The organism is Vibrio azureus (genome assembly GCF_002849855.1).
Lineage (GTDB): Bacteria > Pseudomonadota > Gammaproteobacteria > Enterobacterales > Vibrionaceae > Vibrio > Vibrio azureus.
Genome location: NZ_CP018616.1, coordinates 1,670,780 through 1,728,450, shown reverse-complemented (window position 1 = coordinate 1,728,450; position 57,671 = coordinate 1,670,780). Strand labels below are relative to the sequence as shown.

Annotated in this window: 57 protein-coding genes, 1 riboswitch and 1 other annotated feature (1 of these 59 cut by a window edge); of the genes, 39 read left to right on the top strand and 18 right to left on the bottom strand. The window is 42.8% G+C overall.

Annotation, left to right across the window (positions count from 1 at the left end; translation table 11 throughout):
• The 4 genes from lolA to BS333_RS07880 all read left to right on the top strand — a co-directional run.
• Positions 1–494: the 3' portion of an outer membrane lipoprotein periplasmic chaperone LolA gene (lolA, locus tag BS333_RS07895; protein ID WP_033003667.1), read on the top strand. The gene continues 82 nt to the left of window position 1, outside the view; only the last 494 of its 576 coding nucleotides appear in the window; its start codon lies beyond the left edge, outside the window; it ends in the stop codon at positions 492–494.
• 66 nt (positions 495–560) lie between these two features.
• A complete protein-coding gene (locus BS333_RS07890; protein WP_371860756.1) occupies positions 561–1,850 on the top strand; it encodes a replication-associated recombination protein A in 1,290 nt (429 codons plus the stop codon).
• Between the two features lie 163 nt (positions 1,851–2,013).
• Positions 2,014–3,321 carry a serine--tRNA ligase gene (serS, locus tag BS333_RS07885; protein WP_021709494.1) on the top strand — a complete coding sequence of 436 codons (1,308 nt, stop codon included), beginning with the start codon at positions 2,014–2,016 and terminating at the stop codon, positions 3,319–3,321.
• A 376-nt stretch (positions 3,322–3,697) separates the two neighbouring features.
• Positions 3,698–3,964 carry a DksA/TraR family C4-type zinc finger protein gene (locus BS333_RS07880; RefSeq protein ID WP_021709493.1) on the top strand — a complete coding sequence of 89 codons (267 nt, stop codon included), beginning with the start codon at positions 3,698–3,700 and terminating at the stop codon, positions 3,962–3,964.
• A gap of 133 nt (positions 3,965–4,097) precedes the next feature.
• Here BS333_RS07880 and bioA read toward each other — a convergent pair whose 3' ends face one another.
• A complete protein-coding gene (bioA, locus tag BS333_RS07875) occupies positions 4,098–5,375 on the bottom strand; it encodes an adenosylmethionine--8-amino-7-oxononanoate transaminase (protein WP_021709492.1) in 1,278 nt (425 codons plus the stop codon).
• Positions 5,376–5,493: 118 nt separating this feature from the next.
• Between bioA and bioB the strand changes: the two genes are divergently transcribed.
• From bioB to bioD, 4 genes are read left to right on the top strand one after another with little or no spacing between them, the layout of a single operon-like run.
• The gene (gene bioB, locus BS333_RS07870) at positions 5,494–6,546 is read left to right on the top strand and encodes a biotin synthase BioB (RefSeq protein WP_021709491.1); all 1,053 of its coding nucleotides are present in this window, start codon (positions 5,494–5,496) and stop codon (positions 6,544–6,546) included.
• Positions 6,533–7,684 (top strand): 8-amino-7-oxononanoate synthase, encoded by a 1,152-nt coding sequence (gene bioF, locus BS333_RS07865; protein WP_021709490.1) that lies wholly within the window; start codon positions 6,533–6,535, stop codon positions 7,682–7,684. Before bioB ends, bioF begins: the two co-directional genes overlap by 14 nt.
• Positions 7,684–8,676 carry a malonyl-ACP O-methyltransferase BioC gene (bioC, locus tag BS333_RS07860; protein ID WP_021709489.1) on the top strand — a complete coding sequence of 331 codons (993 nt, stop codon included), beginning with the start codon at positions 7,684–7,686 and terminating at the stop codon, positions 8,674–8,676. The genes bioF and bioC overlap by 1 nt, the downstream gene beginning before the upstream one ends.
• Complete coding sequence (bioD, locus tag BS333_RS07855) at positions 8,673–9,356, top strand: dethiobiotin synthase (protein WP_021709488.1); 684 nt, start codon at positions 8,673–8,675, stop codon at positions 9,354–9,356. Before bioC ends, bioD begins: the two co-directional genes overlap by 4 nt.
• A gap of 47 nt (positions 9,357–9,403) precedes the next feature.
• Here the strand turns inward: bioD and BS333_RS07850 are convergent, their stop codons facing one another.
• A complete protein-coding gene (locus BS333_RS07850) occupies positions 9,404–9,571 on the bottom strand; it encodes a hypothetical protein (protein WP_021709487.1) in 168 nt (55 codons plus the stop codon).
• A gap of 791 nt (positions 9,572–10,362) precedes the next feature.
• Between BS333_RS07850 and htpX the strand changes: the two genes are divergently transcribed.
• The 9 genes from htpX (at position 10,363) to BS333_RS07800 (ending at position 17,708) form a co-directional block, all read left to right on the top strand.
• Positions 10,363–11,232, top strand: a complete 870-nt coding sequence (htpX, locus tag BS333_RS07840) for a protease HtpX (RefSeq protein WP_021711070.1) — start codon at positions 10,363–10,365, stop codon at positions 11,230–11,232.
• A 215-nt stretch (positions 11,233–11,447) separates the two neighbouring features.
• Positions 11,448–11,867 (top strand): nuclear transport factor 2 family protein, encoded by a 420-nt coding sequence (locus BS333_RS07835; protein ID WP_021711069.1) that lies wholly within the window; start codon positions 11,448–11,450, stop codon positions 11,865–11,867.
• A complete protein-coding gene (locus tag BS333_RS07830; protein WP_021711068.1) occupies positions 11,864–12,607 on the top strand; it encodes an SDR family oxidoreductase in 744 nt (247 codons plus the stop codon). The genes BS333_RS07835 and BS333_RS07830 overlap by 4 nt, the downstream gene beginning before the upstream one ends.
• Positions 12,604–13,914 carry an NAD(P)/FAD-dependent oxidoreductase gene (locus BS333_RS07825; RefSeq protein WP_021711067.1) on the top strand — a complete coding sequence of 437 codons (1,311 nt, stop codon included), beginning with the start codon at positions 12,604–12,606 and terminating at the stop codon, positions 13,912–13,914. Before BS333_RS07830 ends, BS333_RS07825 begins: the two co-directional genes overlap by 4 nt.
• A gap of 1 nt (position 13,915) precedes the next feature.
• Positions 13,916–14,683 (top strand): DUF1365 domain-containing protein, encoded by a 768-nt coding sequence (locus tag BS333_RS07820; protein WP_033004265.1) that lies wholly within the window; start codon positions 13,916–13,918, stop codon positions 14,681–14,683.
• A 142-nt stretch (positions 14,684–14,825) separates the two neighbouring features.
• Entirely contained in the window at positions 14,826–16,082 is a 1,257-nt protein-coding gene (locus BS333_RS07815) for an SAM-dependent methyltransferase (RefSeq protein WP_021711065.1), read from the top strand.
• 6 nt (positions 16,083–16,088) lie between these two features.
• The gene (locus tag BS333_RS07810) at positions 16,089–16,577 is read left to right on the top strand and encodes a DUF2878 domain-containing protein (protein ID WP_021711064.1); all 489 of its coding nucleotides are present in this window, start codon (positions 16,089–16,091) and stop codon (positions 16,575–16,577) included.
• A complete protein-coding gene (locus BS333_RS07805) occupies positions 16,567–17,163 on the top strand; it encodes a chalcone isomerase family protein (protein WP_418369069.1) in 597 nt (198 codons plus the stop codon). Before BS333_RS07810 ends, BS333_RS07805 begins: the two co-directional genes overlap by 11 nt.
• Positions 17,163–17,708: a DUF3833 domain-containing protein gene (locus BS333_RS07800; RefSeq protein ID WP_021711062.1), complete on the top strand. Its 546-nt coding sequence runs from the start codon at positions 17,163–17,165 to the stop codon at positions 17,706–17,708. Before BS333_RS07805 ends, BS333_RS07800 begins: the two co-directional genes overlap by 1 nt.
• 167 nt (positions 17,709–17,875) lie before the next feature.
• Here the strand turns inward: BS333_RS07800 and purB are convergent, their stop codons facing one another.
• The 3 genes from purB to mnmA all read right to left on the bottom strand — a co-directional run bounded on the left by purB (position 17,876) and on the right by mnmA (position 21,152).
• Positions 17,876–19,246 carry an adenylosuccinate lyase gene (purB, locus tag BS333_RS07795; protein WP_021711061.1) on the bottom strand — a complete coding sequence of 457 codons (1,371 nt, stop codon included), beginning with the start codon at positions 19,244–19,246 and terminating at the stop codon, positions 17,876–17,878.
• A 142-nt stretch (positions 19,247–19,388) separates the two neighbouring features.
• A complete protein-coding gene (gene hflD / locus BS333_RS07790) occupies positions 19,389–20,006 on the bottom strand; it encodes a high frequency lysogenization protein HflD (RefSeq protein WP_021711060.1) in 618 nt (205 codons plus the stop codon).
• 9 nt (positions 20,007–20,015) lie between these two features.
• The gene (gene mnmA / locus BS333_RS07785) at positions 20,016–21,152 is read right to left on the bottom strand and encodes a tRNA 2-thiouridine(34) synthase MnmA (RefSeq protein WP_021711059.1); all 1,137 of its coding nucleotides are present in this window, start codon (positions 21,150–21,152) and stop codon (positions 20,016–20,018) included.
• 336 nt (positions 21,153–21,488) lie between these two features.
• Here mnmA and BS333_RS07780 point away from each other — a divergent pair, with 336 nt between their 5' ends.
• On the top strand, positions 21,489–21,758 hold the full coding sequence (locus BS333_RS07780) for a hypothetical protein (RefSeq protein WP_033004266.1): 270 nt from the start codon (positions 21,489–21,491) through the stop codon (positions 21,756–21,758).
• Between the two features lie 115 nt (positions 21,759–21,873).
• Positions 21,874–23,178, top strand: coding sequence for an inosine/guanosine kinase (locus BS333_RS07775; protein WP_021711057.1), 1,305 nt, complete (start codon positions 21,874–21,876; stop codon positions 23,176–23,178).
• Between the two features lie 129 nt (positions 23,179–23,307).
• On the opposite strand, the gene BS333_RS07770 is transcribed toward BS333_RS07775, so the two are convergent.
• Positions 23,308–23,715 (bottom strand): H-NS family histone-like protein, encoded by a 408-nt coding sequence (locus BS333_RS07770; RefSeq protein ID WP_021711056.1) that lies wholly within the window; start codon positions 23,713–23,715, stop codon positions 23,308–23,310.
• Between the two features lie 587 nt (positions 23,716–24,302).
• Positions 24,303–24,482: riboswitch (Lysine riboswitch) on the top strand.
• A 109-nt stretch (positions 24,483–24,591) separates the two neighbouring features.
• On the opposite strand from BS333_RS07770, the gene BS333_RS07765 reads away from it, so the two are divergent.
• The 9 genes from BS333_RS07765 to hisIE all read left to right on the top strand — a co-directional run bounded on the left by BS333_RS07765 (position 24,592) and on the right by hisIE (position 33,780).
• Positions 24,592–26,193, top strand: a complete 1,602-nt coding sequence (locus BS333_RS07765; protein ID WP_021711055.1) for a Na+/H+ antiporter NhaC family protein — start codon at positions 24,592–24,594, stop codon at positions 26,191–26,193.
• A 193-nt stretch (positions 26,194–26,386) separates the two neighbouring features.
• Positions 26,387–26,523: a sequence feature (His leader region), on the top strand.
• 52 nt (positions 26,524–26,575) lie between these two features.
• Positions 26,576–27,472 (top strand): ATP phosphoribosyltransferase, encoded by an 897-nt coding sequence (hisG, locus tag BS333_RS07760; protein WP_021711054.1) that lies wholly within the window; start codon positions 26,576–26,578, stop codon positions 27,470–27,472.
• A gap of 5 nt (positions 27,473–27,477) precedes the next feature.
• Positions 27,478–28,806, top strand: coding sequence for a histidinol dehydrogenase (gene hisD, locus BS333_RS07755; RefSeq protein ID WP_021711053.1), 1,329 nt, complete (start codon positions 27,478–27,480; stop codon positions 28,804–28,806).
• A gap of 12 nt (positions 28,807–28,818) precedes the next feature.
• Positions 28,819–29,859 carry a histidinol-phosphate transaminase gene (gene hisC, locus BS333_RS07750; RefSeq protein WP_021711052.1) on the top strand — a complete coding sequence of 347 codons (1,041 nt, stop codon included), beginning with the start codon at positions 28,819–28,821 and terminating at the stop codon, positions 29,857–29,859.
• Between the two features lie 69 nt (positions 29,860–29,928).
• On the top strand, positions 29,929–31,002 hold the full coding sequence (gene hisB / locus BS333_RS07745; protein ID WP_021711051.1) for a bifunctional histidinol-phosphatase/imidazoleglycerol-phosphate dehydratase HisB: 1,074 nt from the start codon (positions 29,929–29,931) through the stop codon (positions 31,000–31,002).
• 26 nt (positions 31,003–31,028) lie between these two features.
• On the top strand, positions 31,029–31,643 hold the full coding sequence (gene hisH, locus BS333_RS07740) for an imidazole glycerol phosphate synthase subunit HisH (RefSeq protein WP_021711050.1): 615 nt from the start codon (positions 31,029–31,031) through the stop codon (positions 31,641–31,643).
• Positions 31,644–31,655: 12 nt separating this feature from the next.
• Complete coding sequence (hisA, locus tag BS333_RS07735) at positions 31,656–32,393, top strand: 1-(5-phosphoribosyl)-5-[(5-phosphoribosylamino)methylideneamino]imidazole-4-carboxamide isomerase (protein WP_021711049.1); 738 nt, start codon at positions 31,656–31,658, stop codon at positions 32,391–32,393.
• Positions 32,375–33,148 carry an imidazole glycerol phosphate synthase subunit HisF gene (hisF, locus tag BS333_RS07730; RefSeq protein ID WP_004749837.1) on the top strand — a complete coding sequence of 258 codons (774 nt, stop codon included), beginning with the start codon at positions 32,375–32,377 and terminating at the stop codon, positions 33,146–33,148. The genes hisA and hisF overlap by 19 nt, the downstream gene beginning before the upstream one ends.
• Positions 33,145–33,780: a bifunctional phosphoribosyl-AMP cyclohydrolase/phosphoribosyl-ATP diphosphatase HisIE gene (hisIE, locus tag BS333_RS07725; protein WP_021711048.1), complete on the top strand. Its 636-nt coding sequence runs from the start codon at positions 33,145–33,147 to the stop codon at positions 33,778–33,780. The genes hisF and hisIE overlap by 4 nt, the downstream gene beginning before the upstream one ends.
• 345 nt (positions 33,781–34,125) lie before the next feature.
• On the opposite strand, the gene BS333_RS07720 is transcribed toward hisIE, so the two are convergent.
• From BS333_RS07720 to BS333_RS07705, 4 genes are all read right to left on the bottom strand, one after another.
• Positions 34,126–34,626 (bottom strand): YchJ family protein, encoded by a 501-nt coding sequence (locus tag BS333_RS07720; RefSeq protein WP_021711047.1) that lies wholly within the window; start codon positions 34,624–34,626, stop codon positions 34,126–34,128.
• A 193-nt stretch (positions 34,627–34,819) separates the two neighbouring features.
• Positions 34,820–36,040, bottom strand: coding sequence for an EAL and HDOD domain-containing protein (locus tag BS333_RS07715; protein ID WP_021711046.1), 1,221 nt, complete (start codon positions 36,038–36,040; stop codon positions 34,820–34,822).
• 106 nt (positions 36,041–36,146) lie between these two features.
• Complete coding sequence (lpxH, locus tag BS333_RS07710) at positions 36,147–36,881, bottom strand: UDP-2,3-diacylglucosamine diphosphatase (RefSeq protein ID WP_021711045.1); 735 nt, start codon at positions 36,879–36,881, stop codon at positions 36,147–36,149.
• A gap of 156 nt (positions 36,882–37,037) precedes the next feature.
• Positions 37,038–37,532: a peptidylprolyl isomerase gene (locus BS333_RS07705; protein ID WP_021711044.1), complete on the bottom strand. Its 495-nt coding sequence runs from the start codon at positions 37,530–37,532 to the stop codon at positions 37,038–37,040.
• A gap of 220 nt (positions 37,533–37,752) precedes the next feature.
• On the opposite strand from BS333_RS07705, the gene cysS reads away from it, so the two are divergent.
• Positions 37,753–39,135: a cysteine--tRNA ligase gene (gene cysS, locus BS333_RS07700; RefSeq protein ID WP_021711043.1), complete on the top strand. Its 1,383-nt coding sequence runs from the start codon at positions 37,753–37,755 to the stop codon at positions 39,133–39,135.
• Between the two features lie 72 nt (positions 39,136–39,207).
• Positions 39,208–39,786, top strand: coding sequence for a thymidine kinase (locus BS333_RS07695; protein WP_021711042.1), 579 nt, complete (start codon positions 39,208–39,210; stop codon positions 39,784–39,786).
• Between the two features lie 68 nt (positions 39,787–39,854).
• Here the strand turns inward: BS333_RS07695 and BS333_RS07690 are convergent, their stop codons facing one another.
• Together BS333_RS07690 and BS333_RS07685 are read right to left on the bottom strand one after the other, a co-directional pair.
• A complete protein-coding gene (locus BS333_RS07690) occupies positions 39,855–40,682 on the bottom strand; it encodes an NAD-dependent epimerase/dehydratase family protein (protein WP_021711041.1) in 828 nt (275 codons plus the stop codon).
• Positions 40,683–40,863: 181 nt separating this feature from the next.
• Positions 40,864–41,097 carry a TIGR02647 family protein gene (locus BS333_RS07685; RefSeq protein ID WP_021711040.1) on the bottom strand — a complete coding sequence of 78 codons (234 nt, stop codon included), beginning with the start codon at positions 41,095–41,097 and terminating at the stop codon, positions 40,864–40,866.
• A gap of 312 nt (positions 41,098–41,409) precedes the next feature.
• Between BS333_RS07685 and focA the strand changes: the two genes are divergently transcribed.
• The 6 genes from focA to BS333_RS07655 all read left to right on the top strand — a co-directional run bounded on the left by focA (position 41,410) and on the right by BS333_RS07655 (position 48,458).
• The gene (focA, locus tag BS333_RS07680) at positions 41,410–42,270 is read left to right on the top strand and encodes a formate transporter FocA (RefSeq protein WP_021711039.1); all 861 of its coding nucleotides are present in this window, start codon (positions 41,410–41,412) and stop codon (positions 42,268–42,270) included.
• Positions 42,271–42,794: 524 nt separating this feature from the next.
• Positions 42,795–42,974, top strand: coding sequence for a trimethylamine N-oxide reductase system protein TorE (gene torE / locus BS333_RS07675; protein WP_021711038.1), 180 nt, complete (start codon positions 42,795–42,797; stop codon positions 42,972–42,974).
• Positions 42,975–43,023: 49 nt separating this feature from the next.
• Entirely contained in the window at positions 43,024–44,208 is a 1,185-nt protein-coding gene (gene torC / locus BS333_RS07670) for a pentaheme c-type cytochrome TorC (RefSeq protein WP_021711037.1), read from the top strand.
• A gap of 25 nt (positions 44,209–44,233) precedes the next feature.
• The gene (torA, locus tag BS333_RS07665) at positions 44,234–46,696 is read left to right on the top strand and encodes a trimethylamine-N-oxide reductase TorA (protein WP_021711036.1); all 2,463 of its coding nucleotides are present in this window, start codon (positions 44,234–44,236) and stop codon (positions 46,694–46,696) included.
• A gap of 392 nt (positions 46,697–47,088) precedes the next feature.
• Entirely contained in the window at positions 47,089–47,994 is a 906-nt protein-coding gene (locus BS333_RS07660; protein ID WP_021711035.1) for a manganese-dependent inorganic pyrophosphatase, read from the top strand.
• Positions 47,995–48,068: 74 nt separating this feature from the next.
• Complete coding sequence (locus BS333_RS07655) at positions 48,069–48,458, top strand: DUF2750 domain-containing protein (RefSeq protein ID WP_021711034.1); 390 nt, start codon at positions 48,069–48,071, stop codon at positions 48,456–48,458.
• A 76-nt stretch (positions 48,459–48,534) separates the two neighbouring features.
• Here BS333_RS07655 and BS333_RS07650 read toward each other — a convergent pair whose 3' ends face one another.
• From BS333_RS07650 to pspF, 6 genes are all read right to left on the bottom strand, one after another.
• Positions 48,535–49,329 carry a peptide ABC transporter ATP-binding protein gene (locus BS333_RS07650; RefSeq protein ID WP_021711033.1) on the bottom strand — a complete coding sequence of 265 codons (795 nt, stop codon included), beginning with the start codon at positions 49,327–49,329 and terminating at the stop codon, positions 48,535–48,537.
• On the bottom strand, positions 49,326–50,321 hold the full coding sequence (locus tag BS333_RS07645) for a peptide ABC transporter ATP-binding protein (RefSeq protein WP_021711032.1): 996 nt from the start codon (positions 50,319–50,321) through the stop codon (positions 49,326–49,328). The genes BS333_RS07650 and BS333_RS07645 overlap by 4 nt, the downstream gene beginning before the upstream one ends.
• Positions 50,321–51,208: a putrescine export ABC transporter permease SapC gene (gene sapC, locus BS333_RS07640; RefSeq protein ID WP_021711031.1), complete on the bottom strand. Its 888-nt coding sequence runs from the start codon at positions 51,206–51,208 to the stop codon at positions 50,321–50,323. Before sapC ends, BS333_RS07645 begins: the two co-directional genes overlap by 1 nt.
• On the bottom strand, positions 51,195–52,157 hold the full coding sequence (locus BS333_RS07635; protein ID WP_021711030.1) for an ABC transporter permease: 963 nt from the start codon (positions 52,155–52,157) through the stop codon (positions 51,195–51,197). The genes sapC and BS333_RS07635 overlap by 14 nt, the downstream gene beginning before the upstream one ends.
• Positions 52,157–53,776 carry an ABC transporter substrate-binding protein gene (locus tag BS333_RS07630; protein WP_021711029.1) on the bottom strand — a complete coding sequence of 540 codons (1,620 nt, stop codon included), beginning with the start codon at positions 53,774–53,776 and terminating at the stop codon, positions 52,157–52,159. The genes BS333_RS07635 and BS333_RS07630 overlap by 1 nt, the downstream gene beginning before the upstream one ends.
• Before the next feature lie 600 nt (positions 53,777–54,376).
• Positions 54,377–55,387: a phage shock protein operon transcriptional activator gene (pspF, locus tag BS333_RS07625; protein ID WP_021711720.1), complete on the bottom strand. Its 1,011-nt coding sequence runs from the start codon at positions 55,385–55,387 to the stop codon at positions 54,377–54,379.
• A 226-nt stretch (positions 55,388–55,613) separates the two neighbouring features.
• Here pspF and pspA point away from each other — a divergent pair, with 226 nt between their 5' ends.
• The 3 genes from pspA to pspC are packed head-to-tail and all read left to right on the top strand — an operon-like array spanning position 55,614 to position 56,915.
• Complete coding sequence (gene pspA, locus BS333_RS07620) at positions 55,614–56,288, top strand: phage shock protein PspA (protein ID WP_021711719.1); 675 nt, start codon at positions 55,614–55,616, stop codon at positions 56,286–56,288.
• Between the two features lie 11 nt (positions 56,289–56,299).
• Positions 56,300–56,533, top strand: a complete 234-nt coding sequence (gene pspB / locus BS333_RS07615; protein WP_021711718.1) for an envelope stress response membrane protein PspB — start codon at positions 56,300–56,302, stop codon at positions 56,531–56,533.
• On the top strand, positions 56,526–56,915 hold the full coding sequence (gene pspC / locus BS333_RS07610) for an envelope stress response membrane protein PspC (RefSeq protein WP_021711717.1): 390 nt from the start codon (positions 56,526–56,528) through the stop codon (positions 56,913–56,915). The genes pspB and pspC overlap by 8 nt, the downstream gene beginning before the upstream one ends.
• Positions 56,916–57,671: the final 756 nt, after the last annotated feature.

The following is a 57,671-nucleotide window of genomic DNA, read 5'->3' as shown; positions in this document are numbered from 1 at the left end:
ATTTCTCTCAACAAGTGATCAGCCCTGAAGGCGATACTGTGATGGAAGGCGAGGGAACGGTTGAAATTGCACGTCCTAATCAATTCCGTTGGAGCACGACCTTTCCCGATGAAACCTTGCTCGTTTCTGATGGCCAAACATTATGGTATTACAGCCCATTTATCGAACAAGTCAGTATCTATAAGCAAGAGCAGGCAACCGAGCAAACGCCATTTATTTTGTTAACACGTAACCGTGCGAGCGATTGGGATAACTATAAGGTCTCTCAACAAGGCGATCAGTTTACCCTTATTCCAACTGCAGTAGATTCTACCCAAGGACAATTTCAGATTAATATTGATGTGAAAGGGATGGTAAAAGGGTTTAATGTTCTTGAGCAAGATGGTCAAAAAGGGTTGTTTACTTTTAATAATGTAAAACTGGGCAAACCCAAAGCAGAGCGCTTTACTTTTACAGTTCCAGATGGCGTAGAAGTGGATGATCAAAGGAATTAATTATTAGTGAGTAATTACACATTAGATTTCTCAGGGGATGAAGACTTTCGTCCCCTTGCTGCTCGTATGAGACCAGAAACCATCGAGCAGTATATTGGGCAACAACATATTCTTGGCCCCGGTAAACCACTTCGCCGTGCCTTAGAGGCAGGTCATGTTCATTCGATGATTTTGTGGGGGCCGCCGGGGACAGGTAAAACGACTTTAGCTGAAGTTGCAGCAAATTATGCCAACGCTGAAGTTGAACGAGTCTCTGCCGTGACTTCTGGAGTGAAAGAAATTCGTGCAGCGATTGAAAAAGCACGTGAGAATAAAATGGCAGGGCGTCGAACCATTTTATTTGTGGATGAGGTTCACCGCTTTAATAAATCTCAGCAAGATGCTTTTTTACCTCATATCGAAGATGGCACCGTGACATTTATAGGTGCCACTACAGAAAACCCCTCTTTTGAGCTCAACAACGCTTTGCTGTCGCGCGCGCGAGTTTACAAACTGACCTCACTTGATAAACAAGAAATTACCTTGGCGCTTAACCAAGCGATCAGTGACAAACAGCGTGGTTTAGGTAACACACCCGCACACTTTGTCGATAATGTATTAGACCGTTTGGCTGAGCTAGTGAATGGTGATGCCCGCATGTCCCTCAATTACCTTGAACTGCTCTATGATATGGCAGAAGACAATGTAGAGGGGCAAAAAGAAATTACGCTATCATTGCTCGCTGAAGTCGCCGGAGAAAAAGTCTCTCGTTTTGATAACAAAGGTGATATTTGGTACGACTTGATTTCAGCGGTGCACAAATCCATTAGAGGTTCTAACCCAGATGCGGCTTTATATTGGTCAGCACGCATGATCGCGGCCGGGTGTGATCCTTTGTATATTGCTCGCCGCCTGCTGGCCATTGCATCCGAGGATATCGGTAATGCCGATCCACGCGCGATGCAGGTGGCATTGTCTGCATGGGATTGTTTCACTCGAGTAGGTCCGGCAGAAGGGGAAAGAGCCCTCGCTCAAGCGGTTGTGTATCTTGCTTGTGCCCCCAAAAGTAATGCTGTGTACGTTGCTTGGAATCAAGCACTCAGTGATGCTCGAAATCTGCCTGAATATGAGGTACCGCATCATTTACGTAATGCGCCGACTCAATTAATGAAAGAAATGGGCTATGGTGCACAATATCGTTATGCACATGATGAACCGGGCGCTTATGCTGCTGGCGAACGTTATTTACCACCAGAAATGGAAGATCGTCGTTACTACCAACCCACAAATCGTGGATTGGAGAGCAAAATTGGAGAAAAGTTAGAGTACTTGGCTACTTTAGATGCAAATAGCCAGCAAAAGCGCTATGAAAAGTAGGCGTTTTTGGATACATTTATACCTAAATAGCTTCTAGGCATTTATTGAGTCATATTACTCTAAAGCCTGACCAAGGAGCTATTTGCTATGGTATACAAATTTTTAACGCTTTTATTGGGAATAATAGAGGCGTGCTTTCACAACAAAAAGCATAGGATTAACAATGCTGGATTCTAAATTACTTCGTACAGAGCTGGATGAAACAGCTGCTAAATTGGCACGTCGTGGCTTTAAGCTAGACGTAGAAACTATTCGTAAACTTGAAGAGCAACGTAAGTCGATTCAAGTAGAAGTTGAAAATTTACAATCCACGCGTAACTCCATCTCCAAGCAAATCGGCCAAAAAATGGCAGCGGGCGACAAAGAAGGCGCAGAAGAAATCAAGAAGCAAATCGGTACTTTAGGTAGCGACCTTGACGCGAAAAAAGTGGAACTTGAAGCGGTTATGGCTCAATTAGATGATTTCACTCTTTCTGTACCAAATATCCCAGCAGATGATGTACCAGATGGTAAAGATGAGAACGACAATGTTGAGATTTCTCGTTGGGGTGAGCCTAAGTCTTACGACTTTGAATTGAAAGACCATGTTGATTTGGGCGAAATGGGTGATGGTTTAGACTTTGCAAGTGCTGTAAAAATCACGGGTGCACGTTTCATTGTGATGAAAGGTCAATTCGCTCGTTTACACCGTGCTATTGCTCAATTCATGCTGGACCTTCACACGGACGAGCATGGCTACACAGAAATGTACGTACCATATTTGGTTAACTCGGACAGCTTGTTCGGCACTGGTCAGTTGCCTAAGTTTGGTAAGGACCTTTTCCATACTGAGCCTCTTACAGAGAAAGCCAGCGATGAAGAGCCACGTAAACTGTCTCTTATCCCAACAGCAGAAGTACCAGTGACGAACCTGATGCGTGACACGATTTCTGATGAAGCGGATTTACCACTTAAGATGACGGCTCACACGCCTTGTTTTCGTTCTGAAGCTGGCTCTTATGGCCGTGATACTCGTGGTCTTATCCGTATGCACCAGTTCGACAAAGTTGAGCTAGTACAAATCACTAAGCCAGAAGATTCAATGAACGCGCTAGAAGAGCTAACTGGTCACGCTGAGAAAGTTCTTCAACTTCTGGAGCTTCCTTACCGTAAAGTGGTTCTTTGTACAGGTGACATGGGCTTCGGCGCTCGTAAAACTTACGACCTAGAAGTTTGGGTACCGGCACAAGAAACGTACCGTGAAATCTCTTCATGTTCTAACATGTGGGACTTCCAAGCCCGTCGTATGCAAGCGCGTTTCCGTCGTAAAGGTGAGAAAAAGCCTGAGCTTGTACATACACTAAATGGCTCTGGTCTAGCGGTTGGTCGTACGATGGTTGCTATCCTTGAAAACAACCAAGAAGCGGATGGCCGTATTGCTATTCCTTCGGTACTTCAGAAGTACATGGGCGGCGTAACACATATTGGTTAATACCAGCCCTAAGCATATTTTCTGAAAGCTATGTTCTTTGAAAGCTATTCTCTCGGAAAGCTATGTTCTCGGAAAGTAATGTTGTAAGAAATTATGTTCTCTGAAAATAATACTCTCGAAACCCAGCGATTCAGCTGGGTTTTTTTATATCTAAATATACTGTGGCCTATCACCAAGTCTGAGAGCTGAGGTCGACGGCATCTTGAGGTTACTTGGGTATAACAACGTCCTTTTGATAGGTATGAGCTTGGTTGATTATTACGTATATGTAAAAGAGCTTTTGAATTTTGCCTCATTGTTTAATAACTGCCTAAGACTATAATTCTGCCGTACCAAGGTAATTAGATTTTCTCTTGCAACATAATGAGGAGGGCTTATGGCCGTAGGGTGGGCAAATGACGACAGTGTCAGCCAACAAATTCAAAACACGATAGATGATGAAATATCACGCGTTCGGGGAAACATCTCGCAAGCTGAAAGCGCACATTACTGTGATGAGTGTGGACAGGCAATTCCAGAGGCAAGACGACTTGCAATGAAAGGTGTTCGTTTATGTATTGAATGCCAATCGTCACTCGAATTACTTTCTCAACGTCACGCATTATTCAACCGCAGAGCCAGTAAAGATAGCCAACTAAGGTAACAGGGCATATGCAGTTAAACACCAAGTAAGAATATCTATTTAATCACATGGTTTGAGATGAACTCTCAAACCATGTTTTGCACCAAGCACCCTTAGGTCTCGTGAGTATTCTGAGCTCACTTAATATCCCTGCTTAGATGAAACACTCTGGGCGTTGAACTGCAGCATCAACAGCATTAATCAGTTTTTCGATATGCTTTGTTTGGCTGATAAAAGGAGGCATCATATAAATCAGCTTGCCGAATGGACGTATCCATACCCCATGCTCAACAAACACTTCTTGAATGATCTTCATATTGACAGGTTGGTGAGTTTCTACGACTCCGATAGCGCCTAACCAACGTGTATTCTTGACCATTTCGTAGCTTTCTAGTTTTGGTAATAGTTGTGCAAAGAGTTGCTCGATGTGTTGGGTTTGTTGTTGCCAGTCACCTTGCTGGATCAGTTCTAAACTTGCAACAGCAACAGAGCAGGCTAATGGGTTCCCCATAAAGGTTGGCCCGTGCATAAAGCAGCCCGCTTCACCAGAGCACACGGTATCGGCCACATCTTGACTGGTGAGTGTTGCCGACAACGTCATATAGCCCCCTGTGAGTGCCTTGCCCACACATAGGATATCGGGCTGTATATTGGCATGCTCGCAAGCGAATAATTTTCCTGTACGGCCAAACCCAGTCGCGATTTCATCAGCAATCAATAACACACCATATTGGTCACACAATTGTCTGACACCTTGCAAAAACATGGGGTGGTACATTCTCATGCCGCCTGCACCTTGAACAATCGGTTCAAGAATCACGGCTGCTATTTTGTGATGATTTTGTTCCAGTTTTTGTTTGAAGTCAGCTAGGTCATCAGGATCCCATTCATCCCAGAAACCACATGTGGGTGATTGGGCAAAGATATGTTCAGGCAAGAAGCCTTTATACAAGCCATGCATGGCATTATTTGGGTCAGTAACGGACATGGCTGCGAAGGTATCGCCATGATAACCATGAGAGAGAGTCAGGAACTTGGGGCGGTTCTCCCCCTTAGCATGCCAATATTGTAATGCCATTTTTAGGCTGACTTCGACTGCAACAGAGCCAGAATCAGCAAGGAACACATGATTCAAATTACTCGGAGCTAGCGCGAGTAAATGCTTACAAAGATTGATCGCAGGTTCATGAGTGAGTCCACCAAACATGACGTGAGAGACGGATTCAATTTGCTGTGTTAGCGCTTGGTTTAGATGAGGGTGATTATAACCATGGATTGCAGACCACCACGATGACATGCCATCGACTAAATGTTTGCCATTTTCAAGAGTGATATAGACACCTTCAGCTGAAACGACTGGATAACAGGGTAGAGGATTGAGTGTCGATGTATAGGGGTGCCAGATATGGTGGCGATCAAAATCGAGATCCATGCTTATTGTCCGATTAATAAATATACAAATGTAAACTTATGATTGTTATGATGTGTTGACAGTTTATCGAGAGTGGTTAGACTGTCAACACATCATGTAAAATGAATAAGGAAGAGATGTGGAAGTTCGTCATAATTGGACGCACGCGGAAGTGCGAGAGTTAATGGAAAAGCCCTTTATGGATCTTTTATTCGAAGCTCAACTTGTGCATCGTCAATATCAATTGAACAATCACGTTCAAGTCAGCACATTGCTTTCGATTAAAACAGGCGCTTGTCCAGAGGACTGCAAATATTGTCCTCAAAGTGCACGTTATACCACTGACATTGAAAAAGAACGGTTAATGGAAGTCGAGCGCGTCTTAGATGCGGCGCAAAAAGCGAAAAATGCAGGTTCAACACGCTTTTGCATGGGGGCAGCTTGGAAAAATCCAAAAGAGCGCGATATGCCTTACCTAACCGACATGATTAAAGGTGTGAAACAGATGGGGCTAGAAACGTGTATGACGTTGGGCATGCTATCCCCTGAGCAAGCGAAGCATCTCGCAGAGGCTGGCTTGGACTACTACAATCACAACCTTGATACTTCTCCTGAATTCTACGGCAACATCATTACTACTCGGACTTATCAAGATCGTTTGGATACGCTGTCACACGTTCGCGATGCTGGCATGAAAATTTGTTCTGGTGGCATTATTGGCATGGGAGAAAGCATGAATGATCGAGCGGGTCTATTCGTGGAGTTAGCCAATTTGCCCACACACCCGGAAAGTGTTCCGATCAATATGTTGGTCAAAGTAAAAGGCACACCTTTAGAAAACGTGGATGATGTTGAACCCTTTGATTTCATTCGTTTGATTGCAATTGCGAGAATCATGATGCCTTCTTCCGCAGTGAGACTCTCTGCTGGGCGTGAAAATATGAACGAACAAATGCAAGCTTTGTGTTTTATGGCTGGTGCGAATTCAATTTTTTACGGTTGCAAATTATTGACCACGCCAAACCCTTCGGAAGACAAAGATTTATTGCTGTTCAAAAAATTGGGGATTAATCGTCAAGGCGTATCGCAAAAGCCAGATGAAATAGAGGAGAGTGCATTGTTAGACCGCGTGGTGGAGCGCATCGCAGCACGACCGACAAAAGACGACATGTTCTATGATGCCAGCCTTTAAGTCTAAGATTCATGCCGCTTTAGCCGAGCGTAAAAGTAAAGGGCTGGAGCGGTCAATGAATGTGGTGTTTACCGGGAATCAATCGATTATTGAATTTCAAGATAAACGCTTTATTAACTTTTCAAGTAATGACTATTTGGGGCTCGCCAACGAGCAAAGCTTAGTTCAAGCATGGCAGCAAGGACTCAGTGTCTATGGTTGTGGCAGTGGTTCTTCACCGATGGTAACCGGGTTTAGTACTGCTCACAGTAACTTAGAAGCTTCACTCACTGAGTGGTTTGGGTATGAAAGAGCAGTACTTTTCGGCTCAGGGTTTAGTGCTAATCAGGCTTTATTATTTACCTTGTTGGATAAATCAGATGTTGTGATTCAAGACCGTTTGAATCACGCATCACTCATCGAAGCTGGCATGTTATCACCAGCCAAAATGTTACGCTTTAGGCACAACGATGTTAGCCATCTCAAAAAACTTATGGCGGAAGAAAGTAATCAACTTATCGTCACCGAGGGCGTATTTAGTATGGATGGTGATCAAGCACCATTGGAGAAGATGACTCAAGCAGTAAGTGAAAAGCAGGCTTGGCTGGCTGTTGATGATGCTCATGGTGTGGGTGTATTGGGCAAAACGGGGGCAGGGTCGTGTGAAGACTTGGGCTTGAAACCAGAGGTCCTCGTCGTTACTTTTGGCAAAGCATTTGGCTTGGCTGGGGCTGCCATATTGTGTGACCAATCAACAGGTGATTTTTTGACCCAGTTTGCTCGTCACCATGTCTATTCTACGGCCATTCCTCCCGCTCAAGCCTACGCATTAACTCATGCGGTTTCCTTCATCCAGAACCAAAATTGGCGAAGAGAAAAATTGCTTGAATTAAGTCACTACTATCGAGATTCACTGCAAGGAACCCCTGGATATGTGGCAACCAATACGCCAATAAAGCCCTTTATTATTGGTTGCAGTGAGCGAGCACTCGCTGTGGCAGCAGAATGTCGTAAAAATGGGGTTTGGGTGACGGCTATTCGACCTCCGACAGTACCACAAGGTATGGCACGCTTACGTATTACGTTGACAGCCAATCATACTAAAGAGCAAATCAAAGCCTTATCAATCGTTTTGCAGCAAGCACTGGGAGCACAGTAATGGGACTCTCTAAACCACACTTTAATCAACCCCAAAACGTTGAGCAGTCAAGTAACTGTGATCGGTTAAATAACTATGATCGGTTAAATAACTGTAATCGTTTAAGTAACTGTAATTCGTCAAACACCTGCAATCCCTTAAACAACGATAATCCGTCAAATCAATATAGTCAGGAGAACAATTATCACAACGATTTGAAATTAGATTCTGGTAGTCCGATAGAATACAACAAGCAGGCGATAGCTCATGCTTTTGGTAAAGCCGCGCATTCTTATGATAAGCACGCGTCTTTTCAGCGTGATGTAGGACACAGACTACTTGATAAACTTCCTTTGGATTTAACGGGCAAACAAGTTTTAGACTTAGGTGGAGGCACGGGGTACTTCTCACAATTGTTACTTGCTCGTGGTGCTGAGGTGGTTTGTGTTGATATAGCACAGCCCATGTTAGAAAAAGCGAGGCAACGTTGTGGTGAAGCGGGCATTGATTACGTGTTAGCCGATGCCGAAGATTTACCCTTCTCTGCGGGCCGTTTTGACTATGTTTTTTCTAGCCTTGCTTTACAGTGGTGTACGGATATTACTAGACCGATACAAGAGATAAATAGAATACTAAAAACAACGGGTAAAGGTGTATTTTCTGTATTGCTGGATGGTTCGTTGCATGAGTTACGACAATCGTGGGCAAAAGTTGATTCCCATCAACATGTAAACCAATTTATGACTTCAAACCAATTAAACTTTGCTCTCGCTCAAACGGAGGGTGCGAAGTACCATTTAGACTTGCAGGCTATCACCGTTTGGTACGATTCTGCTTTTGCAGTGATGCGCGATCTTAAAGGCATTGGGGCGAATGTTGTCAGAGGTCGCTCTCATGGGCTAACCAGTTATCACTCTTTGCTTCAAGTAGAAAGTACGTATCAAACATTTAAAAATGAACAAGGCTTATTACCTGCAACATATCAAGTGGGTTTTGGAACGATAAATTTATGATTGATGCATTTTTTATTACTGGGACTGACACTGATGTAGGCAAAACCGTCGCCTCAAGAGCGATGTTGCAAGCACTAGCAAAATATGAGTTCAAAACGGTGGGCTATAAGCCTATTGCTGCTGGTTGCGATTTGACTTCGGAGGGGTGGCGAAATTCCGATGCGATTTACCTGCAAAATGAAGCGACCATAGAGACCCCCTATGAGCAGGTTAACCCATATGCTTTAGAGCTACCAGCATCGCCACATATTGCTGCACATGACGCGGGAATAGATATCGATTTTCAGGTGCTGAGCGATAACTTAGCAACGCATAAATCTGAGGCAGATGTCGTACTTATTGAAGGGGCCGGTGGCTGGCGTGTCCCAGTATCAGATAATGACAGTTTATCAACTTGGGTGAAGCAGGAAGGGTTACCGGTTGTACTCGTGGTGGGTATAAAGCTTGGCTGTCTCAATCACGCTCTGTTAACTGCAGAAATCATCAAATCAGATGGGTTAAATTTAGTGGGGTGGATAGCGAATCGAGTTAACCCAGGTACAGAACATTACTCTGAGATCATCGATCTGTTGGAGCAGCGTTTAGGTGCTCCTAAGCTGGGTGAAATACCTTATATTCCAGCGACAAAACATAATGAACTAGGTAAGTATATTAATCTTGATGTTTTTTTGAATATTTAGTGCAAATAAAAGAGGCTGCCTTTCGCAGCCCTTTTGTGAACGGATCATTAAACGTCTTGATTAAGCCCCATGATCGCTTGCTGTGTTTCAGTAATACGTTGTGTCATTTGTGCATCTGTTGAGATACCCAGTTGTTTTTTTGCTTCATCCTCTGAAATGCCTAGGTGACAACGTAGTAAATCAATAGCCATTTGATAGTCGTTAGTTTCTACCATGATGTTTCCCTCAATCCATGGAAATTATGAACTGCCTTTTATTCGTCGGCATGTTCCATATTGTTCATATAATCAGAATCTAGCAGATTCACACCATGACACAATAAGACCAAAGTCTATAGCGTATGATAAATATCAATACCCAAGTGACCTCAGATGCTTGATGCAGAAGCGATGTAGTAGGGTATAATTGTTCTGTTTGGAAAACAAATGTTGCAATTTATTGCTCCGCCTTGTTTTTATTGCCGAATGGCTATATCTATACCCAAGTGATTTCAATATGCACAGGGCTGAGCAGCATTGAATTTAGAATCTCTATTTGCTGAGGTTATTCTGGGTCCAAACTGGGGATATCAGCAGTATATTTGCTGTTTTTAGTCGACAACTTGACGTCACTTGGGTATATACCCAAGTAACCTCAAGATACTGTGTTCAGCGAGATGACCTTAACTCTCAGGAGCGGCAACGATTCGAAGATATAGTCGTTCTACATTGAGAATCGTTAACAAAGTCTGAGAGTTAAGGTCGCTCGCCCTTTGGGAGCGTGTCACTGAGCCGACTTCTTGCGTCAGACAACTTGGAAATAGAATACTATTCCGCTTCGTTGTCTTCCTTGAATTCGACTCAGTGACCTCGCTCTGAATCAAGCATCTTGAAGTCACTTGGGTATAAGCCTGATAACATAGGTTGAAATAGGAACGCCTTTTTCCTAACCTGTTTAGGCACAAATATTAAAGAAAGCGTTTAAAATCAATTTACTTGATAAAAATAAGCTTCCTCGGAGAAAAGTAATGAAGCGAATTATGTTATTCCTAGCAACCAACTTAGCTGTTGTACTCGTACTGAGTGTTGTTTTGAATATTGTTTATGCTGTAACAGGAATGAAACCGGGTAGCCTTTCTGGCTTGTTAGTCATGGCGGCAGTCTTTGGTTTTGGTGGTGCATTAATTTCATTAATGATGTCAAAGGGGATGGCACTCCGCTCTGTAGGCGGAATGGTGATAGAAACCCCACGTAATGAAACAGAGCACTGGTTGCTCGAAACTGTGTCGCGTCAAGCACAGCAAGCGGGTATTGGTATGCCAACGGTTGCTATCTATGATGCTGCTGATATCAATGCATTTGCGACAGGTGCAAAACGAGATGATTCACTTGTCGCGGTCTCGACAGGTTTATTAAACAACATGACGCGTGATGAAGCTGAAGCGGTACTAGCGCATGAAGTCAGTCATATCTCTAACGGTGACATGGTAACAATGACGTTGATGCAAGGTGTAGTGAATACATTTGTCATTTTCTTATCCCGTTTTATTGCTAATATTGTCTCATCCAATGACGATGAAGAAGGCCAAGGTTCCAACATGATGGTTTATTTTGGCGTCTCCATGGTGTTGGAACTCGTATTCGGCTTCTTAGCCAGTTTCATTACTATGTGGTACAGCCGTCATCGAGAGTTCTATGCTGATGCTGGGGCTGCTAAGTTAGTTGGCAAAGAGAAAATGATTGCGGCTCTGGAGCGTTTGAAAATGAGCCATGAATCTCAGCTCGATGGAACGATGATGGCGTTTGGTATCAACGGTAAGCAAACAATGACTGAGCTGTTAATGAGTCACCCACCTCTTGATAAACGAATTGCAGCATTGCGTAATCAGGAATACTGATTTTTGTCGGTCGGATCAGGTCGAGTGACGAGCTCCTAGTAATTTTCTGAAAAGGCTTGGTTTTTTACCAAGCCTTTTTTGTGTCTGTTGATCGTTTCATTATTAACTTGCGTATCACTTTGGAAATAAAAATGACTTTGTACAACTTATCCAATTAGTCTATCTTATACATATGATAATTTTGTACAACTGTGGTGTGATACAGGAGCGGTAGAATGGACATTCATTCAGTTGGCAATGTTTATGAAAAACTCAATAAATCAAATTTATACACACTGGAAGAGCTTTACCATCCGAATGTGACTTTCGAAGATGCAGCTCACCGCTTGGAAGGCTGGAATGCTCTGAAAAGTTATTTCGATAACCTCTATACCAATGTGACTCGTTGTGATTTTGAGATCCATGAACACCAGCAGATGGGGAATGTCGGTTTCTTAATCTGGACAATGAGATTGCAGCATCCCAAGCTTAAAAAAGGCGCGACTATCGAAGTCAAAGGAGTCTCTCATCTTAGGTTTCAAGATGAGAGAGTCATTTATCACCGAGATTATTTTGACCTTGGTGAGATGCTCTACGAAAACTTGCCTTTGTTAGGCTCTGTGGTTAAAGCAGTGAAGAAGAGACTAGGTCAATGAGTAAAAAATCGATTCTCATTACTGGAGCAACTTCTGGCATCGGCAAACAGTTGGCACTAGATTATGCGCAGCAAGGCTGGAATGTTATTGCATGCGGTCGAAATTCATCGGTGCTCTCAGAGTTAAAAAACGCCTCTCAAAATATTTTCACTTTACGATTTGATGTTACGCATTATGAAGACACGGTCAGCACGCTCTCTTCACTACCGTTTGTTCCTGAGGTTTGGGTTTTTAATGCGGGCGATTGTGAGTATATGGACGATGGTGTCGTTGACGCGAAACTTATGGCACGAGTGATGAATGTGAATGTCTTGGGCGTTGTGAATTGTATTGAAGCTTGTCAATCGTACTTCGTTAAAGGGCACAAAATCGTCATCGTTGGTTCTATTGCCTCAGAAATGCCTTTACCTAGGGCAGAAGCTTATGGCGCCTCAAAAGCCGCAATCAGTTATTTTGCGAGAAGCTTAGCCACTGATTTAAAAGTGAAAGGTATTAAAGTTGTTACTGTTTTTCCTGGCTTCGTTGAGACCCGTTTGACGAACAAAAACACTTTTGACATGCCCATGATTGTCACGGCGGTGCAGGCTTCAAAGGCAATCCGACAGCAACTTAATGCAAACAAAAGCGACATCTACTTTCCTGCTAGGTTCACTAGCATCTTGCGCTTTATTTCCCTCCTTCCATACAGTTGGCAAGTTTGGTTTGCTTCAAAGTTGGTTTCACAAAAGGAAAATAAATGAGTATTAACGGAAGAAAGAAAATTGCCATTATAGGTACGGGTATTTCAGGCCTGACCTGTGGGTACTACTTACACAAACATCACGACATTACAGTGTTTGAAGCAAATGATTACATTGGTGGCCATACCGCGACGGTAGACGTTGATGTGAATGGTAAATCATACGCTATCGACACTGGCTTTATTGTATACAACAACCGGACTTACCCAAACTTCATAAAAATGATGAATGATATTGGCGTGGAGGGCATTCCGACTCAAATGAGCTTTAGTGTCAGAAACGATGGCAACGGGTTAGAATACAACGGCCATACGCTGTCTACTCTTTTTGCACAAAAGCGAAATTGGGTTAATCCACGATTCTATCGGTTTATCTTTGAAATATTGCGTTTCAACAAGTTGGCCAAATCCTTTGCTCATGAACATAGCTCAGATTATCAGACATTGGGTGAGTTTTTAGATGAGCATGACTTTAGTCCTTTTTTCTCTGATAACTATATATTGCCGATGGGCGCGGCTATATGGTCTTCGACTCTTGCTGACATGCGTGCGTTCCCGTTGATGTTTTTCTTACGATTTTTTCTAAATCATGGACTGCTTGATATTACAGACCGTCCACAATGGTATGTGATTAAAGGGGGTTCACGGGCCTACATACCCCCTTTAACGCAAGGCTTTGCCGATAAAATACTGCTCAAAAGCCCTGTAGAAAAGGTTACCAGAACTCATGAAGGTGTTGCGATTACTGTACATGGCAGGGTGCAGTGGTTTGATGATGTTATCTTTGCTTGTCACAGTGATCAAGCTCTCAAACTGTTAGACGATATCAGCTTGCTTGAACAGGACATTTTAGGAGGTATGAAATATCAAGCTAATGAGGTTGTGCTTCACACTGATACTGCCTTATTACCACGTCGTAACGCGGCATGGGCTTCATGGAACTATTTATTGGATGGCAGCAAAGCAGAGCAAAAACGCCTTCCTTCGTTGACATACAACATGAACATTCTTCAGCACATTGATTCCGAGCAGACTTTCAATGTGTCACTCAACAGCACAGATAAAATTGATCCAAATAAAATCCTTCGAGCTTTTACTTATCATCATCCTGTTTTCACCATGGAATCAATAGCGGCGCAGAAAAGAAAAGAGGAAATTCAAGGTCAATGCCACACCTGGTTTTGTGGGGCTTACTGGTATAACGGATTTCACGAAGATGGTGTTCGCAGCGCTTTAGACGTCGTTAAAAGTATTGAGCAAAAATATCAACATTGTTCAACCAATGTGTTAGAGAAAGGTGCGGCTTAATATGGCGCGCCAAATGAACAGTCGTTTATTTATAGGTAATGTTCGTCACCGAAGGTTTACTCCAGTAGAGCATTCACTTAATTACTCACTTTTTATGCCTGCGATTGATCTGGATGAGCTAGAAGTTTTGGAGAAGAAGGTATGGGGTTTTGGCTCTCGCTGGTGGCATTGGGCGCGTTTTAAACGCAATGACTATATTGGCGAAGGTTGTCTCAAGCGTTCGGTACAAGACAAAGTGGCGCAACTGACTGGGGAGCGCGTTACGGGCAAAGTCATTGCTGTTTGCCACTTACGTTATCTTGGCCTCTATTTTAGCCCCGTGAACTTTTATTATGTGTATGACTCTTGCGAAGAGTGGAGATATTTACTTGCGGAAGTGAGTAATACACCTTGGAATGAACGTCACTATTATGCAATTTCCGCCAACGAGCATGATGAAAAATGTGGTTGGAAACAGGACAAAGCTTTTCATGTTTCGCCGTTCAACCCAATTGAGCAACGCTATCACTGGAGAATTAAACCATTGACTGACAGGTTAAGTATTCACCTTGAATGTCACAAAGGAGTGAAGCATTTCGATGCCACAATGACAATGAAAGCAAAGCCGTTTTCGAGCCAATCACTGTTGCGCTGTTTAGTTTTAACTCCTATTCAAACGGTAAAAGTGATGGTGGGTATCTATTGGCATGCATTAAAGCTTTGGGTAAAAGGGGCACCGTTTTACTCGCATCCTAAATATCTTAAGAACGGAGAAAAACCGCCCAAATAGCACATGTTTTAATAACTTGATGAATGGTTCAAGTTAATAACTCGTTAAGTCTGACTTTTAAGCTTATCAGACATTTGCTCTCATTTTTTCAACGATTCATTAAGCTTTAGAAGAATAAAGAATAATACAAGGAGAAGTCTGAATGTTAAATACCTCCTCAATGGTTATGCCAACAGAGCTAACAGCAACGCAAAAAGCCGCGCGAACATTGCTTTTTCGCTGCTTGGATAAAATGGAAATAGGTTGCCTGACGATTATAGAGAGCTTTAAAACAGGCACGACAGAGCGGAGTGAACGATTCGCAACCCAGATGCTTGAACACAATGGTGTCCTTGCTGCAGCGACAATTGAGGTCAAGCACCCTGGATTTTACTCGCGGATTTTACAAGGTGGCAGTATTGCAGCAGGTGAAGCTTATATGGATAGCTGGTGGGATAGCCCGGACCTGACAGCATTGATGAAATTATTCGCACTCAATATTCGGGCTCTGGATCAACTTGAGCAGCAGGGCAGTTGGCTAACAAAAATGTTCTATCAGTTGAGTCATTGGATGAAACGAAACTCTCAACAAAATGCTCGTAAGAACATTCATGCCCATTATGATCTAGGCAATGCGCTTTATGAGACGTTTCTTGATGAAAGAATGCTCTACTCCTCGGCTTTATACCTTCAAGACAGTGATAGCTTAGAACAGGCTCAAATCAATAAAATGGAGCGGCTATGTCAACAATTGGCACTGAAATCATCGGATCACGTGATGGAAATCGGTACCGGTTGGGGGGCGATGGCGGTCTATATGGCAGAGAAATATGGTTGCCAGGTAACCACTACGACGATTTCTGAAGAACAATACCTTTATACCGAAGAACTGATCAAACAAAGAGGTTTAATGGATCAGATTACGTTGCTTAAAGAAGATTATCGAGACTTAAGCGGGCAGTATGACAAATTGGTTTCAATTGAAATGATAGAGGCAGTAGGCAAGCAGTATCTACCATCTTATATTCAGGTATGCCAATCTTTACTCAAGCCAGGTGGTGTGATGGCATTACAGGCGATAACTATTGCTGATCAGCGTTATCATTATTACAGTAATAGTGTTGATTTTATTCAAAAATATATTTTCCCAGGTGGTTTCCTACCTTCTATTACCGCATTAACTCAGGCGACGACCAAGTACAGTGACTTTGTGGTTAGAGACCTGTTTGATATTGGGTTGGATTATGCCAAGACACTTAATGAGTGGCATCAGCGTTTTAATCAGGCACAAAGTAAAGTCTCGGCTCTCGGTTATGATGATCGCTTTGTACGTATGTGGCGTTATTACTTAAGTTACTGTGAAGGAGGCTTTTTAGCTCGAACAATCAGTGCTGTACACCTGACTCTTCAACGGCCTTAAATACAAATGCTTTTATTTTTTAAGTCGCTTTGGTTTCAACTTTGTTGGTTTGTTGCGGTGTTAGGGACGGAAGGTTGGCAGTGGCTAACCTTAACGCTTGCTTTATTGACGCTGAGTTACTGCGCTATTAGAAGCCCTCACTCATTGAAAATGATCAGCAAAATTACTGTCATAGGTTGGTTGCTAGACACTTTAAACCAGCAAGTGTCTATTTTTGTCTTCCCGAGTCAAACATTACCTCTCTGGTTATTATGTTTGTGGTTTTTGTTCGCTTGGTATGCCTGTCAATTTCAAGTGGTTTTACTCAAATACAGAGCCAGTTTGGTCTGTCTAGTCGGTGCTTTAGGAGGAGGCGTCAGTTATTTTGCTGGTTCAAGTCTCGGTGCGGTTTCGTTTGGGTTCAGTGTATTTATGTCAATAACGATTATACTCATTGAATGGTTTTTATTGATGCTTTTAATATTAAAGGTGTGTCGAGATGAATATGAATCGTAGACGTCGGATTAAAAAAATCCTCAACATTGCCATGTGTGGTGTAGCTTCTGTTATATCGATGGCTTCATGTTTCTCATATTCTCAAAGTGTTTCAGCAGATAGTCACAAGCATGAGCGACATTGGCAGCAATGGAAGACGGTTGGAGAGGCTCAATTAAGCTGGCTGTTGTTTGATATTTACATCTCTCGACTCATGTCGCCGACAGGTAAATATCATGTCTCTACTGATATTTCTCCTCATCCTTTTGCTCTAGAGATGTTATATCAAAGAGACATTACACAAGAGCAATTACTCGAAGCTACGGACGAACAGTGGGAAAAGTTAGGGTTTAGCCAAGGAAAAAGAAGCCGTTGGGGAGAAAAGCTTCAGAGCATGTTCCCGAATATAAAAGAAGGAGATGCTCTAGTGTATTTGACCAACGGCACAACAGGCCAGTTATTACATAGAGAAGTAGGGACAGGGCCTTTCAAACCCGTTGGAACGGTGAGTGATGAACAGCTTAATGATGCTTTTTTATCGATTTGGCTATCGCCGAATACTGAGTATCCGAAGCTTCGTAAACAGTTAATAGGTAGGGAGAAATAGTGATAAAACTAAGACGATTTGCTCATTATTTGGTTTTGCTTTCATCCATTTTTCTTCTTGCATGCTCTGCTGAGCTTGATGATTATCATCAAAGTACCCCGAAATTTGATCTATTCGGTTATTTTAATGGTCATGTAAAAGCTTGGGGAATGGTACAAGACTTTACCGATAAACAAACTCGTCGCTTCGACGTAGATATCGTTGGACATGTTGAAGGTAATCAACTGAGATTAGTTGAGGATTTTCAGTTTCATGACGGAGAAAAAAGTCAAAGAGTTTGGGTTATTAATCGGTTGAAAAATGGTCGCTACAAGGGGGAGGCCGACGATATTGTGGGCGTTGCAGTTGGTGAGGAAGTCGGTAATGCACTGCGATGGCAATATGATTTTACGTTGCAACTGGATGATTCGGAAGTAACGGTGTCATTGGATGATTGGCTATATCGACAAGACGACAATCATGTGTTTAATCTGACTAAAATTAAGAAATTCGGATTAGAGGTTGGCAGCATTACGTTGTTTTTTCAAAAGCAAGCCGAAGAATGATGATATCTTCCCATTCATAACTGAACGAATCTTAATCCAGAACTGAATACAGCATCTTATGGTTACTTAGAACATCATGAGCTTAGTAGATTATCATGAGGTTTGTATAGGTACAAAAAAGGGTTGGTGACTTCTCACCAACCCGATAACGCTTTATATGATCCGGCTTAGAGTTTATCCGTTAGCTCAATTGCTTGACCGATGTAGTTGGCTGGCGTCATCTCTTTCAGGCGTGCTTTTTCGTGTTCAGGAAGCTCAAGGCCGTCGATGAAGTTACGCATTGCTTCGCCGTCTACACGCTTACCGCGAGTGAGTTCTTTTAGCTTCTCGTATGGCTTTTCGATGCCGTAACGACGCATGACAGTCTGTACTGGTTCTGCCAGTACTTCCCAGTTCTTATCAAGTTCAGCGAGAAGAGCCTCACGGTTGACTTCTAGCTTGCTGATGCCTTTAAGCGTAGAAGTGTAAGCGATGATTGCATAGCCAACACCAACGCCAAGGTTACGCAGAACTGTTGAGTCAGTTAGGTCACGTTGCCAGCGAGAAACAGGCAGTTTTTGAGCTAAGTGACCAAACACAGCGTTTGCAAGACCTAGGTTACCTTCTGAATTTTCAAAGTCGATTGGGTTAACTTTGTGAGGCATAGTTGAAGAGCCGATCTCACCAGCAATGGTTTTTTGCTTGAAGTGGCCTAATGCAATGTAACCCCAAACGTCACGGTCGAAGTCAATCAGGATAGTGTTGAAACGAGCGATAGCGTCGAACAGTTCAGCGATGTAATCGTGTGGTTCGATCTGAGTTGTGTATGGGTTCCAAGTAACGCCTAGAGACTCAGTGATGAACTCTTCAGAGAACTTGTGCCAATCTAGCTCTGGGTAAGCAGAAAGGTGTGCGTTGTAGTTACCGACTGCACCGTTGATTTTCGCTAGGATCTCAACGTTTTCGATTTGCTTGAATTGACGCTCCATACGGTACGCCACGTTTGCCATTTCTTTACCCATAGTAGATGGAGAAGCAGGCTGGCCGTGTGTACGAGATAGAAGAGGAATATCGCGGTATTCCACTGCGAGTGCTTTGATCGCGTCAATTAGGTTACGCATTTCTGGAAGAATCACATTCTCACGCGCTTCTTTAAGCATTAGGGCGTGTGATGTGTTATTGATGTCTTCAGAAGTACATGCAAAGTGGAAGAACTCGTTTACTGCGTGCAGTTCAGGAACGTCAGCAACTTTCTCTTTTAGGAAGTATTCAACCGCTTTGACGTCATGGTTGGTTGTGCGCTCGATTTCTTTAATGCGGCGAGCGTCTTCTTCTGAAAAGTTGGCAGCCAAGTTGTCTAGGAATTGGTTTGCCTCTGCACTAAATGCAGGCACTTCTGGAATTTCAGCAGTAGTAGCAAGTTTTTGAAGCCAGCGGATTTCAACGATAGTTCGATATTTTAGTAGACCGTATTCACTGAAAATTTCGCGTAACGCAATAGTCTTGCTTCCGTAACGGCCGTCTACTGGGGAAACAGCAGTTAATGCAGACAGTTCCATGATGTTCTCCTGAATTGGGTTTTTAAATTTCGTGAGCTTTATACCAATAACCGTGGCAATTGTCACGAACATTGCGCAAACGTTTGCGCTGAGCTGATGATTAGTCGAAATTAAAGCTCGCTTTTTATTGCGAGCATTAACATCATAAGCGAGCGAGCAGTATTTGTGCCTGCTCAACCATCTTTTTACGGCCAAAGATTAAGTGGCGACGTTTACCACCAACTTGGCGCCAAAGAACGGCGCTACGAATGCCCGAGAGCAACAAAGCACGAACTTTTTGTTGGCAGCTCGTTTGTTGCAAGACAGTAGGCGTGCCAGTGACTTGGATTCGAGGTCCAATAGGGCTTACGACATCTAAGTAGATACTGGCAAGATTGCTCAGCATTTGATCATCGAGAAGCTCATAATGTTCAGACTGTCGCTGCACCATTTGAATGCGGTCTCCTAGTTGAGACATGGCATCATTTCTGCTTGTAAGCTTTCTTTCTAAGGCCATAATACTGATCAGATAACGAGTGACTTCGCTACCTGCCGGTGTACTATCAATGCCTTTCACCAAGTATTCTAGGCCTAACTTAAGATCGGCTTCGCGACCGAAAACGCCTAACGTATTTGCTGGTGAAGTATTTAGAATCGCTTGTATTGAGGTAGCAAAGGCATCTTGATCACAGTGACCATTTCTTGCAACTTGTTGAACTAAAGCCACCGCTTGGCAGATACCTGCAAAAGCGATAGTACGATCGTAAAGTGTATTTGCCACGTAACGCTCCTAGGCTTGAGAATATTTAATACGCTGCTCGATAATACCACCACCTAGACACACTTGACCTTGATAAAATACAGCAGATTGGCCCGGTGTGACTGCAATTTGTGGTTCATCAAAGATGACTTTAATGTTTTCGTCATCAACTGGAATCACGGTACAAGGAATATCTTCCTGACGGTAGCGTGTTTTGACTGTACACTTCATCGGTTCAGTGATCGGTTGGCGATCAACCCAATGTAATTGCGAGGCGAACAAGCCTTCTGATTTCAGCATTGGGTGGTCTTTGCCTTGTACAGCAATAAGTACATTGCGCTTTAAGTCTTTCTCACCAACAAACCATGGTTCTTCATTACCACCGCCACCTTTTCGGCCACCAATGTGTAAGCCTTTACGTTGACCTAGTGTGTGGTACATCAAGCCCTGATGCTGGCCAATCACTTCACCATCTGGAGTTTCGATATGGCCAGGTTGTGCTGGTAAATAGCGGCCAAGGAATTCTGTAAACTTGCGCTCGCCAATAAAACAAATACCAGTAGAGTCTTTTTTCTTCGCCGTGATCAACCCTTGTTCTTCTGCAATACGGCGAACTTCTGGTTTTTCTAAATCACCAACAGGGAATAAGCTACGAGCGATTTGATCGTGACTCAGTGTGTAGAGGAAGTAGCTTTGATCCTTGTTACTGTCTAAACCACGTAGCATCTGGGCTTGCTCAGTGCTTGAGTTTGTATTTTCTGGGAAAGTGCGACGTACATAGTGACCCATTGCAATATAGTCCGCGTCAAGCACTTCATCAGCAAATTCTAAGAAAGCTTTAAACTTGATTTCTTTGTTACAAAGAATATCAGGGTTAGGTGTACGACCTGCTTTGTATTCTTCTAGGAAGTACTCGAAGACGTTGTCCCAATATTCAGCAGCAAAATTGATGGTGTGTAGATGAATGCCCAGTTTGTCACATACTGCTTGAGCATCAGCAAGATCTTCTGCTGCTGTACAATATTCTTCATTGTCATCTTCTTCCCAGTTCTTCATGAACAGGCCTTCAACTTGGTAACCCTGTTGTTGTAGAAGATACGCGGAAACAGAGGAATCAACGCCGCCGGACATGCCGACAATGACTTTCTTTTGGCTGTTATCAGACATTACTAAACACCACTTTGATAAACGGGATGAAGATTCTAGCAGAGTCTGCATCCCGGTGACAGATCCGAGATTAAAATCAGTGTCTAGTAAACAACGACTGATTTATCATAATTAATTGCTTTGAGTATGTATCGTAAAGCACGACGATTTATAGAAGCAGTATAATTTATAGAAACAATATGGTTTACTGAAACGATATAGCTCATAGAACCGACAAGCTTTACAAAAACGATATGTGTGCCTGAGAGCTACGATCGTTTTGATGAACATGGCATCTTGAGATGACTTGACTATATATATGGTATGATTGTTAAAAAACAAGTGGAACTCAGCAAAATGACTCAAGAAAACCAATTTCTTCAAGAAAGTGAACTCCTTGAAATAATAGAAAATCAACTTGAAGATGGTAACCCTATTAAAGTGAAAGAAACGTTAATGCGTTTAATGATGACGGGCACATCACGCGAAGATGCCGTGGCCATGATGGCGTGTGCAATGTCTATTGAAGTGTTTGATATAATGAAAAATGCGGGGCAATTTGATCTAAAACGTTATACGGTTCACCTCAATCAATTGCCTGACTTAAGTTTTATGGAAGGTGAATAAAATTATATAAATAAAATAACACCTCGCAAACGTTTGCTATAATGGTCGTTATTGCTGCTATTATGCAAGCGTTATAGAATCGGCCTTTATTTTTTCCCTTACTCAGACAAACAATATGAAATTTCCTGGACAACGCAAATCAAAGCATTATTTTCCTGTTCATGCGCGTGACCCGCTCGTAACACAAGCACAAGAAAGCAAGAAAATGACACGTACTCATGTCATCGGTATTGATCAAACCTTGGTTGATATTGAAGCGAAGGTAACAACGGATATCATTGAAAAGTATGGTTTGAGTAAAGGTCATTCGCTTGTTATTGATGACATAAAAGCAGAAGCGTTATATCAGCAATTGAAAGACGAGAACCTGATTACTAATGAATATGCAGGCGGTACCATTGGTAATACCTTACACAATTACTCGGTGCTTGCTGATGATCGTTCAACCTTGCTTGGAGTAATGAGCCAAGATATCAAGATCGGTAGCTATGGGTACCGTTATTTATGTAATACATCCAGTCGAATGGACTTGAATCACTTACAAGGTGTCGATGGTGCAATCGGTCGATGCTTTGCTTTGATTACAGAAGATGGTGAACGGACTTTTGCAATCAGTGAAGGTCAAATGAACCAACTTGTTGCAGACAATATTCCTGAGCATATTTTTGCTAATGCATCAGCCCTAGTATTAACCGCTTACTTAGTTCGTTGTAAAGCAGGTGATCCAATGCCTGAAGCGACTATGAGGGCGATTAGCTACGCCAAAAAATATGATGTGCCTGTTGTATTAACGTTGGGCACTAAGTTTGTTATTCAGGATGATCCTGAGTTTTGGCAAGACTTTATTAGAGAACATGTTTCTGTTGTTGCCATGAATGAAGATGAAGCGGAAGCATTGACGGGTGAATCTGATCCACTTGCAGCGTCTGATAAAGCGCTTGATTGGACAGACTTAGTTTTATGTACCGCAGGTCCAGTGGGGCTATTTATGGCCGGGTATACTGAAGATAGCACAAAACGTGAGACGTCGTTGCCACTGTTGCCAGGCTCTATCGCGGAGTTTAACCGTTACGAATTCAGTCGCCCAGCCAAACAAGAGTCATGCGCGAGTGCAATAAAAGTTTATTCGCATATCGCACCATACATGGGGGGGCCTGAAAAAATAAAAAATACTAACGGGGCGGGTGATGCGGCTCTTTCTGCTGTTCTTCATGATATGGCGGCAAATAAATATCATAAAGAAAATGTTCCGAACTCGAGTAAACATACTAACGAATATTTGACATATTCTTCTTTCTCGCAAGTTTGTAAATATGCAAACCGTGCAAGTTATGAAGTACTTGTTCAGCATTCACCTCGTCTTTCTCGCGGGTTGCCTGAGAGAGAAGATAGCCTTGAGGAAGCATATTGGGAACGTTAATTATATGTTTTAATTAATGAAAACAGTTAAATAAAATGACGCGATTAATGCGTCATTTTTATTTCTATAAAGATATAATAAAAAAGGACCAATGTGAGGTCCTTTTATAAATAAACAGTTTATATTCGATTAGATTAAGAAATCTTCTAGAGCTTTACCCGCATCAAGTTGTTCTTGAATAGCTGAAGGAGTACGACCTTGACCTGTCCAAGTTTTTTCTTCGCCAGTTGTATCTACATATTTGTATTTTGCTGGGCGAGGAGCACGCTTTGACTTCGCTTTAGTTTTCGTTTCACCAGCCAGTGCACTAATAAGAGCAGCAACATCGATACCGTCTTGAGCAATTTGCTCTGCAATAGCAGCTAGTTTAGCTTCTTGAGCTGCTAGTGCTTCTTGTTCTGCTTGCTCAGTTTCTTGACGCTCTTGAACAACGATTGTTAATTTATCTAGTGCTTCTTCTAATTGTTCTAGTGTCAATTCACGAGAGAATGCACGAAGACTACGGATATTTAGAAGAGTTTTAGTCAGTTCAGACATAACGATTCCTATTTATAGATTTAAGGGGTTCACACCTTTGACCTTATCGAAATGATATAGTCGGTGTAAATCCGGATTTCAAAGATTAAGTTCTTATATTTAACTTTATCTTTCTCATATGTGCAAATACTAATTTAAGATTTTTTTTAAATTTATCGCATTTTTATGCTTTGAGCCAATATTATTTAGGTTATTTGTCGTTATTAAACATTCTAGATAACTATCTTATTCACAAATCTTGCTTCGTTTAGTGTCATCTATTACCAAGAATGAACTTAAGTCATATTTTTTTACAATAATGGTAGTGTTGGATTTCATAACTCAGTTGTTATTTTTTGGTATGCAATAAATACTTTGTTACATCTTAGAAAGTAGTAGTGATGTTTCATAATTGACAATAAGAAATATCCAAAAATATTCAAACCTAAATTCTGATCACATTTGTTTGGTGAATGATTTAATTGTTATTCATTTAATTTGGCGTAATGTGTTGCAATGCAAGGTTTGTTGAGTACAATGAGCAGTACCTGATGCAAAAGTGCAAAATAATTGTTGAAAGATTGTATGCTTTCAAGTTAATTGTTCGCTTTTGCCGTAGAGGTGCAGTCTCGAAGAGTCGCTATTATTGGGGTGATGCCAATGAATAATAGTAAAAGGCGAGGCTGCCGAAGTAGGTGACTCATCAAAATCACTTGCTGGGGTTGTCTCCGAAAGGAACAACACTGCCATAGTATATAAACATTAAACTATGGAGCGCTACTGTAGGGTTGGGTTGAAGTGTTCGCTTCCCTGTCGCTAAGTTCAACATAAATGTGTTTTGTGAAACCACATTTTGTCTGCAGTAGATCTCTAGCCAAACTTTGGTTTTTGAAGATCATGAATTTATTAGATTTTGCACATTCTCCACTCTCATTGTTACCGCCAATCGTTGCGTTGACCTTAGCTATTTTTACTCGCCGCGTCTTGGTTTCTCTTGGCGTAGGTATTGTACTCGGCGCCTTCTTACTAAATAACGGGTCTATTGATGACTCCTTTAGGTATGTTCGTGCTCAAGTTTCCTCTGTTTTCATTGAAGACGGTGGTATTAATACTTGGAACATGAGTATCGTTGGTTTCCTTATTATTCTTGGAATGACAACGGCATTGCTTACTCTCTCTGGAGGCACTCGAGCTTTTGCTGAGTGGGCCCAAGCTCGAGTCAAAAGTAAGCGTGGGGCTAAACTCTTGGCCGCTTTCCTTGGTGTATTTATTTTTGTTGATGATTATTTCAATAGTCTTGCTGTTGGTGCGATTTCACGCCCTGTTACTGATCGCTTTTATGTATCTCGTTCCAAGCTTGCTTATATCCTCGATTCTACAGCAGCACCAATGTGTGTCATCATGCCTGCTTCAAGTTGGGGGGCGTACATCATCACTATCATCGGTGGCATCTTAGTTTCACATGGTGTGACTGAGTACTCTGCACTCGGTGCTTATGTTCGTCTTATTCCTATGAACTTTTACGCTGTGTTCGCGTTACTTATGGTATTTGCTGTGATTTGGTTTGGCTTAGATGTCGGGCAGATGCGCAGTAAAGAAATCGAGGCTTCTCAAGGTCGTGGCTTTGAAAGCGACGATGCGACAGACATGAAAGAAGCTCATCAACTCGATGAAGAGCTTGATATCCGCGAAAGTGAAAAAGGCAAAATATCAGATCTTGTGATGCCGATTGTTGTGCTCATCGTAGCAACGATAACTTCGATGGTATTTACTGGCTCAGAAGCATTAGCTGATCAAGGTAAAGCTTTTGACCTATTGGGCGCTTTTGAAAATACAGATGTAGGTACTTCTCTGATTTATGGTAGTACGTTAGGTCTGGTTGTTGCGTTATTTACCGTATTTAGACAGGGCCTAGCGAAATCTGAAATAACTCGAACACTTTGGATTGGCGCTAAATCTATGTTTGGCGCGATCTTGATTCTTGTCTTTGCATGGACAATCGGTTCTGTAATTGGTGACATGAAAACAGGTTCTTACCTTTCCAGCATGACGCAAGGAAACATTAACCCACACTGGTTGCCAGTTATTTTATTCTTGTTATCGGGCTTAATGGCATTTTCTACTGGCACATCTTGGGGTACGTTCGGGATTATGTTACCAATTGCTGGAGACATGGCAGCAGCAACGGATATTGCATTAATGTTACCAATGCTTAGTTCTGTTCTTGCGGGTGCAGTATTTGGTGACCATTGTTCTCCAATTTCTGATACCACGATTCTTTCTTCTACAGGTGCAAGGTGTAATCATATCGATCACGTTGCTACTCAATTGCCTTACGCATTGTCGGTTGCTGTTGTTGCTTGTATCGGCTTCATTGTACTGGGTATGACGGCATCCATCGCATTGTCTTTTGCTGCTGCTTCTTTGACTTTTGTTTTAGTATGTGTCGCTATGTCTTGGTTTTCTAAAGCAAAGATGGAATCTTGTATTAATAAGTAATTATTTATCAAATATAAGTAATGACGTATAACGGGATGTTTTATAAAGGGAGACGCAGGTCTTCCTTTTTTTATACAAAGATATCAATTTTTCTTAAATAAAGGGTTGAAAAAAATAAATGGCTTAGTTAATGTGTTTTAACAGAGCAACATTATTGAGCCTAAAAAAGTATGCGTAATCTAATCACAACCATTCATCACCACCATCACCCAATCTAGTCTTTCGGGAGATGTACGCATACCCGGGAGGCAGGATACTCCCGGAGATGAAATTAAAAGTTAGATAAATTTCAACCCTCGGGAGGCCAATACCTCCCGAGGGTTTTTTAATATCGTTACTTTATAAAACGCTTAACTTTTAACATATTGCACAGGGAAATGTCATGCAAACACAACGTTTAAGAATTGCTATTCAGAAAAAAGGTCGCCTTAGTAAAGAGAGCCAAGCACTATTAAAAAAGTGTGGTGTTAAGTTTAATCTTTTAGGTGAACGCTTGGTGGTTCATTCTGAAAATATGCCTATAGATCTGCTTTTGGTTCGTGATGACGACATCCCTGGCTTGATTATGGATGGTGTTGTTGATTTAGGCTTTATTGGGGAAAATGAATTGGAAGAAGTTCGTCTAGATCGCAAAGCGCTAGGGGAACCGTATGAGTTTGTTCAACTTCGTCGTCTTGATTTTGGTGGTTGTCGTTTGTCTATTGCTATTAATAAAGACGAAGAGTACAACGGCCCTCAAGATCTAGCGGGCAAACGTATCGCTACGACATATCCACAACTGCTAAAAGCTTATATGGATCAAGCTGGTGTTCCTTTTTCTACATGTATGCTAACTGGTTCTGTGGAAGTGGCTCCTCGTGCTGGCTTGGCTGATGCCATCGCTGACTTGGTTTCTACTGGTGCAACGCTGGAGGCGAACGGTCTTAAAGAAGCTGAAATTATCTTCAAATCAAAAGCGACACTGATTCAACGCACAGGTGAGTTCGACGCAGACAAAGTGGCACTGATTGAAAAGCTTCTCACTCGAATACAAGGAGTGCAGCAAGCAAAAGAATCAAAATACATTATGTTACATGCTCCTGCAGATAAATTAGAGCAAATCAAAATGCTATTACCGGGAGCAGAAGATCCCACTGTATTACCACTTTCAGCTGATAAACAAAAAGTCGCGGTTCATTTGGTCAGTACTGAAAACTTGTTCTGGGAAACCATGGAACAGCTAAAGGAACTGGGTGCGAGCTCAATTCTCGTACTACCGATTGAAAAAATGATGGAGTAACAGCAATGAGAACAGTCGTATGGCAATCGCTAAGTGAAACGCAACAGGATTCGATTATAGAGCGTCCTGCAATCGCAGAAGGTGCGAACATCACTGCTGCGGTTTCTGAAGTAATCGCGAAAGTTCGTAAAGAAGGTGATGCTGCATTATTGGAACTGACTGAAAAGTTTGACCGTGTGAAACCGGAATCCATTCGTGTATCAGCACAAGAAATCGATGAAGCGTCAGCGCGACTTTCTGAAAAAATGAAGAACGCACTGGAGCAAGCGTATGAAAACATCACTAAGTTTCACAAAGCGCAAAAATCACAGCCAATCAAAGTAGAAACTCAACCGGGTGTACTTTGTGAACAGGTAACGCGCCCAATTCAAAAAGTGGGTTTGTACATTCCCGGCGGCAGTGCGCCATTGCCATCGACTGTTTTGATGCTTGGGGTTCCTGCAAAAATTGCAGGCTGTCGTAAAGTGGTGCTTTGTTCTCCACCACCAATTGCTGACGAGATTCTTTATGTCGCGAAACTGTGTGGTATTGATGAAGTTTACAACGTTGGTGGTGGTCAAGCCGTCGCTGCGATGGCTTATGGCACAGAGACAGTATCCAAAGTCGATAAGATCTTTGGCCCGGGCAACGCCTATGTGACAGAAGCAAAACGTCAGGTGAGCAATGATTTCCGTGGTGCTGCGATTGATATGCCAGCAGGTCCATCAGAAGTGTTAGTGATTGCTGATGAAACCGCAGACCCAGATTTCATTGCTGCCGATCTTCTAAGCCAAGCGGAGCACGGCCCTGACTCTCAAGTGGTTCTTGTGACATCTTCACCTGTGATTGCGGATCAAGTGACGGATGCGGTTCAACGCCAACTTAAAGAACTGTCGCGTGCGGATATTGCCGAGCAAGCATTGGCTTCAAGCTTGATTATTATCGCCGAATCTCTGACTCAATCAGTTTCAATCTCAAATTACTACGGCCCTGAGCACTTAATTGTTCAGACTAAGAACCCACGCGAGCTTCTGCCTTTATTAGATAACGCAGGTTCTATCTTCCTTGGTGATTGGTCGCCTGAATCTGCAGGTGATTACGCATCAGGTACTAACCACGTTCTTCCTACTTACGGTTACACACGTACTTATTCAAGCTTAGGTTTAGCGGATTTCTCTAAGCGTATGACGGTTCAAGAACTGTCTGCTGATGGTCTAAAGAACCTTGCACCAACGGTGGTCACCATGGCTGAAGCGGAAGGCTTGGATGCACACAAACGTGCAGTGACAATTCGTACTGAGAAATTAACCCGTGTAGAAACCTTAACCCGTACAGAAAACCAAGCAGCAAAGTAAGAGAGCAATGAGATGGAAAAGCTAGCACGTAAACAAGTCCAAAAATTTACCCCTTATTTATCGGCTCGCCGAATTGGTGGTACCGGTGACGTATGGCTAAATGCCAACGAATCACCATTTAACAATGAATACAAAACAGACTTTGCTCGTCTTAATCGTTACAGCGAATGCCAACCGAAAGAATTGATTTCCGCTTATGCGGCCTATGCGGGTGTGAAGCCAGAACAAACGTTGACTTCTCGCGGTGCAGATGAAGGCATTGAACTTCTGATTCGTGCATTCTGTGAGCCGGGTGAAGATGCGATTCTTTACTGTCCACCCACTTACGGTATGTATGCCATCAGCGCAGAAACCATCGGTGTAGAGCGAAAAACCGTGCCACTAACGTCAGATTGGCAACTAGACCTTGCAGGCATCGAAGCTAATCTGGATAACGTGAAGCTGGTTTTTGTATGTTCGCCAAACAACCCAACAGGTAACTTAGTTAAGCGCGAAGATATTGTCTCTTTGCTTGAGATGACAAAGGACCGAGCAATCGTTGTTATGGATGAAGCGTACATTGATTTTTGCCCTGAAGCATCAACGGTAGATTTGCTGGCGCAGTACCCGAATCTCGCAATTCTGCGTACTCTGTCGAAAGCTTTTGCGCTTGCTGGTCTGCGTTGTGGATTTACGCTTGCGAACGAAGAGCTGATTAATGTACTTCTTAAAGTCATCGCACCCTATCCAGTACCAGTTCCAGTGGCAGAAATTGCGACTCAGGCGCTGTCTGAAGCAGGTCTAGCGCGAGCGAAGTTTCAAGTTCTCGATCTGAATGCAAACCGTGCTTATTTACAGGTGGGTTTGTCAATGATTCCGGGTTTGGAAGTGTTTGAAGGGTGGGGAAACTACCTATTGGTGAAATTCCCAGATGGCGAGGGGCTTTTCAAAGCCGCTTGGGATACGGGTATTATTTTGCGTAACTCGCCGATCGAAAACTGTGTGCGTATTAGTGTGGGTAACCGTGACGAGTGCGAAAAAACACTTGGATTTATTAGAAACTACTACTCATAAGTAGAGAAAAAATTTATCGCTCTCGCTCATTAGCGGGAGCGCCAAAAGAATAGCAATAAGGAAGTTCGAGTGAGCAAACAACAAAAAATCCTTTTTATCGACCGTGATGGCACCTTAATTGTTGAGCCGCCAGTTGATTTTCAAGTAGACCGTTTAGATAAGCTGAAACTAGAGCCACTCGTTATCCCAAGCCTGTTGTCGTTGCAGGATGCAGGATACCGCCTAGTGATGGTCACTAACCAAGATGGTTTAGGTACCGACAGCTACCCACAAGCAGACTTTGATGCTCCACACAACATGATGATGGAGATCTTTGAATCTCAAGGTGTCAAGTTTGATGACGTGCTGATTTGTCCTCACTTCGATGAAGATAACTGCTCTTGTCGTAAGCCTAAATTGGGTTTGGTAAAAGAGTACCTTCAAGGTGGCAAAGTGGATTTCCAAAACTCGGTTGTGATCGGTGACCGCGTAACGGATTTGCAATTAGCAGAAAACATGGCTATTCGTGGTATTCAATACAACCCAGAAACTATGGGTTGGAAACAGATCCTTAAAGATCTGACGGTTAAAGCCCGTGTTGCTGAAGTGATTCGTACCACGAAAGAGACGGACATAAAAGTTGCGGTGAACCTTGATGAACAAGGCGGCAATGATATCTCTACAGGTCTTGGCTTCTTCGATCACATGCTGGATCAAATCGCGACGCACGGTGGATTCCAGATGGTGTGCAAAGTAGAAGGGGATCTACACATTGATGATCACCACACGGTAGAAGATACCGCTCTTGCTTTGGGTCAAGCGTTGAAAGAGGCCCTAGGTGATAAACGTGGTATTGGTCGCTTTGGCTTTAGCCTTCCAATGGATGAGTGTTTGGCACAATGTGCACTGGACCTATCTGGTCGTCCTTACCTTAAATTCGACGCGCAGTTTAGCCGTGAGCAAGTGGGTGATCTTTCAACAGAGATGGTGGTTCACTTCTTCCGTTCTCTGACTGACACCCTAGCGTGTACGCTGCACCTTTCTTCTGCGGGCAACAATGATCACCACATCATTGAGAGCCTATTTAAAGCGTTTGGTCGTACTTTACGCCAAGCAATCAAAGTAGAAGGTACTGAGCTACCAAGTAGCAAAGGCGTACTTTAAGGCTAACGTTAGCAAGGAGAAAAACAGTGACAGAGCAGAAAGTGGTCATTATCGATACTGGCTGTGCCAACGTCTCTTCGGTGAAGTTTGCTATTGAACGCCTAGGTTATGACGTAACGATTTCAAAAGATCCACAAGTTGTCTTGGCGGCAGATAAGCTATTTCTACCGGGCGTGGGAACTGCGAGTGAAGCGATGAAGAACCTAGAAGAGCGTGACCTAATCAGCTTGGTCAAACAGGTAGAAAAGCCACTGCTAGGTATCTGTTTAGGCATGCAACTGTTGGGCAAAATGTCTCAAGAGAAAGGCCAGAAAGCAGATGAATTAGTTGAGTGTCTTGGACTTTGTGATGGTGAAGTGAAGCTACTACAAACTGGCGACTTGCCTCTTCCGCATATGGGTTGGAACACAGTGTCTGCAAAAGCAGGTAATCCATTGTTCAAAGGTATTGAAGAAGGTGAGTATTTCTACTTCGTGCACAGCTTTGCAATGCCAGTTGGGGATTACACGATTGCTGAATGTGAATACGGCAACCTGTTCACAGCCGCAGTTCAAAGCGGCAACTACTACGGTGTGCAATTCCACCCTGAGCGTTCTTCAAAAGCGGGCGCGAAGCTTATTCAAAACTTCTTAGAATTATAAAAGGGATTTAGTGTGATTATTCCAGCTCTTGATTTAATTGAAGGACAAGTGGTTCGCCTTTATCAAGGTGATTACGGCCAAGTAACCGAGTATAAAGTCGACCCAGCAGAGCAGTTCAACTTGTACCACCAAGCAGGTGCAAACTGGCTGCACTTAGTGGATTTAACTGGCGCGAAAGACACAACAGCGCGTCAACTTGATTTGATTGCAAAGCTACTAGCAAGCACGCCAGCGAACATCCAAATCGGTGGTGGTGTGCGTACAGAGCAAGACGTGATTGATCTGTTAGAAGCTGGTGCGCAACGTGTTGTAGTTGGTTCTACAGCAGTAAAACAACCAGAGCTTGTGAAAGGTTGGATGGAAAAATACGGCGCAGAGAAAATCGTTCTCGCGCTAGATATTAACATCGACCAAAACGGCACACGTAAAGTGGCGATCTCTGGTTGGCAAGAAGATTCCGGCGTGACCATCGAATCACTTATCAACGATTATTTAACGGTAGGTCTACAGCACGTACTATGTACCGATATTTCTCGTGACGGTACGTTAGAAGGTTCAAACGTCGAGCTTTACGTCGACCTATGTAAACAGTACCCACAAGTGCAGTTCCAGTCTTCAGGTGGCATCGGCTCCTTAGCGGATATCGAAGCGTTAAAAGGCAGCGGTGTGGCTGGTGTGATTGTTGGTCGTGCGCTGTTAGATGGTAAGTTCACAGCTGAGGAGGCGTTTGCATGTTGGCAAAGCGAATAATTCCATGTCTTGATGTTCGTGATGGACAGGTGGTGAAGGGGGTTCAGTTCCGCAACCACGAAATCATTGGCGACATCGTTCCTCTGGCGCAGCGTTATGCAGAAGAAGGCGCTGATGAGCTTGTGTTCTACGATATTACCGCTTCAAGTGATGGTCGTGTTGTCGATAAAAGTTGGGTTGCTCGCGTTGCAGAAGTGATTGATATTCCTTTCTGTGTCGCTGGTGGTATTAAATCAGCGGAAGACGCAGCACGCATTCTTGAGTTTGGTGCAGACAAGGTGTCTATCAACTCACCTGCACTGGCGAACCCGCAACTGATTACGGACCTTGCTGATAAGTTTGGTGTGCAATGTATCGTTGTTGGTATCGATTCATACTACGACAAAGAGACCGGCAAGTATCAGGTTTACCAGTTTACCGGTGATGAAGAGCGTACCAAAGCGACCCAATGGGAAACCCGTGATTGGGTGCAAGAAGTACAAAAACGTGGCGCTGGTGAAATCGTACTGAACATGATGAACCAAGATGGTGTGCGTAACGGCTACGACATCGAACAACTGAATATGGTGCGCGAAGTATGTAACGTACCATTGATTGCATCGGGTGGCGCTGGTGCCATGGAGCACTTCGCAGAAGCCTACCAAAAAGCCAATGTGGATGGCGCGCTTGCTGCATCGGTATTCCACAAACAAGTCATCAACATTGGTGAACTAAAGCAGTATTTGAAACAACAAGGCATTGAGGTAAGACTATGAGTGTAAAAGCCGCCGAAGTCAGTTCGTTAGCTGAACGTATCAACTGGGAAAAGGTAGGTGGTCTGGTCCCTGCCATCGTCCAAGATTTCCAATCTAGCCAAGTGCTGATGATGGGCTATATGAACCAAGAGGCTCTGACCAAAACGGGCCAAACGAGCCAAGTGACATTTTACTCTCGCACCAAACAGCGTCTTTGGACCAAAGGTGAAACCTCTGGGAATGTACTGCAATTAGTGAATATGCAGCTCGATTGTGACAACGATACTCTATTGGTGAAAGTCAATCCTATTGGTCCAACGTGCCACTTGGGGACGACAACTTGCTGGGATGTTGACCCTCAAGAAGAGTCACAAATGGTGTGGCTTCATCAACTTGAGCAGCTACTGGCTGCCCGCAAGAGTGCCGACCCAGATTCCTCTTATACTGCCAGTCTTTATGCCTGTGGTACCAAGCGTATTTCGCAAAAAGTGGGCGAAGAAGGCGTTGAAGTCGCGCTTGCGGCGACGTCGGGCGATAAGGCGGAGTTAGTGTGTGAATCAGCCGATTTGATTTACCACTTAATGGTATTACTTCAAGACCAAGGCCTATCGATGAATGATGTGGTGAATAAACTGAAAGAGCGTCATAAGTAAGGGAAGTTAGAGGTCCTAGGTTTTAGGGTCCTAGGACCTAGGTTTTAGAACCCTAGGTGGTGGGTGCGGTTTGTTTTGTGGGTTTTATTGGTTTTTGAAGGAGTTGTTGGAATAAAGAGCGCTTTGCTTATGGAATACAGAGTGTAAAACCGTCATTCCAGCGAGCTAAAGCGAGACTAGGAATCTACTTTCAGCAAGTGCTTAAGTTGCGAATACAGAGCGCTTCGCTTACAGAATACGGAAGTGTTGACATCTATATGAAAGGCATGAAAAATAATCCGTAATCTAAAGTATTAGGGCCTAGGACCCTAGGACCTAGGTTTTTAGGGCCCTAGAACCTTTCTCTTACCCACAACACTTCTTAAATTTCTTACCACTGCCACAAATACAAGGGTCGTTACGACCGACTTTTAGACTACTCACTGGTTGGTTTAGGCGTGAGTCTTGCGGCTCTTTTTCTGGAAACGTGCCATCAATGTAGTACCAAAGCCCGCCTTCTTTCACGAAACGAGAACGCTCCGACATGCAGTAACGTTTACCGTCCTCGTTAAAGTAAGCATTGAACTCAACAAAGCCTTCATAAGCATTAGTGCTAGCTTCTGCTTTGAGGACCTCAAGTTTGCACCAATCACTGTCAATCGATTGAGCAATACCCTCACGTTGCTCTTCTGCGTTACAGCTTGGGTGATAAGTGTTTACCACGTAATCCACTAAACCGAGTACATGTGCACAGTAACGAGAGCGCATCAGCTGCTCTGGTGTGGTGACGTCTGCATGGTTATTGTGAGCGATTTCACAACACTGCTGGTAGGTGCGGTTGGAGCCGCAAGGACAAGAAGAAGTCATTGTATGAACTCTCAAATTACTTATAAACACAATAATTTACTTATAAACGCAATAATATCATCTTGAAGTCATTGGGTATATAAGGACTCATTAAGTGACTTTGTTAACGATTCTCAATGTAGAACGACTATATCTTCGAATCGTTGCCGCGCCTGAGAGTTAAAGTCATCTCGCTGAACGCAGCATCTTGAGGTTACTTGGGTATAGTATGGGAGAGCAACTCTTGCGACCAAGCTGTCGATTGATGAAAGGCAGTCGTGAGTTGGTCATCGTTTAAGCGAAGTGCTTGGCAGTATTTCTCTGTTTTTTCCCAATCGGCATTTTCGTAGGCAATGATCATCGACAATACCGCACCTAGAACTCCTCTACGGGAAATGAGAGCACACTTTATATCTTCATCAATAGGAATGTTATGAATAATATCTACCAGTGGTTGGTCTAAGAGAGAATCAAGTAAAGAAAACATGCCTGTTAAGAAAGCTTGGCTTGGCGCATAGGAAGTTTTCATCTGACAAAGGATGAGTTCACTCATACGTGCACGTTGTATAGCAAGGGAATATAAAGAGTCTGGCTTATCTTCATGCACTGAAGCGACAGCCACGAGAGAAATAAACCGTCTTAAGCGCTCTTCACCGAGATAAACTAATGCTTGGCGGAAAGACTTTATTTTGTTGGTCAGTGTATAGCTTGCGTTGACATAAGTAAGCAGTTTATAGGAAAGAGTAAGATCAATGGAAAACAAGCGTTCCACTTCTTGGTAATTGATTTGTTTATCGGCAATCTCTTTGCACAATTGAACTACAGTAAGGAAGGAAGCACTTAAGCGTTTACTTTGAATCATTTCTGGCTTGCTAAAAAAGTAACCTTGAAAATAATCAAATCCTGCTTTCATCGCTAGTTCAAATTCATCATATGTTTCTACTTTTTCGGCTAAAAATTTAATGGGATAGTGGCTGAGCGATTGAATGAAAATTTCGGCTTTAGCGATTGAGATAGAACGAATATCAAACTTGATTACAGATACGTAAGGTAAAAAGCGCTTCCAGGCTTTATTGGGTATAAAGTCGTCTAGAGCAATTTGATAACCCATATTGTGCAGAGTTTGAATGGCTTCTAGCAGGGCATCGGTGGGCTGACAATCTTCTAATACCTCAACGACCAGTGATTCGCTTGGAAAAAGAGTAGGGACCAAGTGAATCAAGCTTTGGTAAGGGAAGTTAACAAAGCCTAATTTATTTCCTAACGTATTGTAGTGCGTGGTGAGGAAGTGGTCAGAAAGTAATCGGCTTGTCGCTAACTCAGGCTCTATCTCAGGAAAGGTGTTTTTAGGGCCATCACGGAAAAGAAGTTCGTATCCGATGGTCCGTTTTTCTCTATTGAGTATGGGCTGTCGAGCTATATAAGAATACTTCAAAGTGGTTTGTTTTTATTGTCCATTTTCTAGCGTTCGATGATAACTATTTCCGACAAAAAAACTTTGTACTTGGGCATGAAAATACAAAGTAGATAGAGATGAAGGTCTACTTTTTCGAACCAAGCGAACGACTTTGCAGTTCAATATTACTTTCATCAACAAACAGAATGGATCCTTGAGTGTACCAGTCGCCAAGTACAATACGTGTCGCTTCTGTACCATTCAGAGCAAAGTGGTGCTGATTCGGGCGGTGTGTGTGGCCGTGTATCATGAGGTCGACATCATATTGAAGCAGGACTCGTTCAACTTCGTTCTGATTGACATCCATAATCTCAAAAGATTTGGTCTGCTTGTCAGTGCGGATATCACTCTGTACTTTAGCGACGATACGCTTTTTGATAAACCATGGAATACGATTAAACAGCCATTGGAGCCATGGTTGATGGACGGTTTTGCGAAATTTCTGGTATTTGATATCGTCAGTGCATAGCGTATCACCATGTAGAATGACGGTTTTATGGCCGTACAAATCAATGAGAGTGACTTCATCTAAGAGGGTGATACCTGTTTGCTTACAAAACCGTGGGCCGAGTAAAAAGTCACGATTTCCTTGAATGAAAAAAACAGGGACATCTTTTTCAGTCAGTGCTTTAAATTCTGCTCTTATCTTGTCTGCAAAAGGGGAGTCATCGTCGTCGCCTATCCAGAATTCAAATAAATCACCGAGTACATATAATGCATCAGCGTGAATCGCTTCAGTACGCATAAATGTCGCAAAGCAATCCGTAATGTCAGGTCGAGATGGGGATAGGTGAAGATCAGAAATAAACAGTGTTGTCATAGAAATATTGGAAATAAAGGGAGGCTCAGCTCCCTATTTTTATTTAATCTTATACGAAATAATATACTAAAGTGCGTTTCACTGCACACTGTACCTCGAGTACGATTTAGACTCTCGAATAAGATCTAGCTCCTGGAATAAGACTGGGGAACGAGATTATTCTTCGATTGTTGTGCCAGTAATAACAACATCTTCTAGTGGAACATCTTGGTGCATGCCGTAAGAACCAGTGCTTACACCTTTGATTTTGTTCACGATGTCCATACCTTCAACTACCTCACCGAAAACACAGTAGCCCCAACCGTCTAAGCTCTCGCTACGGAAATCAAGGAAAGTGTTGTTGTTTACGTTGATGAAGAATTGTGAGCTTGCTGAATGCGGCTCCATAGTACGTGCCATAGCAAGTGTGCCGACTTTATTACTAAGGCCATTGTTTGCTTCGTTCTTGATCGGTGCACGCGATGCTTTTTCACGTAGACCTGATTCCATGCCGCCGCCTTGAACCATGAAACCGTCAATAACACGGTGGAAAAGTGTGTTGTCGTAGAAACCGTCACGGCAGTACTGAAGGAAGTTTGCGCTTGTTTCTGGCGCTTTCTCTTCGTTGAGTTGAATTTTGATGTCACCAAAATTTGTGTGAAGAGTGATCATACCTTTTTCCTTTACTTTTTTTGTTTGAAATCGATTGGGATTTTAGCCTAAGTTGATTCGCATGCAAACGGGCTAGAGTGAAAAGAAAGCTTTATGTTCGAAGTTTGTTCGATTACTGCGTGGATTGAGATTTTCTGTGCTTCGAAGGTTACTTGAGTATCGTTCTGGAGTTGATATAATCAGGCTCTTATCCACCCAATTACAATTATAGATAGAGATCATGTTAAAGATATATAACACGCTGACTAGAAAGAAAGAGGAATTCAAACCCATTACAGCCGGTAAAATTGGCATGTATGTCTGTGGAGTTACTATCTACGATCTCTGTCATATTGGTCACGGTCGTACTTTCGTTTCTTTCGATGTGGTTTCTCGTTACTTGCGATACTTGGGTTATGACCTAACGTTTGTACGTAACATTACTGATATCGATGACAAGATCATCAAACGCGCTGCTGAAAACGGTGAAACTTGTGAATCATTGACTGAGCGTCTTATCGGAGAAATGCATACTGACTTCGATGCGTTGAATATGAAGCGCCCTGATGTTGAGCCTCGCGCGACTCAGTTTATTGCAGAGATTATCGAACTCGTTGAAAAGCTGATTGAACGTGGCTTTGCTTACGTTGCAGACAATGGCGATGTCATGTTTGAAGTGGGTAAGTTTGATGAATACGGCAAGCTTTCCAAGCAAGACCTTGATCAATTACAAGCAGGTGCACGTGTTGATGTTGAATCAGCAAAACGTAGCCCTCTTGATTTCGTTCTTTGGAAAATGTCTAAGCCGGGTGAGCCGACATGGGAATCACCATGGGGTCCCGGTCGTCCAGGTTGGCACATCGAATGTTCTGCAATGAACTCTTCAATCCTAGGTAACCACTTCGACATTCACGGCGGTGGCTCTGATCTTCAGTTCCCACACCACGAGAATGAAATCGCGCAATCATGCTGTGCACACGACACGCAATACGTGAACACATGGATGCACAGCGGCATGGTCATGGTAGACCGTGAGAAGATGTCTAAGTCTCTGGGTAACTTCTTTACTATCCGTGACGTTCTTGGCCACTACGATGCTGAGACGGTTCGTTACTTTCTAATGTCTGGTCACTACCGTAGCCAGCTAAACTACAGCGAAGATAACCTGAACCAAGCACGTGCTTCTCTTGAGCGTCTGTACACGTCTCTACGTGGTCTCGATCTAAACGTAGCGCCAGCAGGTGGTGAAGAGTATGTATCTCGCTATACTGCAGCGATGAATGACGACTTCAACACGCCAGAAGCCTACTCAGTACTGTTCGACATGGCGCGTGAAGTAAACCGTCTGAAGGCAGAAAACCTAGAGAAAGCGAGCGAGCTAGGTGCGCTAATGCGTGAACTGGCTGACGTGATCGGTATTCTTCACCAAGATCCAGAAGCGTTCCTAAAAGGTGACGCAGGTAACGATGATGAAGTGGCTGAAATCGAAGCACTAATCAAACTTCGTAACGATTCTCGTGCTGCCAAAGATTGGGCGAATGCCGATATGGCTCGTGATAAGCTAACTGAAATGGGCATCGTGCTCGAAGATGGGCCTGATGGCACAATTTGGCGTCGTAAGTAATTGAATCTCTTTAAGGGCTGATGATTCAGCCCTTTTCTTTATCTCTAACAAATTTAATGAAGGTTTTACTCTGTGGCTCAGATGTATTTCTACTACTCGGCAATGAATGCGGGTAAATCAACAACGCTTCTTCAATCATCATTTAATTATCAAGAACGTGGTATGAATCCAGTGATTTTTACTGCTGCTTTGGATGATCGCTATGGCGTTGGCAAAGTGAGTTCACGAATCGGATTACAATCTGAAGCGCACTTATTCAGAAATGACACCAATTTATATCAAGAAATTCAGACATTAAATCAGCAAGAACAGCGCCACTGTATTTTGGTCGATGAATGTCAGTTTTTATCTAAAGAGCAAGTTTACCAACTGACAGAGGTGGTTGATAAGTTGCGTATTCCGGTGCTTTGTTATGGTCTTCGTACCGACTTTTTGGGCGAGCTCTTTGAAGGCAGCAAGTACTTGCTATCTTGGGCAGACAAGTTGGTGGAACTAAAAACAATATGTCATTGTGGTCGTAAGGCTAATATGGTGATAAGGACTGACGAGCACGGAGTGGCGATCAAAGAGGGTGATCAAGTGGCGATTGGCGGTAATGATCGTTATGTATCGGTTTGTCGACAGCATTACAAAGAAGCACTAGATAAGTAGACCTTACAATACTCAAGTAACGTTTAATACCCAAGCCAAATCAAGTGCTTGGGTATCGTTTTATACTTTTATAGTGCTTCTAAAGTCGATTGGTACTTGAATTGGTAACCAAGCTCGATCAGTTTATTCGCAACAATACGTTTATCTGGCGTATCAGTAACAGGTGGAAGGGGAGTGACTTGCTCACTTTTTGCAATCGCTGCTTGATAGAAATCAGCCTTGCTAACCGTATTAGGGCTGGTGACATTCACCGTCTGGTTCTTGATTGTGTTGAGAGCAAACGCCGTTGCACTTACTGCATCATCCTGATGGAGCATATTAGCCGGTGCTTGGCGGCTGACTTGTTTGAGTCGGCTAACAAAACGTGAAGGGTGTCGGTCTGGTCCAATTAAGCCACTGCAGCGCAAAATAGCAAATTCCAAACCTGAATGAACGACATGCTGTTCGGCTTGCAACATGATTTGAGCATTGGCTGAAAAACTAGTGTTGTGGAGTGCTAAAGATAGTGTGGCATCTTCTTCTCTCATCTCACCAGCGATATTAGGATAAACGGTGGTAGAGCTTATCATCACCACTTTTTTGACAGGTGCTTCTTTCGCGGCTTCTATGATGTGGTGCCACTGTTTGGCATATTCATCTCCGTTACCTTTCCTAAAGCCAGGAGGAAAAGAGCCGACAATGTGCTCAATATTGTATTGTTTTATCAGTTTTGAGAGCTGTTGTTGACAGTTAGGGTCTGCAAGATCCAACAGAGCAGGGTGAATATCAGGTTTGGCCATTTCATCTAATCGACTTTGACTCCTGCGTGTAATGGTGATTTTGTGCCCTTGCTCAGATAACACATCAGCCAAAGGGGTTCCTAACCAGCCAGCACCGATAATGAGTATATTTGCCATGAGTCGTTTGTCCTTTGCATTTCGTCAATGAGTTAAGCTTTCCTCAGGCACTATATCTCTATACCCAAGTCACCTCAAGATGCTGTGTTCAGCGAGTCGACTTGAGGTCACTTGGGTATAAAATCTTTATTTTTAAATGTATACCCAAGTAACTTGGGCATACATGTCTTGTTGAGGAAGGTTAGGCCGATAAAACTCTAAGTATCCTATCGGCATGTTCCGCGACTTCTATCCCTTCATCAGTTAAGTACCCTCCATAAGGTTGAGTGCATAACTGCTTTTCAAACAATCGTGCAACAGCCGCGTGAACTTCTTCTGATGCCTCTTTTTGAACTTTGATACCTGTAGCAGCACTGCTTAAATCGAATTGGAGAAGGAGGTTTAATTCGGCTATGTGGTCAGGTGAATATTTCATAAGTAACTCCTGTAGACTTTTTTTCAACCTAGTCTGAAAGCAATTATTGGGCAATCCCAAAAACTAAGAAATGTTAACTGTAACGCGATATACCCAAGCATTTGAGGGGAGACGAATGCGAGATCGAACACAGCTCACAGTATTGGATAATCAAAAGCTTAGATTCTGTAAAAGTGATTTTTTTAGACTAAGTTTTTAGGGTTTTATTGTCCTAGATCAAGTGCTTGATGATTATATAAATTAACCCTTGTAAAAGTCAGGTGATAGAGTAATTATCCACACCTCTTTTTAGTTTGTTATTGTGATGCCTCCATGAATTTCAACCAATTTGATTCCTTGCTTCCTCCCCAAGCCGCAGAAAGAGCGGCAGAGATCGGTGTGGGTAAAGCAACGAAAGCGCCGACTAAATCATTTTTATTAGCCATATCAGCAGGGATCCATATTGGCATTGCTTTTATCTTTTATACCATTGTAACGACTGGGGCAGGAGAGTTACCTTGGGGAATGACACGCTTAATTGGCGGTTTGGCTTTTAGTCTTGGGTTAATACTGGTTGTAGTGACTGGTGGTGAACTTTTTACAAGTTCTGTTCTCACTTTGGTGGCAAAGGCGAGTGGAAAAATTTCTTGGAAAGTGCTGTTTAAAAACTGGGCCGTTGTCTACATTGGCAACTTTGTCGGCGCAATTCTACTTGTAGGATGCATGCTTTTAACTAAACAGTATATGTTTGATGATGGTCAGGTTGGTTTGAACACGATGGCCATTTCACAGCACAAGCTTCATCATACTTTTTTCCAAGCAGTGGCACTTGGGATTATGTGTAACTTTTTAGTTTGTATCGCCGTTTGGATGACTTTTAGTGGCCGCACCTTAACGGATAAAATTGCCGTGATGATTCTACCTGTGGCCATGTTTGTTTCTGCAGGCTTTGAGCACTGTATTGCTAATATGTTCCAAGTGCCTATGGCCATTGGTATTAAGTATTTCGCTCCCGAGGCCTTTTGGCAGATGACGGGTGCTGATATTGCACAATATGCTGACCTCAACATGTTTGACTTCTTTGTTAACAACCTACTCCCTGTAACCATAGGAAACATCATCGGTGGTGGTGTGTTTGTCGGCATGTGGTACTGGATGATTTTCCTACGTGACGAAGGTAAAGGCCTTAAATAATGATAAGTCAGTTGACTTTCCTTTTTGATACCTTGAGTTCAAATTACAAGTTATCCACATTTTCTGTGGATAACTTTCTTTGAAGTGTGTTTATAGTGACCTTTTTGTCATTTGTGACGGTAGGTTTATTTTTAAAAAAAGTAGCAGCTAGAAAAATATGCTCTGTAATATTGATAGAAAAAGCTCACGGCTAGGTTTTTTTTACAATTATTTTTAAAGAAATTAATAACAATTAAGGCAATAGATGTTGCTGTTAAAAGTATAAAATAATTATTTAGTCACTAGTCTTTTATGCAGTTTATATCGCAATTTTTTTGGTTAAGTTATTAAAATGTATTCATTTATTTAATTAAATTAATACATTTCTGGGTGAGATCAAAAAAGTGTCGAATAACAAGTCTTAAATAAGGCGATTCATTGAGCCTTACTAACAGTATGGTCTAATATTTTCCAAAAGGTATTGCTTAAACATAATCTGATTCTATCGGATTTTCCAATAACACAGAATACAAATAGGCAAGTGTATGAGTGATGTTAATAAAATCGAAAATGGTGAAAAACGTTCCCTAGAGTGGAAGGCATTCTTCTTCATTGCGGTCGTTCTTTTTCCCATACTAAGTGTGGCCTTTGTTGGTGGCTACGGGTTCATTGTTTGGATGCTGCAAGTCTTCGTTTGGGGTCCTCCTGGATCACATGGGATGTAGGCTGTGGGTTTATTAAACACACTTTGAAAAGATTTTAAGAGAGCAAATAATGAAATCATTTATCATTAAATTGTGGCGCACGATGTCACGTCCGGCAGTTCATATCAGTCTTGGTGTGCTGACTATGGGCGGCTTTATCGCAGGCGTTATTTTCTGGGGGGGATTCAATACCGCACTGGAAGCAACCAATACCGAAGAGTTCTGTATCAGCTGTCATACAATGCGGGACAATGTCTATGAAGAGCTACAAGATACGATTCACTGGAAAAACCGTTCAGGTGTTCGTGCTACTTGTCCAGATTGTCACGTGCCTCACAACTGGACCGATAAAATTGCTCGTAAAATGCAAGCTTCAAAAGAAGTCTTCGCGCAAGTCTTCGGTAACTACGATGAACCCGGTTATTTTGAAGAGCGTCGTATAGAGTTAGCGAAGCATGAATGGGCTCGCTTCTCTGCAAACGGTTCACTGGAGTGTAAAAACTGCCACAATTATGACTCGATGGATTTTGAAAAAATGTCACCGACCGCTCGGATACAAATGAAGCAGGCGGCTGAAAAAGATCAGAGTTGCGTCGACTGCCATAAAGGGATTGCGCACCATTTACCAGCAGGTATGGATAGTATCGGTGGTATCGTTGGCGATCTTGAAGGCATGACCTCAAATACGAACTATGATGTTGGTCAAGAGTTAGTGAGCGTGCGTCATCTTCCTGTTTATTTTGATGATACAGGTAGTAAAGAGGCGGGGCTACTTAACCCAGCATCTGTCGTTAAAGTGCTCGCTGATAAAGGCGATTATGCCGAAGTTGAAATCGATGGTTGGCGAAAAGCAAAAGGCTTTGGACGAGTCATTCAAGAAGACTTTGGCAAAAACATTGCTGTTGCTTCTTTACTAAAAGATGCATCGACGGATCCAAACGTTATCAGTGTTGGTGAGAAAAAAGTGGATGAGCTAACAGGCCTTCCTTGGGAAAAAGTGTCAGCCAAAGTATGGATTAAGAAAGAATCTATGCTGAATGACATTACGCCAATTTGGGAAAAGTCAAAAGAAGCTTATACCACCAACTGTTCAGTGTGTCATACACAGCCAGCAGAGGCGCATTTTGATGCCAACACATGGCCGGGTATGTTCGATGGTATGTTAGCGTTTGTGAACTTAGATACAGACAGTGAAGCTCTGATCTTGAAGTACCTACAGAAGCATTCTTCAGATTACGCTGAAGGTCACCACTAATAATCGTCGAATTGGAGTAAATTAAATGGCTATTACACGAAGAAGCTTTCTTAAAGGGGTAGCAACGACAAGTGCAGCGTCGGTTATTGGTCCAAGTTTATTGGCTTCGGCTTCAGCTCAGGCCGCTGAAACGACGGGTACCTGGAAAGTAACAGGCTCGCACTGGGGAGCATTTCGCGCTCACATTTATGCGGGTAAAGTTCAAGAAATCAAACCGTTAGAACTTGATAAAAACCCAACGGAAATGCTTAACGGTATTAAAGGTATTATTTACAGCCCATCCCGTGTCCGTTATCCAATGGTGCGTTTAGATTGGTTGAAAAAGAACAAGTACAGTGCAGACACTCGTGGTAACAACCGTTTCATTCGTGTCACTTGGGATGAAGCTCTTGATTTGTTTTATCGCGAACTTGAACGTATCCAAAAAGACTACGGTCCATGGGCATTACATGCAGGTCAAACGGGCTGGAACCAGACGGGTTCGTTTAACAACTGTACTGCACATATGCAACGTGCTGTTGGTATGCATGGTAATTTCATTACTAAAGTCGGTGACTATTCGACCGGTGCAGGGCAGACCATTTTGCCTTATGTCCTAGGTTCTACAGAAGTATACGCGCAAGGAACTTCATGGTCTGAGATTTTAGAGCATGCGGATAATATTATTATCTGGGCCAATGATCCGGTTAAAAACCTTCAAGTCGGTTGGAACTGTGAAACCCATCAGTCGTATGCTTACTTAGAGCAATTGAAGCAAAAAATTGAGAAGGGTGAGATTAATGCCATCTCAGTTGACCCAGTAAAAAATAAAACGCAGAACTACTTAAACAGCAAACACCTGTACATTAATCCAATGACAGATGTGACGTTTATGCTTGCGATAGCGCACGTGTTGTACAATGAAAAGCTGTACGACAAAAAGTTCATTGAGACCTACTGCTTAGGATTTGATGAATTTATTGATTACGTTCAGGGTAAGAGCAAAGATAAAGTAGCGAAAACGCCAGAATGGGCAGCGCCAATATGTGGCATTAAAGCTGACCAAATCCGTGATTTTGCTCGCTCATTAGTGAAAGGTCGAACTCAAATCCTTATGGGGTGGTGTGTTCAGCGTCAAGAGCATGGCGAACAGCCTTACTGGGCGGCTGCCGTTCTGGCAGCAATGATTGGTCAAATTGGCCTGCCAGGTGGCGGTATTTCTTATGGTCACCACTATTCAAGTATCGGTGTTCCATCGACGGGTTTCGCAGGCCCTGGTGGATTCCCTCGTAACCTTGACCAAGGCATGAAGCCTAAATGGGATAACAATAACTTTAATGGTTATAGCCGAACGATTCCTGTAGCTCGTTGGATTGATTGCTTGATGGAACCTGGCAAAGAGATCAACTATAACGGTGGTAAGGTGAAATTACCTGATTTCAAAATGATGGTCATTTCAGGTTGTAACCCATGGAGCCACCACCAAGATCGTAACCGCATGAAGCAGGCATTCCGTAAGCTTCAGACAGTGGTCACCGTTGAATTTGCTTGGACTGCAACATGTCGTTTTTCTGATATCGTGCTACCCGCTTGTACTCAGTGGGAACGAAATGATATTGACGTGTACGGTTCTTATTCAAACCGTGGCTTATTGGCGATGCATCGTTTGGTTGATCCGTTGTTCCAGTCAAAACCAGATTTCCAAATCATGAGTGAGTTGACTCAGCGTTTTGGGCGTCGTGACGAATATACTCGTGGTATGAGTGAAATGGAATGGATTCAATCTCTTTACAACGATTGTAAAAAGGCCAACGAAGGTAAGTTCGAGATGCCAGAGTTTAATGAGTTTTGGAAACAAAGCGTACTTGACTTTGGTGAGGGTAAGCCTTGGGTACGTCATGCAGATTTTCGTGAGGATCCAGAAATTAATCCATTGGGGACACCATCAGGCTTTATTGAAATTACATCACGTAAAATAGGCCGCTATGGTTATGAACATTGCCAAGAGTTTCCAATGTGGTTTGAAAAAACAGAACGCTCTCATGGTGGACCAGGCTCTGATAAATACCCGTTCTGGTTACAATCATGTCACCCTGATAAACGTCTGCACTCTCAAATGTGTGAATCAGAAGATTTCCGTGCAACTTATACGGTTCAAGGGCGAGAGCCTGTGTATATGAACCCTATTGATGCGAAAGAAAAAGGTATCAAAGATGGTGACTTGGTAAGAGTCTACAATAACCGTGGCCAGCTGCTTGCGGGGGCCGTTTTGTCAGATAATTACCCACGTGGCATTATTCGTATTCAAGAAGGGGCTTGGTATGGTCCGTTAAATGCTGAGATCGGTTCGATTGATACGTATGGCGATCCAAACACATTGACTTTGGACGTAGGAACGTCTGAGTTAGCGCAAGCAACCTCGGCCAACACCTGTATTGTTAACTTCGAGAAGTTTAAAGGTGATGTTCCACCTGTTACTTCATTTGGTGGTCCAATCGAAGTCGCTTAACCTACTTATCTAACATTACCTCCTTCTTTTAACCTTAAAAAATACCAGCCTTTTGGGCTGGTATTTTTTTGCCAAAAAGCTGGATGATTTGTTATCGGGCGATTAGCAAGCCACAGTAGAGCCGATGTAAAACGGGCTGCTCTGGTTGTGGACAGTGATGCAGATTTAGAAAACTGCAAAATAGGCTACAAGGAAACAGTATTAGAAAGGTTCAAGATTTGCAGCCTGTATTTGATCAAGTTTACTTGGATATAGAGCTACTTTTCTGCGTGTCAATTTGTATTAAATCAGGTAAAGTATCGACCTTTGTGAGCAAACTCGCTTCATAAGGGGGATTTTTCTATATTTCCCATTATAAAGAAGCCATCAAATTGACTTGAATAGGAAAAAAAATGATTCTAGTTGTAGGTCATAAGAACCCAGATAGTGATAGTATTTGTAGCGCACTTGTTGCAACAGAACTTCTAAAATCTCGTGGCGTGGAAGCAATGCCAATTCGTCAGGGTGAAATTAACCGTGAGACTCAGCACATCCTAGAGGTAGCGGGCGCAGAAGTTCCTGAACTTCGTACTTCAGTCGCTGGTGAAACGGTTTGGCTAGTAGATTACTCAGATCTAGCACAAGCACCAGATGACATCGCAGAAGCGGAAATTGCGGGTATTGTTGACCACCACCGTTTAGGTGACGTGATGACAGTGAACCCAATGGAAGCATGGATCTGGCCAGTTGGTTGTACTAACACGGTACTATTCAACATGTTCAAAATTGAAGGTCATGAGATCAAGCCTCAAATCGCTAAGCTAATGATGTCTGCGATCCTTTCTGACACAGTAGGTTTCGCTTCTCCGACTTGTACTCAAAAAGACAAAGATGCTGTTGCTGAGCTAGCGGCTATCGCAGATGTGCAAGACGTTGATGCATTCACAAAAGACCTTCTAATTGCTAAGACAAACATCGAGGGTCTATCAGCGGCTGAACTTGTTGAGAAAGATCTGAAAGGTTACCCATTCAACGGTCGTGACGTAGTCGTAGGTCAGGTTGAACTTGCAACTCTAGAGCAAGTTGACAGTATGATCGAAGCACTAGAAGCGGATCTAGAAACGCGTTGTGCAAACGATAATTTAGCATTTGCTGCTGTGATGCTAACAGACATCACTACAGCTCAGACTCGCCTTCTATACAAGGGTGAGTGGGCTGAAAAACTCATTAAGCATGAGCAAGATGGCGTGCTAATGATGGAAAATACACTGAGTCGTAAGAAGCAAGGCTGGCCTTGGCTTCAAACTGAGCTTGTGTAATTTACCCATTACCAACGTATACTATAAATGCCCGCCGCTCGGTGGGCATTTTGCTATTAAGACAGGAGTCTAAGATGTCTGAAGTATTAACCAAAGAGCAAATCGAGACAATCAACCGTTACGATGAAGAAAAACGCTTGAAATACAGTATCAAAGAAATGGTCGCAAACCGTAAAATCTGGATTCTGAAAGATGAGCACGGTTGTGTGATGCTTAACACTGAAGATGATGATTGCGTTCCTGTATGGCCAAATGAAGCCTTTGCTCAAGATTGGGCGACAGGAGATTGGGAACACTGTGAGCCTGAAGCTATTTCACTGAATAAGTGGCAAAGTCGCTGGACATCAGGCCTCGAAGATGATGAATTATCCGTGGTTGTATTTCCAAATCAAAATGAAGAAGGGGTCGTTTTATTCCCTGATGAATTTGATTTTGAACTGCGCAAACAAGCCAGCCGTCGCTAAGTTTCGCTGAGGGTTTCAATAAAGCCTGTCACTCGTGTAAATAGCCAAGTATTTTGAGTAGACGGGCTTTATTTTGCTAGTTTTGTTTTTTACTGGAAGTATTTTTGTAAAAGTGACTTTCCACAAGTCTTTGTGTGATCGGGCTTTGTGGGTTAGTTAACACTTGATGGGTTTCGCCGGATTCCACTACCTCTCCTTCATGCATGACCATGACTTTATCGGTAATGTGTTTGATAACTCCGATGTGTTGGGAGACATAGACAAACGAAACGCCCATTTCTTCTTGTAGCTCTAAAAAAAGATTAATGATCTGTGAACGCATAGCCATATCTAAACCATTGAGGGCCTCATCGGCAATAATGATAGAAGGTTGCAGAATTAATGCGCGTGCGAGACAGACCCGTTGCTTTTGACCAGCCGCCAACATTTGAGGGTAGAAGTAAGCGTGCTCGGGGAGCAAACCGACGCGAAGTAACGTATCCTTTACTCGTTTCATTCTCGCATCCGGCGGCATGTTAGTATTCCGCTTAAGCGGTCCCTCCAAGATACGGCCAATTTGAATACGTGGGTTCAGCGAGGTATTTGGATCTTGGAAAATCATACGAATCAGTTTACACCGAGTGGCGTAATCTTTGTGTTCTAGGCGCTCGCCATTGACTCGTATTTCTCCAGAAGTGGGCTCAATCACACCAGCAAGCATTCGGGCTAAGGTCGATTTCCCTGAACAGTTTTGGCCAATAAAGCCAATGGTTTGTCCTGATTCTAAAGAAAAACTGACTGGCTTAACTGCTTCATACACATTACGCTTGAACAGCCCCGAACGAGTGACAAACTGTTTCGATAAGTTATCGACCTCAAGTAGGGCACTCATGACTTTTTCTCCGTATTAAGTGGAAAGTGACAACTAAATTTATGGTTTTTGATGTGCCTAGTCGGCGGAATTTCCACGCATTGGCGTTGTGCATGTGGGCAGCGAGGTCCGAGCCTACAACCAATAGGGAGGTTTTTCAGTGGGGGAATGGAACCTGCGAGAGACTGAAGCTTTTGTTTGTGAGGAATCCACTGGTTAAAGTCAGGCATTGCTTTTAATAGCGCATCGGTATAAGGGTGCTTAGGCGCATTAACCAGCTTATTGGTATCCGCAGATTCTACCGACTGACCGCAATACATCACTGTAATACGGTTAGCCCATTGGGTGATGGTGGTTAAGTCGTGGCCTATCAATAGAATAGTGGTGTTGTTGACTTGGTTCATCCGACTCAGTAGACGCAGGATTTGCGATTGAGTAATGGCATCAAGGTCATTGGTTGGCTCGTCAGCAATCAATAATTTTGGCTTAGTTGCAATGGCCATAGCAATCATGACTTTTTGACATTCACCATCAGTCAGCTCGTATGGGTAGCTGTTCATGATTCGTTTATGATCTTTGATACCGGCTTTGTGTAATAAAGCGGTTGCTTGCTTTTTACGCCATTTGAAACGTTGCCACCATCGGCCTTCAAAAGAGCGAGAAGGGATCGACTCATTTAATTGTCTGCCCACGAGCTCTGAAGGGTCAAGACAGGTTGAAGGTTCTTGAAAGATCATGGCGATATCACGAGAGATCACTCGTCTACGTTCTTTTGCCGTTAGTTGCAGCAAATCAATATTGCCAAATCTTAATCGGTCTGCTGTTACCTTCCAGTTATCTTTGCAGACTCCAACAATGGCTTTGGCGACTAAGCTCTTTCCTGAGCCAGATTCTCCCACAAGGCCACGGATTTCACCTTCATTGAGTGTAAGGCTCATGCGATCAACAGCTTTGACCAATCCTTGAGGCGTTTCGATTTCAATTGTAAGGTGTCGAATATCTAATAATGGCATTATTCGATTCCTGCATTAAGTGCTTGACGTATGCCATCACCCACTAAGTTGATAACGATAACGGTAAACATGATTGTAAGTCCGGGCAATGTGACCGTCCAAGGGGCAATGTAGATTAGCTCGACGGAGTCCCCTAACATGGCCCCCCATTCTGTACTTGGTGCTTGAGCTCCTAAACCCAAAAAGCCAAGAGCAGTAATATCTAAAATGGCGAGGGATAACGCGAACGTGATCTCGGCCGCGATAATGGTAAGAACGTTAGGTAAAATGGAGTTCCAAAGCAGATAGAAATCGTTCGCTCCATCGAGTCGAGCCGCCATGATATAATCTTTTTCTAATTCACTATGTACAGCAGTATATATTGAACGAATGAACCGCGGAATTAATGCTAAGCCAATAGCCAGTAAGATATTAAATTCGCCGAAGCCAAGAAAGGCAACAAAGATAATCGCTAAAAGCAAAGAAGGGATAGACATCACAGTATCAAGTAAGTGATTCAAGATGCTTGATAGTAAACCTTTGGTCATGCCAGCTAAAACCCCAATCATGCAGCCAATTAAAGCGGCAATAGCAGTGATAATAACTGCGGCACCAAAGGTTAATTGAGATCCCATGATCAAACGAGACAAGATATCTCGGCCGAGGTCATCAGTACCAAGAAAGTAGTCTACATTACCAGAAGAAGCCCAAGAAGGGGGGAGCAAGAGTTGCCCTGACTGTTCCTGTGGATTATGTGGTGTAATCCATGGCGCAAAGACGGTGATAACCACGATTAGAATCAAACACCATAATGCAAACATTGCCATGTTATTGGCTCTGTAGCTACGCCAGAAACGTTCAAATTGGGTTGGGATATACTCTTCCTGGTACACGTTATTTGTTAACATACCATTCCTTCCTCACTAGAGGGTTAATCATGGCACCAATCAGCTCTGAAAGAATATTGGCACTGAGTACCAATGTGGCTAGAACCATAACGCCAGCTTGAATAGAGACATAATCTTGATTCGCCAAGGCGTCGAGCAACCAGCGACCAATCCCCGGCCAATTGAAGATCGATTCGGTGATAATAGCCAGTGTGATCATACTGGAGAGTTGGACACCAACTTTAGGCACAATGGGCGTCAATGCATTGCGCATTACATGCTGAGTAATAATTTCACGATTGGTTAAACCTTTGATTTTAGCCGCTCTGATGTAGTTTTGCCCCATCACTTCTGCCACAGAGGCACGCATGAGAACAATGACCTGCGTTGTTGGAGCCAGAGCCAGAACCAAACACGGTAAAATAATGTGTTCGATGACACTTTGCAAGGCCTGAGCTCGATATGGGCCTTGCTGTAGAAATGCATCAACTATGGTGAAGCCGGTGACAAATTGAATTTCGTATAATAGGTCATATCGACCTGAGATCGGAAAGACATGATACTGTAATGAAAACATCATGATGAGCATCAACGCGACCCAAAAGATAGGTGCTGAGTAGCCTGACATCGCGACAAATGAAATTCCTGTATCGAGCCACTTACCTTGTTTCATGCCCGCAATGGTACCTAAAGGGATACCAATCAATAAAGAGACTAAAAAAGCCAAGAAACACAGCTCTAAAGTCGCAGGAAAAACGACTTTGAGTTCATCAAAAATCGGCATGCCATTTTTGCTAATGCCAAAATTGAGCTGAGACAATTGGACAATATAAGCTTGCCAACCTGACCAATAATCCATCTGAGACCAGACTGAATCAGGATCTAAACGTAATAGAGAAAAGCCCACTAACGTCAGAATCATCAATGTGATAACGAACAGATTAAGCCTTCTGAGGGTGTAACCTAACATCAGTGAATTCTCTCAACGCGATTAAATGGTTGTGCATTAAAAGGGCTTGATTTAAAGCCTGTGAGGGATTTGTCATGCACGCGAAATTGAACTCCATGAGCTAATGGAATAACGGGAAACTCTTCATTTAAGATATTTTGAGCTTGGCGATATAAATTTAAACGATAGCGCGGCTGCTCAGTTTCTAAAGCAAGGTCCAGTAAGAAGTCGAAGTCTTTATTGCACCACATTGAAACATTAAGACCAACACGTTCAGATTCACATGAGAGTAGGGATCGGAAAAAGTTATCAGGATCGCCGGTATTCCCAATCCACCCTGTCAATATCAAGTCGACGTTATAAATGGCATCCAGTTGACTACGTTCGAAACGGTCATCAGTGAGTAGTATTAGGTCGACACCAATATCTTCAAAGTTGGCTTGAATCAATTCTGCCGTTTTACGTGGACTTGGGTTAAAGGCTCTGGGTTCTAGAGGCACCCACATTGTTAACTGTAAACCTTTCTCGTATCCAGCTTCACGGAGTAAAGCTAAAGCATAATTACGGTCATAACGAATTTTTACACTGTCTTTTTGGTATGCCCATGAATTCGGTGGAAGTAGAGTGTATGCTTGTGAGCCTGTACCATAATAGACAGAATCGAGAATGTTTTGACGGTTGGTTGCAAGGTTTAAAGCTTGTCTTACCCGTGGATCATTTAATGCTGGGTGCTCGGTGTTGATAGCAATGAAAGAGACATTATTCGATGGGGTTGAGGTTAGCTCAAGGTGCTGAGTTTTTTCAATGACAGGCAGTTGGCTTGAAATTGGCGATGATAATACATCACATTCATTACGTAAGAGTTTTGCTAACGTGCCAGTACCCCTATGCGAAATATCAAAAACGACCTGTTTCATAATGGCAGGCGAATTCCAATAACCATTATGACGTTCAAGACGAATAAGGTCATTAATTTGGTATTCTTTCAGTTGATAAGGGCCGGTTCCAACAGGAAAGCGATCCATTTTGTCTTTTTCGTCACTCATGGTTAATTGTCGGCCATACTCAGCAGAAAGCACGACTGCGTAGGTGGTAGCGATATGTGATAAAAAAGCAAAGTTAGGCTGGTTAAGAACAAATTTCACCGTATCTTCGTCGACAGCAACGACATCTTTAACTAACTTTTCGAACCCAAGAGCGGCAAACCATGGATAAAAACCACCGCCTACTTTATGAAAGGGGTGATTTGGGTCAATGATTCGTTTGAAGCTAAAGACAACATCTTGAGCGTTAAAAGTTCGAGTAGGGGTAAACCAAGGGGTGGTTTGAAATTGAACATTGTGTTTCAAGTGAAACGTAAACTCTGTTCCCTGATCATTGATACTCCAGCGTTCAGCAAGGCTGGCGACCGGCTGGTGAGAAATTGGATCTAGCGTGAGCAGGGTATCATAAAGTTGCGGGCTTAGGGCTTCGGACGTGATACCACTGTCGATTAATTGCGGGTTGAATGTGCTCGGTTGCCCCTGGCCACAAAATACAAAGCCATCTTTGCGCACATCTTTGTGCTCAATAACATCACCGCATGCGGTGAGAAAACTAAAGCCAATTAGGCTTAATGATATTTTTATAAAAGCTTTCATAATGTGAAATGGTCAACGACTTTTGCTTGCTTCACAGATTGGCTCACAGTTGGACGAGCATAAATTAGCTGGGTAATCTATCACTTTTATTTTGATGCTCCAATAGAAAATGATTCTAGAGCAGTGTGTTAGATCAAATAAAATACTCGTTTATCGTAAATGACCCATTTTGCCTCTTTTAAATTAGTTCAGTATTTGAAAACCAACGTTGAAAATCACTTATCTCAAGTGACCTCGCTCTGAATCAAGCGTCTTGAAGAGATAGCCACTGTGTATAGTTATAGTATATACCCAAGTGACCTCAAGATGCTTGATTCAGAGCGAGGTCACTGAGTCGAATTCAAGGAAGACAACGAAGCGGAATAGCAGGCTCTTTCTTATTTTTGTAAGAAGAACGGTTGTCTGACGCAAGAAGTCGGCTCAGTGACACGCTCCCAAAGGGCGAGTGACCTTAACTCTCAGACTTTGTTAACGATTCTCAATGTAGAGCAACTATATCTTCGAATCGTTGCCGCGCCTGAGAGTTAAGGTCATCTCGCTGAACACAGCATCTTGAGGTTACTTGGGTATAGTGAGTGTTGAGAAAGCTTAGCTCAATATTTAACTTTGACCGACCAATTGGTACTTTCTCAGCATGCCACGAAGCTGGTGGTAGCTTAATCCTAATAAATCAGCAGCTTGTCGTTGGTTGAATTTAGCAGACTCTAATGCCTGTGTGAGTAGGGTGATATCTTGCTGCTCTTGCCATTGCTTATAGTCGAGTGGAAAAGAGGGTTGCCCAGTGATACTGGCGTCAGGTTGTTGCGGTGCAGAGATCTTCGCTTCACTCTCTGATTTTGGCATCCAAGTGGCCTCAAATGGATTAAAGGTGAGGGTATCAATGGCATCCGTATTTAAACCATGGCGGTAGATCGCTCGTTCAACGACATTTTTAAGTTCACGTATATTCCCCGGCCATTGATATTCTACAAGGCTTTGTTGAGCTTGCTCAGTGAATCCGACGAAGTATTCTAAGCCCAGTTCACGACACATTTTTATCGCGTAATGCTCGGCTAATGACAAAATATCTTCTTTTCGCTCTCTTAAGGGGGGCAGCAAAATAACATCAAAGGCCAAACGATCAAGTAAATCGGCACGAAACTGGTTTTGAGCCGCAAGTAATGGGAGATCAGCATTGGTTGCGCATACTAGACGTACGTCCGCAGTCAGTGGAGTATGACCACCCACTCGTTCATATTCACCATATTCAATCACCCGTAACAACTTTTCTTGGACAAGTAAGGGGGCTGTAGCTAACTCATCTAAAAAAAGAGTTCCTCCTTCTGCACGCTCAAAACGCCCTTTATGCTTTCCTTTTGAACCAGTAAATGATCCAGATTCATGACCAAATAACTCAGAATCAATCAGACCCTCGCTTAGGGTGGCGCAATTCAAAGAGATGAGGGGATTATCCCAGCGTTTAGAGAGATAGTGTAATCGTTGTGCGATAAGCTCTTTACCAGTACCACGTTCACCAATAATAAGAACAGGGCGCTCTATAGGTGCTAATTGTGATACTTTATCAAGTACTGCGAGAAAAGCAGGTGATTCACCAATGAGGCTCTGTTTCATTAGGCGCTTCCTTTTCATTGCCGACGAAGTTAATTGAAAATAAATGGTAAAATTTACCAACTGTTGGTTAATCTTATCATAGCATAGATGCTTACGAAGGGATTGTTTTGTAATTAATTGATATTTAAAGCATAAAAAGTTGGCGTGCTATTTGCTTTTAAGTAACTAGACGCACAGGTGAATCATCACACTTTGTTAAATTGAAAAAATCGTAAGGAGTTTTGTCATGGGTATATTTTCTCGATTTGCAGATATCGTAAACTCAAACATCAGCGCATTATTAGACAAGGCAGAAGACCCAGAAAAAATGATCAGATTGATCATTCAAGAAATGGAAGACACTTTGGTTGAAGTGAGAACGAATTCGGCCAAAGCGATTGCGGACAAAAAAGAGCTTGCGCGAAAGGTGGAAGCGTTAGAATCACAGATTGGGGAGTGGGGGCAAAAAGCAAGTTTAGCGCTGTCGAAAGAGCGTGAAGACCTTGCACGAGCTGCTCTCATCGAAAAACAAAAATTAGAGCAACTCATTAAAGGGTTACATACAGAGCAAACGTTAGTTGAAGAGACCATTGAAAAATTAACGGGCGAAATTGGTAAATTAGAAAACAAGATTGCAGAAACACGTGCCAAACAGCAAGCATTAGCGATTCGTAACCAAACAGCATCAAACCGTCGTGATGTTCAAAAGCAACTCCACGCAGGCCGTACGCATGAAGCAATGGCAAAGTTTGAACAATACTCACGGAAAATTGATGAAATGGAAGCTGAAGCCGATCTCTATGCGAAAACGGGTAATGCTAAATCATTAGATCAAGAGTTTGCTGAACTCCAAGCGCAAGATGAAATTGAAAAAGAACTCGCTAAGCTAAAGAAGCAAATGTCATCAAACGATAAACAATAATAGGAGCTTCCATGTCGCTATTTTTTATCACAGGGCCACTGATTGTCTTTTTGATTTTTGTCGCGCCTCTGTGGCTCTTTTTACATTACCGAAGTAAGCGTAAAGCGGACAGCTCTTTATCAAGCCAAGACTTAGAGCGTCTACAGACCTTGTCTGAAAAAGCGGAAAAGATGCAATCTCGGGTTGAAACATTAGAACGAATTCTTGATGCTGAATCGCCATCTTGGAGGCGTGACTATGATTAAATCTGATTTATATCGAGATCCGGTCAATGGTAAGATTTCTGGAGTCTGTGCAGGATTGGCGAATTACTTGTCCGTTGAAGTTTGGTTGATTCGTATCGGAGTGATTTCTGTTGCCCTACTTAGTGGTACTTTTTTAGTTTTACTGGCTTACATCGCAATGTCATTTATGCTTGAGAAGCAACCTCACGCTTACACGGAAAACATTAAAACTCAACAAGAGCATACCCTCAAGAGTAAACCTTGGAAGCAGGGACAGAACCCTAATAATTTGTTGAGCGTTCTTGAAAAGGACTTTGTGGTACTCGATAGTAAATTGCGCAATATGGAAGCTTACGTCACATCAGATGCTTATCGAGTAAACCGAGAATTTGATAAGCTGTAATTCCTATTGGTCAATATTCAATTGACTAGCTCATGGCTACCCAAGCATCTTGAGGTTACTTAGGTATATAAATAAAGCAGGCAATATTGACGCCTGCTTTGCTTTTAATTGAGCGTTTTTCATTTACCACACTTCATTGAGTATTCTCACAGAACTCATACCATCTCTCATCCCAAAGCATCTTAAAGTCACTTGAGTATGCTCCTTAAATAATGGCCTTGCTCGGATGGTTGCTTTGTTTGATCAGTTGCCAGCCCTAAACCCGAAGGTTAGCCAAAAGGTTGCAGCCTTGAATGTTTCGTTGTCTCAAACGGGTTAAAAAATCGGAACACGAGAGGATTTTGAGGCGTTTGTTGAACACAGACATGCATTCTGAATATTTGAATGTTCTAATGATCTAAATCAATTTCTGAGATATGCGCTTTGTAGTACATTCCATGCCGCGAAAATTTAGTGGTGATGGCGTGTTACGTGGCCGATAAGTAAAGGGCGGTAGCGTTTTGAATTTAGGAAATAGGGTAGTGTTTGGGTAAGCAAGTGTTTGCAAGTTACTTTAGAGCTAACTTTTGCCCCAAAGTTACTTAGATCAAATACTCTACACATTTCAGGGAACGCGCATTTTCCCTATCAAATCTAATCCGATGAAAGAGAGTCAGACTGGGCGTATGTCGGTTGAAGATCGTATTGCTCCGAAGCCGCCGGAGTTATACGGAAACTTTCGGCAATTTCTGTAGTTCACATTATAGGCGCTAGGCA

Coding starts and splice junctions, on each gene's coding strand:
- BS333_RS07825 (WP_021711067.1), top strand. CDS start 12,604: ATGAGTATTAACGGAAGAAAGAAAATTGCCATTATAGGTACGGGTATT.
- torA (WP_021711036.1), top strand. CDS start 44,234: ATGGCTATTACACGAAGAAGCTTTCTTAAAGGGGTAGCAACGACAAGT.
- BS333_RS07645 (WP_021711032.1), bottom strand. CDS start 50,321: ATGCCATTATTAGATATTCGACACCTTACAATTGAAATCGAAACGCCT.
- sapC (WP_021711031.1), bottom strand. CDS start 51,208: ATGTTAACAAATAACGTGTACCAGGAAGAGTATATCCCAACCCAATTT.
- htpX (WP_021711070.1), top strand. CDS start 10,363: ATGAAGCGAATTATGTTATTCCTAGCAACCAACTTAGCTGTTGTACTC.
- BS333_RS07805 (WP_418369069.1), top strand. CDS start 16,567: ATGAATCGTAGACGTCGGATTAAAAAAATCCTCAACATTGCCATGTGT.
- BS333_RS07830 (WP_021711068.1), top strand. CDS start 11,864: ATGAGTAAAAAATCGATTCTCATTACTGGAGCAACTTCTGGCATCGGC.
- hisF (WP_004749837.1), top strand. CDS start 32,375: ATGTTGGCAAAGCGAATAATTCCATGTCTTGATGTTCGTGATGGACAG.
- hisIE (WP_021711048.1), top strand. CDS start 33,145: ATGAGTGTAAAAGCCGCCGAAGTCAGTTCGTTAGCTGAACGTATCAAC.
- pspB (WP_021711718.1), top strand. CDS start 56,300: ATGTCGCTATTTTTTATCACAGGGCCACTGATTGTCTTTTTGATTTTT.
- cysS (WP_021711043.1), top strand. CDS start 37,753: ATGTTAAAGATATATAACACGCTGACTAGAAAGAAAGAGGAATTCAAA.
- BS333_RS07650 (WP_021711033.1), bottom strand. CDS start 49,329: ATGAGTGCCCTACTTGAGGTCGATAACTTATCGAAACAGTTTGTCACT.
- focA (WP_021711039.1), top strand. CDS start 41,410: ATGAATTTCAACCAATTTGATTCCTTGCTTCCTCCCCAAGCCGCAGAA.
- BS333_RS07775 (WP_021711057.1), top strand. CDS start 21,874: ATGAAATTTCCTGGACAACGCAAATCAAAGCATTATTTTCCTGTTCAT.
- bioC (WP_021709489.1), top strand. CDS start 7,684: ATGGGACTCTCTAAACCACACTTTAATCAACCCCAAAACGTTGAGCAG.
- BS333_RS07890 (WP_371860756.1), top strand. CDS start 561: ATGAGACCAGAAACCATCGAGCAGTATATTGGGCAACAACATATTCTT.
- BS333_RS07810 (WP_021711064.1), top strand. CDS start 16,089: ATGCTTTTATTTTTTAAGTCGCTTTGGTTTCAACTTTGTTGGTTTGTT.
- hisD (WP_021711053.1), top strand. CDS start 27,478: ATGAGAACAGTCGTATGGCAATCGCTAAGTGAAACGCAACAGGATTCG.
- BS333_RS07780 (WP_033004266.1), top strand. CDS start 21,489: ATGACTCAAGAAAACCAATTTCTTCAAGAAAGTGAACTCCTTGAAATA.
- BS333_RS07880 (WP_021709493.1), top strand. CDS start 3,698: ATGGCCGTAGGGTGGGCAAATGACGACAGTGTCAGCCAACAAATTCAA.
- BS333_RS07690 (WP_021711041.1), bottom strand. CDS start 40,682: ATGGCAAATATACTCATTATCGGTGCTGGCTGGTTAGGAACCCCTTTG.
- BS333_RS07765 (WP_021711055.1), top strand. CDS start 24,592: ATGAATTTATTAGATTTTGCACATTCTCCACTCTCATTGTTACCGCCA.
- bioD (WP_021709488.1), top strand. CDS start 8,673: ATGATTGATGCATTTTTTATTACTGGGACTGACACTGATGTAGGCAAA.
- pspA (WP_021711719.1), top strand. CDS start 55,614: ATGGGTATATTTTCTCGATTTGCAGATATCGTAAACTCAAACATCAGC.
- BS333_RS07850 (WP_021709487.1), bottom strand. CDS start 9,571: ATGGTAGAAACTAACGACTATCAAATGGCTATTGATTTACTACGTTGT.
- purB (WP_021711061.1), bottom strand. CDS start 19,246: ATGGAACTGTCTGCATTAACTGCTGTTTCCCCAGTAGACGGCCGTTAC.
- pspF (WP_021711720.1), bottom strand. CDS start 55,387: ATGAAACAGAGCCTCATTGGTGAATCACCTGCTTTTCTCGCAGTACTT.
- torC (WP_021711037.1), top strand. CDS start 43,024: ATGAAATCATTTATCATTAAATTGTGGCGCACGATGTCACGTCCGGCA.
- hisC (WP_021711052.1), top strand. CDS start 28,819: ATGGAAAAGCTAGCACGTAAACAAGTCCAAAAATTTACCCCTTATTTA.
- BS333_RS07820 (WP_033004265.1), top strand. CDS start 13,916: ATGGCGCGCCAAATGAACAGTCGTTTATTTATAGGTAATGTTCGTCAC.
- BS333_RS07770 (WP_021711056.1), bottom strand. CDS start 23,715: ATGTCTGAACTGACTAAAACTCTTCTAAATATCCGTAGTCTTCGTGCA.
- bioF (WP_021709490.1), top strand. CDS start 6,533: ATGCCAGCCTTTAAGTCTAAGATTCATGCCGCTTTAGCCGAGCGTAAA.
- BS333_RS07815 (WP_021711065.1), top strand. CDS start 14,826: ATGTTAAATACCTCCTCAATGGTTATGCCAACAGAGCTAACAGCAACG.
- BS333_RS07635 (WP_021711030.1), bottom strand. CDS start 52,157: ATGTTAGGTTACACCCTCAGAAGGCTTAATCTGTTCGTTATCACATTG.
- bioA (WP_021709492.1), bottom strand. CDS start 5,375: ATGGATCTCGATTTTGATCGCCACCATATCTGGCACCCCTATACATCG.
- mnmA (WP_021711059.1), bottom strand. CDS start 21,152: ATGTCTGATAACAGCCAAAAGAAAGTCATTGTCGGCATGTCCGGCGGC.
- BS333_RS07685 (WP_021711040.1), bottom strand. CDS start 41,097: ATGAAATATTCACCTGACCACATAGCCGAATTAAACCTCCTTCTCCAA.
- serS (WP_021709494.1), top strand. CDS start 2,014: ATGCTGGATTCTAAATTACTTCGTACAGAGCTGGATGAAACAGCTGCT.
- lpxH (WP_021711045.1), bottom strand. CDS start 36,881: ATGACAACACTGTTTATTTCTGATCTTCACCTATCCCCATCTCGACCT.
- BS333_RS07655 (WP_021711034.1), top strand. CDS start 48,069: ATGTCTGAAGTATTAACCAAAGAGCAAATCGAGACAATCAACCGTTAC.
- BS333_RS07835 (WP_021711069.1), top strand. CDS start 11,448: ATGGACATTCATTCAGTTGGCAATGTTTATGAAAAACTCAATAAATCA.
- BS333_RS07630 (WP_021711029.1), bottom strand. CDS start 53,776: ATGAAAGCTTTTATAAAAATATCATTAAGCCTAATTGGCTTTAGTTTT.
- BS333_RS07720 (WP_021711047.1), bottom strand. CDS start 34,626: ATGACTTCTTCTTGTCCTTGCGGCTCCAACCGCACCTACCAGCAGTGT.
- BS333_RS07705 (WP_021711044.1), bottom strand. CDS start 37,532: ATGATCACTCTTCACACAAATTTTGGTGACATCAAAATTCAACTCAAC.
- torE (WP_021711038.1), top strand. CDS start 42,795: ATGAGTGATGTTAATAAAATCGAAAATGGTGAAAAACGTTCCCTAGAG.
- BS333_RS07660 (WP_021711035.1), top strand. CDS start 47,089: ATGATTCTAGTTGTAGGTCATAAGAACCCAGATAGTGATAGTATTTGT.
- hisG (WP_021711054.1), top strand. CDS start 26,576: ATGCAAACACAACGTTTAAGAATTGCTATTCAGAAAAAAGGTCGCCTT.
- pspC (WP_021711717.1), top strand. CDS start 56,526: ATGATTAAATCTGATTTATATCGAGATCCGGTCAATGGTAAGATTTCT.